Genomic DNA, 56825 nt, shown 5'->3' with positions numbered 1-56825 from the left:
CGAAAGCCAGCGCCTTGAGACGCTGGCCTAGCATTAAAGGCTTATAGCCATCCTACGAGCCACCCGTTTCACGGGTGGGGGCGACTGTTGTGAAATGTGCATAAAAATAATGCTTCAAATAAGCGAAACTGACGAAATGATAAAAGGTATATTGACAAATCATAACACGGGTATTATGATTACACCATAAGTTACGTAAAGGTTTACGCAACGAAAAATAAGGTGGTTATTACTATGAATGAAAAGAAGCTGTCCATCATTTGTGTAATCCTTTACCTAACAAATATGTGCAAAAATATTCAAAATATGTTCCAAATTATGAAAAAATATACAGGAAAGGAGCACGTTCACTTTATAATAACAGAGAAAAATGGTAATATGGAGACTTTACTAAGATTTCCATGAAGGCTGCATCAGTATTATTTACCAGGAATTAAGTGTAATTAACGAGTTGTCTATTTTAGAAAACCTTTTCGTAGGAAAGCTTCCATCATCGGTGGAACAAGCTTTATGGATGATAAAGGTAAGATCCCGGGAGTTGTAATGGGTGCTCTGATCATTATCTCTGTTGCAATCGACCATTTCGTAGTAAGTAAGAAATAATCTGGATTCAGGTGTTTTCACACTCGGATCATGTTACAAATTCAAATAAAGTTACAGTTTTTGGCTTAAGGAGAGAAAAGAAATGAAACCAATGTTTAATCCTTCATTAATGTGTATGGATCTTCTTAATATCAAAGAGCAGATCCAGGTTCTGAATAAACGTGCAGACTTTTATCATGTAGATATCATGGATGGACATTTTGTTAAAAATATTACTCTGTCCCCGGATTTTGTAAAAGCGATCCATCCCATCTGTGACATTCCGCTGGATTGTCATCTGATGGTAACTACACCGGATGATTTTATTGAACCTTTGGCAAAAGCAGGTGCAGGCTTTATCTGCCCTCATGCTGAGACTATCAATTCCGAAGCATTTCGTATCATCAACAAGATTCATGATAATGGATGCAAGGTTGGCGTTGTACTGAATCCTGCAACACCGGTATCTTATATTAAGCACTACATCCACAAGCTGGACAAGATCACAGTAATGAGCGTTGATCCTGGGTTTTCCGGACAGCCATTCATCCCGGAAATGTTAGACAAGATCCGGGAACTGAAACAGTTGAAGGAAGAAAATGGATATCATTATCTGATCGAGGTAGACGGATCCTGCAATAAGAGAACCTTCAAGCAGCTGACGGAAGCTGGAACAGAAGTGTTCGTTGTAGGTTCTACAGGATTGTTTGGACTGGATTCCAATCTGGAAACAGCCTGGGATAAGATGATCGCAGACTTCAATCAGGAAGTGAATGCCTGAGGACAGGAGAAATCTATGAAAAAAGTAATCGGAATTGACATCGGAGGAACCAACCTGCGGTTCGGAGTTGTGGATCACAATGGAAATCTGGAACATTTTGAAAAGAAATCCAGTGGTTCTCTGGTATCCGATAATGCAGTTGAAAATCTAAAAAACGAGATACTCAGATATATGGATACATATCAGCTGAATAAAGAAGAGTTGGCTATCACTATCGGAGTTCCGTCAGCAGTAAGCAAGGATAAGAGTTTTATCTATTCTTCTCCAAACCTGAAAGGTCTTGAGAACATGGATCTGGGACATCTTTTAAGAGATGCCCTTCAGATGCCGGTGTTTGTAGACAGGGATGTGAACTATCTCCTGATGAATGATATCAAGAATTTTGATATTGATCCTGATCGTGACAAAACCATTCTTGGTATGTATCTTGGCACTGGCTTTGGAAATGCCGTGTATATAAATGGCAGTCTTCATTGCGGAAAGCATGGGGTTGCAGGAGAGCTTGGTCATATTCCACTTAGAGGTGCCCATGGACAGTGTGGATGCGGCGGCAAAGAATGTAGTGAACTTCATTGTTCAGGCAAGCATCTGCAGGAAATAAGGGCGGAATATTTCCCGGATACAGTGATCGATGATATTTTCACAAAACACGGAGATGATCCGGTGATCCAGGAATACATAGATATTTTGTCTTATCCTATCAGTACAGAGATTACGATTCTGGATCCGGACTATGTATTAATGGCCGGTGGTGTGATGATCATGAAGGACTTCCCTATGGAAAGGCTTCTTGAGCAGATCAGAATACGCTGCAGACATCCTTATCCGGCAGAGGATATTCAGTTTATTTTCCCTGAGCATACTCAGACCAGCGGTGTGATCGGTGGAGCTCTGGCTTATTTTGCCAGTGTAAAATAACATGTGCAGATGATCTCAGATATGGAAAAGAAATATGGAGCCCAGTGGCATGAATAAGTATATTGGCGTAGAAATCGGCGGTACCAAGCAGCAGATCGGGGTTGGCTATGGGAACGGAAATATTATTGTCAGCAGGAATGTAAAGCTTCAGTATAAAAGAGGCGCAGAGGACATTCTTGACTGGCTGTCCGAAAATATCAGGGAGCTGCTTGATGAGTATCCGGATGTGTCCAGGATCGGCGTTGGATTTGGCGGACCGCTGGAGTCCTCAACCGGTCGTGTGCTTTGTTCACTTCAGGTCCCGGGATGGAAGGATTTTCAGCTGAAAAAGTGGTTTGAAGAAGAATTTCATCTTCCGGCAGTGATCGTGAATGATACCGTAGCCGGTGGGATTGCAGAGCTTTATTGCGGTGCCGGGATCGGTTCAAAATCCATGTTTTATACCAACATCGGAACTGGCATCGGCGGCGGCCTTTACATTGACGGGAAAAATTATGATGGGATCGGTTTTGGGGCAGGCTATCTGGGAAACAGCCTGATCCCGGACTGGCAGAGCAGTACACCAGGGGCAATGACCCGTCTGGAGCTGATCTGTTCCGGCAGAAGCATTGAGACCCGTCTGAATCAGCCTGGCTATGTGCCGGAAAGTTCTTTTTTGTACAAGACCGGAGAGCGGATCACCTGTCAGGATCTTGGAGATGGGGTAAAGGCGGAAGATGCTTTCTGTATGGAAGAACTGGATCGGATCGCTTCCAGCTTTTCTATCGGATTGGCCAATGTCCTGGCTCTTGGAGGAATCCAGAAGATCCTTATTGGCGGAGGCGTAGCTAAAATGGGAGAGGTTCTGTTTTCACGGATCCGCAGGTTTACAGAGGAATATGCATTTGTGGCAAATCAGGGAACTTATATGATCCAACCCTGCAGACTGATGGATGAAGCGGTGATTGTAGGTGCTCTTCTTGCTGCTGATGGAAAGTGGAGATAAAAGAAAAAACCAGGTGAAGACCCTGAATAAGGATCTGCATCTGGTTTTTTCTTTTGCTTGTTTATTTATCTTCCTCAGGTAATTTATTTTCCACAGGGAAGGTGATCACTACTTTAAAAAGATCTCCGTCAAGATACAGGCGGAAGCTGCCTTTTTGCAGCTCCGTCAGAGTTTTGGCAATGGAAAGGCCAAGACCGCTGCCTTCTGTGCTTCTGGAAAGATCCCCGCGTATAAAGCGTTCTGTCAGCTGGTCAGCTGAGAAGTTAAGAGCTTGTGCTGAAATATTCTTGGCAGTAAAAACAACCTTAGTTCCTTGATTTTCCAGGGAAATATATACTCGGGTGCCTTCCATTGCATACTTATAGATATTTGTAAAAAGATTGGAAAGCACACGCCACATTTTCTGACCATCTGCCAGGATGGTGGGTTGTTGGGCAGAGAAAAGGGTAACAATGGTCAGCTGCCTGCGTTGGAACTGCTCCTGAAATTCTCCGCACACCTGCTGGGCAAGCTCTGTAAAATTCAAAGGCTGGATATTCAGGGAAACATTTCCGGTACTGATCTTGGAGGCTTCCACCACATCTTCTGTCAGTGTTTTCAGACGGTGGGCCTTTTCATCAAGGATATCCAGATAGCCGCAGATCTTTGGATCTGTAAAATTCTCCTGTTTCAGTAGGGAAATGTAATTGATAATGGAAGTTAGGGGTGTTTTGATGTCATGGGAAACATTGGTGATCAGCTCTGTTTTCAGCCGTTCATCACGAAGGCTTTTATCAACAGCAGCATCCAGCCCGTTGCCAATATTGTTGATATATTCTGCTGTCTGTTTCTGATTGCCTTTTAGATGGTCAACCGGTATTTTATACTGCAGGTTCCCTTCCGTGATCTTTTTAAGCCCAAGGGTGATCTGATCCTGTCCGTCTGCTTTTTTCAGCACCCATACCAGTGCGGCTGCATCCATAACAAACAGGAGAAGCAGGAAAACCTGCGGGGTATTTACAGCAAGTATGGAAAAAATAAACTGGAAAAACAGGAAAACAGCCAGCCCCAGGGTCAGGGTTATTTTAAGGGCAGTGTTGGTAAAATACAGGGCAAAAAAATCTTTGAGTTTACGGAAGAACAGCCGGATCAGAGAGAGAATCCTGCAGGTCAGACTGTTTTTCCAGAAGGTTTTGGTACGGATCCTGCGGATCATGCCAAGCATGAAGGAAAGCATCAGGACAAAGGTATATAACAAAATGGATATAAGTACAAAAGCATGTGCTTTTCTTCCATTTTGTGCATTTTCATAAAGCGTAACCAAGGTGCTATGGTTTATTACATAAACAAATGGCAGGAACCAGATCAGGAAAAGCACTGCCCCGTAAATCTCAGTGAACCATCTGTCAGTAAATGTAAGGTGGATATTACCGTCTTTTGAAGTTCTGCCTGCATTGAAGCAAAGCCACAGGGAGCCAATCAGTGCAAGGATCAAACCGGCAGCAAAACCGGCCAGGGCAGGCCGTGCCCATTTCAGGCAGAGCTGATAGGTATCTGCATGGGCAGAAAAAACATCTTCTGCAGGATAGTCTGTATCCACTGCCATTGCAAAGGTATAATCTGAAAGGTTAAGGTGACTTTCTATATCCTGCAGCCAGGCAGAGGCAGACAGGATGCCATGGCCTGTATTATTGATGGCAGTTCCTGCAGTTTCAAAGGTGCGGTCAGAGTCTGCAAGAACATATACAGGTGTCTGCTTCATCTTTGACAGGAGAGATGCTGCCGAGGAGTAGGAGGTTTCCTGATTGGAAAAAGCCTTTTTATTCTCATTGTCTACTAAAAGCCAGGTAAGGTTGGAATCAGCTTCATATTCCTGGAGCACATTCTGGCTGTCCATATAGGCGGATACTAAAGATAATGTTTTTTCCAGAGCATTCAGCGCATCCAGGACACGGTCATTCCAATTTGGATCATGATTCAGGATATCCAGGAGACTGGTACCTCCTTCCGGAGAAAAGTCCTCCACCAAAGGAGTTTGTGTACAGCTGGAAACACTTACATATTTCAAAGTAGTTTTATCGCTGCCATAAATTCCGGTCAGAGCATTGACAGAAAACTCTTTTTCAACATAGTCATACTCCAGCTCATCCATGATTATGTTATATGCTTCCTTCTCTGTCCACACATCATCATGAAGAAACTGCTGGTTATACCGGAAGTTAAGAGTGCCGTTTTTTATCTGATCCTGAAAATCAGAGAACGGGAAATATTCTTTTGTGCCGTCTTCTTTTTCACAGATCACAATTGTGTGGCCTGGATCAGAATCATAAGACCAGCTATCACTGACCCATTTCTTCAGATCAGAGAAGGAATAGGCAAGACCGGAAGTGTTTTTGCCGGAAAGAGGCTGATCATTCAAAACTTCATCCAGGTCGATCATGCAGGAATCATCTGCAACAGAAGAAAAACGGGAAATATTTGAATAAGCAGAGGTGATCTTTCCTGCTGCGGTATTAAGATCGTCTGCAAACATGCTGGATTTTGGATAGGTATCAGACATCTGTATAGGGGACTGGTCTTTGCTTAGCATGTAAGAAAGAAAGAGTCCACATACAAGGGATACACACAGGAAACCACAGGTCAGGATCCAGACCAGACCTTTCATGGGACGGCTTCTGTAAAATTTGTGATTCATAAGAACTCCTTTCAGAAAAAATATCAGATTTTTTCTACTTTGTAGCCAAGACCCCATACAACCTTCAGATAACGGGGTTCTTTTGGATTGATCTCTATTTTTTCACGGATATGGCGGATGTGTACAGCTACGGTATTATCCGCTGCTATGGCCTGTTCGTTCCATATATTTTCGTAAATCTGGTTAATGGAATATACCCGTCCCTGGTGCTTGATCAATAACAGCAGGATGTTGTATTCAATAGGGGTAAGCCGTACCGGTTCTCCGTCCACTGTAACTTCTTTACGGTCATCATCTACCATCAGGCCGCCGGTCTCGTAGATATGGCCGCTTTTTTCCTGGGAAACAGAGCCAAGCTTCATATACCGGCGCAGCTGGGAGCGGACCCGTGCCACCAGCTCCAGTGGATTAAAGGGCTTTGTTACATAATCATCTGCCCCTACATTCAGCCCCAGGATCTTATCTGCATCTTCGGATTTGGCAGACAGGATAATAATGGGAAGGGAATTTTCCTCACGGATCTTTAGTGTGGCACGGATCCCGTCCAGCCTGGGCATCATCACATCAATGATCAAAAGGTCTACCTCCTGGGTGCGGAGAACCTGCATAGCCTGAACTCCGTCATAGGCTTTCAGAACCTGGTGGCCTTCCTGCTGCAGATAAATGTGGATCGCTTCTACAATGTCTTTGTCATCATCACATACTAATATATTAGCCAATTTCTTTTACCTCCAATGGTCAGATCGTAACAATTCCTTTTTAAGATAGGCGAAAGGAAAGTCTTAAGAATTTATGAAATTCATAAAAATTATGAAATTTAAACAGTTTTTCGCATTTGTATCAGGGTAGCATATTATTGGTAGTATGGCAAACTAATACAGGAAAATAATGCTTGGCAAAGGGGAGGGAGTTGGATATAATATGAAAATTATGAAGATATAATATTTTTGGCGGGAAGGATGAAGGGTTTATGAGAAGCATCAGCGAATGGAAAAGAATCTATAATACAGAAGATTTCAAGAGTAACTATACATATACAGGACAGGATCTGGGATGTACCTGCACAGAGGGGAAAACTTCTTTTGTGCTGTGGAGTCCTTTGGCAGAGGAAGTATGTCTTTACCTGTTCAAAGACGGAGAATCAGGAGAAGCATATGGATCTTTTCCAATGGAAAAGGGCGAAAAAGGAACCTGGAGATGGGAGACAGAAGAGAATCTGAACGGAGTATATTATGATTTCAGGCTTTCTATGGACGGAGAACAGGTATGGTTTGGAGATCCTTATGCCAGAGCCTGCGGTGTGAACGGCAAAAGAAGTATGGCGGTATTGCCTGGAAGCACAGACCCAAAAGGCTGGAAGGAAGATAAGGCTCCTGCAAAAGCAGAGGAAAATATTATTTATGAGATTCATGTAAAGGAGTTTTCCTGGGACAGATCTGGTGGATTCCCTGAAAAAGACCGTGGGAAATATACAGCATTTACAAAAGAACATACCACTTTAAATAATGACGGGATCCATCCCACAGGAATGGATTATATGAAGCAGCTGGGTGTAACTTATGTGCAGCTGATGCCGGTATACGATTATGGCTCTGTGGATGAGAAGGATGATCATGGCTTTAACTGGGGGTACGATCCTGTGAATTATAATGTTCCGGAAGGTTCTTACTCTACAGATCCCTGCCATGGGGAAGTGCGTATCCGTGAATTTAAAGAGATGATACAGGCTTTGCACAAAAATGGTTTTCGTGTGATCATGGATGTGGTGTATAACCATATGTATTCTCTGGATACAAATCTGAATAAAGCAGTTCCCTGGTATTATTACCGTTCTTTTGAAAATGGAGAGATCTCCAATGGCTCTGCCTGTGGCAATGATATAGCAAGTGAGCGGCCAATGTGTGGGGATTATATCCTTCAGTCCGTGCTTTACTGGGCAGAAGAATATCATATTGACGGCTTTCGGTTTGACCTGATGGGGCTTCTGGACATAGACCTTATGAACAGGATCCGAAAGGAATTGGATGTACGTTACGGAAAAGGGAAAAAACTGGTTTACGGTGAGCCATGGGCTGCAGACAAAACAGCTATGGAAGGCAGCAGTATCCAGGCATTAAAGTCTAATATTGGCCTTCTGGATGAAAATGTGGGTATGTTTTGCGACGATACCAGAGATGCCATCAAGGGTCATGTGTTTGAGGCAAAAGTGCCTGGCTTTGTAAACGGAAAGGGCGGATTAGAGGAGAAGATTCTTGACAGCGTAAAGGCCTGGTGCATTCCAGGCAGCCAGATCAAATCACCTGCACAGATCATAAGCTATATTTCTGCACATGACAATCTTACTTTGTGGGATAAGCTTCTGGCAACAATGAAAGGTGCTTCCAGAGAGAAACTTCTCAGAGTGAATAAACTGGCAGCAGCTGTTTATATGACCTGTCAGGGTAATCTGTTCCTGTTATCCGGGGAGGAATTTGCAAGGACCAAGGACGGGGAGGAGAACAGCTTTAATCTGCCCATAGAACTGAACCGTCTGGACTGGCAGAGGGCTTATGAAAATGAAGAACTGGTAAGTTTTTATCAGGGGCTGATCCGGCTTCGCAAACAGATGCCCGGATTGTGTGACAAGACAGCACAGGCTTTTGGAAGGATCCGGGATCTGTGGGCACAGTCACAGGCAGTAGGATTTACTGTGGACAATCAGGATCCGGGAAACGCCTCTGCCTGGACACAGCTGTACATTGCGTATAACGCATCTGACAAGGTGATTGAGAGACCCCTTTCGGAAGGTGACTGGGAGATCCTTGTAAAAGATGGCAGGATCTGTGACAAGACATTCTGCAAAGACGTAGTTACTGTGGAGCCGGTAAGTGCAGTGATCCTTGGAAAAAGACCATGATATGCGAATATAGGGTAGGATTGGGGGAGTGCGTTGTGCGAAACAATCCGTAGCTATCATAGCTTTGGGCTTTTGCCTCCAACATCATGCCATAGGCTTTTGCCTCCAACATCATGCCATGTGTTGCATTTAATATAAAAATATGTTACAATTCCTTACAAAACGAATATAGAACAATGACCGGCTTTGAGTCCTGTCTTCTACAACGGGATTGTTTGGAAGACAGCTAAGAGAAGATCAGGTGAGAGTCCTGAACAGTCGTGCTTCTGTGTGAAAACAGGTTGCTGTAAGATACAAAGATTTTGGAATCTGTTTTTAAGTCAGAGATACTGCTCAAAGATGCTGCCAGTTATATAGTGCACGTATTGATAATGGGGAAGGAAATTGTTATTCTTGTAGGCTGCCTGGAAGACAGACTTACAGGGATATTTCTTGCGTAGTGTATTAGGCAGTCCAAAAAGCAGGTTTTGATAATCAGGCGTAATACCACACAGGGTATTACGCTTTTTTTATCTCAGTCGAGAAGACTCCCACATCTTTCAGGTGGTGAGTAACAGCAAGTTCGTCTCAGTGGGAGTCCAATCTCCGACTGAGATAAACGCTCCGCGAGGATGCGCAGTGATTCTGTAAAGAATATGTCAGCTTACGCTGACCAGAATCACGCGCCAAGTCTCGCAGCTGCTCGACTTGATTGCAGGAAGTTAAAGAAAGGGAAAGTTATGGCAGAAATAATGGAACAAGTACAAAAAGAACTTGCCAGTGTTATTATCGGAAAAAAGGAAGTTACAGATAAAATCCTTATGGCATTTCTGGCCAGAGGCCACATTCTTCTGGAGGATGTGCCAGGGGTGGGAAAAACAACCACAGCGTTGGGCTTAAGCAAGATCCTGGGACTGGAATTCAGAAGAATCCAGTTTACGCCGGATGTAGTCCCATCAGATGTTACCGGATTTACCATGTATAATAAGGAAAACGGACAGTTCCAGTATCATCCCGGTGCAGTGATGTGCAATATGCTTCTGGCAGATGAGATAAACCGTACTTCCAGTAAGACACAGTCTGCATTGTTGGAGGTTATGGAAGAAGGCAATGTGACAGTGGATGGCGTGACCTATGAAGTGCCTAAACCCTTTGTGGTGATCGCAACCCAGAATCCGCTGGGAACTGCAGGCACGCAGATGCTTCCGGAATCTCAGCTTGACCGTTTTATGGTAAGGCTCAGTATGGGGTATCCGGATGTGAAAAGCCAGGTAGAACTGCTTCGTGACAGGCAGAAAACCAATCCTCTGGATAGTGTGCGTAAAATTCTGGATACTGATAAAATCCTGGAAATGCAGCAGGAGACGGATAATGTATATATTTCGGATCCTATCCTGGAATATATTTCCGTATTAACAGACCAGACAAGAAAAAATCAGGGGATCGTGCTGGGTGTCAGCCCAAGAGGCGCCCTTGCTCTTAGCAGGATGTCAAAAGCAAGAGCATACTTATCCGGCAGGGATTATGTGATTCCAGAGGATATACAGGAAGTCTGGACAGATGTGTGTGCACACAGGATCGTGCTCAGTCCGAAAGCAAGGATCAGCGACCTGACTGCTGTGGGGGTGCTTACTCAGATCCTGAAAAATATAGAAGCACCCAGGGTGGAATAAATGAAGCGTAACAGAATATCCGCAGGCATTCTGCTTGCGGTTGGGATCCTTGTGCTTCTTTATACCGGCTCCTATGGAATGTTCTGTGTATTGGCAGCAGTGCTTTTTTTGCTGCTTTGCCTGGCAATTTATACAGTGCTGGCTGGGCGGAATCTTGCCGGATACATACAGCTTCCGGAAAACGGAGAAAAGAAAGCTAGGATCAGCGGAAAGATCTGTATAGAGAATCATTCCATACTGCCGCTTTTTTGTGTTGGCTGTGATCTGTACTGGGCAAACCGGCTTACAGGGGAAAAGGGAAAAGAAAAGATCCTTTTCGGAATTGCCGGAAAAAAGACAGAAGAAATCCAGTTTTCTTTTGAAACAGTATACAGTGGAGAATGTACTGTTCAGGCACAGACTTTGGAATGCATGGATTCATTGAGAATATTCAGACGTAAGATTCCTGTGTCAATGTATGGAGCAACCGTTATATTGCCGGAAATCTATGATGCAAGGGAAGAGATCACACATTCCGAAAGTTATAATATGGAAAGCTTCCGGTATTCCCAGGAGCATGGAGGCGAGGATGCAGGAGAAACTTTCCAGGTAAGGGAATATGAGGCAGGAGACAGTATGAAACAGATCCACTGGAAGTTAAGTGCAAGATTGAATGATCTGGTGGTACGGGAGCCAGGGTATCCGGTAACACGTTCTGTGCTGGTATTTCTGGAAACCGGATATGAAGGTTCTTTTCCAGATCCTGAATATCTGGATCGTCAGGCATCGGTGGCATTGTCTGTAACAGATGCATTACTCAGGCAGGGAATTACCTGTCAGCTTGGATTTTATGATTTTGCCCTGAATCGGGTATTTCAGGAAAACATACAGGACATGGAAAGCTTCTGGCAGGCAGCAGTGCTGGTGGTGCGTGCAGGAAGACAGGAAAACGGTGTTTCAGGCCTTAGAAGATTTCTTGAAAACTGTGAGGAATGGCAGGCTGGCCATTATATTTATGTAACTGCAAAAGAGGCAGCAAAAGAAGTTGTGCTGCTGCAGGAGTCAGCGGAAGTAACCATACTTAATGGGGAAGACAACAGTCAGGCCTGATAGATAAGGAGAGCATATGTTTTTTTCTGTTGATAAAAAAACAGACCATAAAAAGAATATCAGTGCCTTTTTAACAGAAGGAACAGCAGCCTGGTTTTTGGCAGCGGGTATCCTACTTACTTTAGAGCAGTGGGTTGATACAGGCTGTCCGGCTGTTTTTTATTGGATGGGGACAGGGATTGCTATTCTGATTCTGCAGCTTCTTTCCCTGAAAAAATGGGCACTTCAGGGTACCTTTCTCTTTGCTGGGGTAATTCTGGCAGCAGTTCTGGCAGGAGTTACGCCTTTGGTTAATGGGCTGACGGTCCTTTATAATACACTGGTTCAGACTGTGGGAGAAAGTACCGGTATCGTACTGCCAAAGTTTGTCCTGATCCGTGAGACAACTGTGGGAAGGGATATGGAGGCATCCTGCTTTGTACTGGCATTTGCTGTTGGAATGATTTTTTTCTGGATCATAAGAAGCAGATGGTTCTGGCTGGCAATTGTGGTGGCACTGCCTGCTTTTTTGACTGCCGGACAGGCAGGAAATGTAAAGGTTTATGCAGGGCCGCTGCTTACAGGGCTGGGGGTTACAGGTGCGCTGGCCCTTTCTGTATACGGCACAGGAAAAAAGGCTGTGAAAAATCATACGTCCAGGCTTGTGCCGGAGCTGTATCTTTATCTTTCGGTATTTATGCTGGCAGGAGTATTGCTTGCTTCTACGGTATTCCCTTCCGGATCCCGGACTGTTACAGGTATTTCAAAGGCGCTTCAGGACAATGGAAGTAATCTTCTGAACCATATCCGTTATGAGAAAAAAAAGATCAATTCTCTTCCAAAGGGAAGAGTGGATCAGGCAGGCAGCTGGTCTGCCACTGAGGATACAGCACTGACGGTTACCGCAGACCAGCTGGAATCCTGCTATCTGCGGGGATTTGTGGGAAGCAGCTTTGATGGCAGCAAGTGGAAGCACCTGAAAACAGAGGATTATTATAATAACAATGGCCTGTTTTACTGGCTGCACCAGGCTGGATTGTACGGCAATGCTCAGCTGGATCTGGCTCGGAGCCTGGTAGAGGATAAAAGTATTCCACACCAGGATCAGGTGATGAAGATTACTAATGAGAATGCAGATAGTGAGTATATTTATACACCATATGAAGTAAAAGCAGGTTCCTGGAGTGATGCCTCTGTCTGGGAAAATTCAGACGAAACACTTCGTTCCTTCCGCCTGTACGGAAGCCGGTCTTACGAATACCATGTAAATACCGGTCTTACCAGTTATTTCCCTGAGCTTGCCGCAGAAACATTTTTAAGTATTCAGGATAAGAAAAATACAGAATATGAGCAGGCAGAAAGCTATTACAATGCTTTTGTATATGAGCATTATACAGGCCTGACAAAAAGCCAGACAGAACTGCTTTCCAGGGAACTGGGAGAGGCCGGGGATCAGACAAAGGGACATATAGATTACTATTCTGCCATCACAAAGATCAGGGAGTGTTTGCAGAATAATTTCATATATGATAAAGCATGCAAAAAAATGCCGGAGGGCAGAAGCTTTCTAAACTATTTCTTAACAGAATCCAGAACCGGCTATGATGTACACTTTGCTACAGTGGCAGCACTGATGTTTCGTTACTATGGGATACCGGCCAGATATACAGAAGGCTATGTAATTACTGAAGATGATCTTTCCGGTAAGGAACCGGCAAAGACTTTGGATATTCCAGCATCTAACGGACATGCATGGCCGGAGATTTACGTGGATGGCATTGGATGGGTCCCCATAGAGGTATCGCCGGATTATCTGAAACGCATGAAGCAGCCGGATCTTACCAAAGGCCTGCAGGCAGGCACAAGAAGTGCACAGCAGGCGGCAGAAACACTGGAGACAAATACTCCTGAAGAAGAAACATCACTTCCGGAACTTCTCCGGAAAACCATGTTTGATCTTGTGCGCCTGATCCTGATCCTTCTTCTGGTTTTTGACATCATATTAATTCTCTTTATGATCGTTGTGGTACTGCGAAGATCGTGGGCATGCTGCAGGAGAAAGAAAGGATGCAATCAGGAGGATAACCGTAAAGCAGTGCTTTATATGATGAAATATGCAATGTCACTTTTGCTTTATGGCCAATCCCAGCTTTATGGCAGCAAAAAGAAAGATATACGAAGTTATCTGGAAAAAGAATTTTCAGGGGAACTGGTAAAACTTTATGATACAGCTGTCACAGTGGGAGAAAAGGCAGCGTTTAGCAAACATGAGATCACCTGGCAGGAAAAGGCTTCCGTACAGGATTATATGAAAAAGCTGAAAGAAGAAAAACTGAAAAAAAACAGATGGTTTGACCGTTTCATGATGCGCTATATTGAACGGCTTTGCTGAAAATCTTTATGAAGGGAGGCGGCACAGATGAAGCATGATCAAAGAAGAAAAGCAGCGGCAGTGCTAGGGCTGATTTTGTGTCTGATCCTGCTTACTGCCGGATTTGCAGCAAAAATAGGATCACAGCAAAAACAAATCCCGGAGAATCCTGTTACAGGTGTAAATCAGGAAAGATCCCAGGTTCTCTACAGAGGTGAAGGGTATTATACTCCTGTGGTCAGCAGCGATGAGGATACAATAGAAGAACAGCCGGAAACAGAAGTGCTGATGCAGGAGGATCCCACTCCTACGCCTTCCCAGGCTCCAAAGGAAGAGCAAAAAGAGGAAATACAGGAACCACAGGAAGAGCCTGTACCGGAGAAGCCTGTACAGGAGAATCTAAATGAGGGAAATTCACAGGAACAGCCGGAAGATCCGGGTACACAGACCAGCGAGCATGGAAATGGGGAGAAGCCTTCCGCTTCAGAGGACGATAAAAATGGAGAAGAAAAGCCAGTTACAAAAATCTTTGATGACACCCAGGTGATAGAGGAAGATCACGCAGAAGCCGGAGATGATGATTATAATCAGGAAGAGGCTGAGGTTCCACAGAATACGCCTACGCCAACTCCAGAGGTGGAGGATCTGCGGCCTTCTATCAGTTCAGACCTGCAGGATGGAGAAGTGATCCACAGGGAATCCAGGGTATTTTCTGTTTATGCAGAGGACTATAAGGAAAGGGCACTGACTCCTTCCCAGTTGATTGTGCTTTGCAATGGACAGCATCTTACCAGTATTTCAACGGATAATGGGGTGATCAAATACAAAGCATATCTTGATGATGTGAATACGATCAGTATTACGGCACAGGACAGATATGGCAATCAGGATACAGTGAGTGTGACTGTATATAAGGAAATCACAGGAGATGAGGAAGAAGAGCAGCCTGCAGGAACCATCACCTTCAGCCTGGAAGCTTCCACTATGGGACTGGGATACCTGATCGGGCCGGCAGAGGTTCCGTTTTATGAAGAAGAAACCCTGCCTTATGTACTGAACCGTGTGCTTTATTCTTCAGGGTTCCAGTATCATTATACAGGATCTATGGATGCTGGGTTTTACCTTAAATCCGTGGATCGTCCGGGAATCACTTTGGGATATCAGATTCCGGCAGAGATTCTGCAGCATCTGGAGGATGTAAATGACATTCCGGATCCGGAAACCTGCTCCCCTGACTGGCTGGGAGATGGTACGCTTACCGGAGGAGCCGGATGGATGTTTTCTGTAAACGGTACGTATCTGAGTTCAGGAATGAATACCTATTTCCCAGCAGATGGGGATGAAATACGGGTACGTTTCACTTTATATTATGGAGCAGATATTGGTGAAGCGATGCTCGGAGGTGAAACATGGGGGGATTGGTAGAATGAAAGAGAAATTGCTGGCCGTTTATATGTCCGTGATACTGCTGTTTAGCAGTGTTCCGGTATTAGCAGAAGAGATAAAAGAGCCACAGATAACCAAAGAAGCAGTCCAGGCAGAGACTGCAGGGGCATCGGCAGTACAGACTGAGGAAAAAACAGGAGAAGCACTGTTTGAACCCACAGCAGCGCCGTCAGAACCAACAGCAGCGCCGCCAGAACCAACAGCAGCGCCGCCAGAACCAACAGCAGCGCCGCCAGAACCAACAGCAGCGCCGTCAGACCCCACAATAGCGCCGTCAGACCCCACAATAGCGCCGTCAGAACCGACGATAGCGCCGTCAGAACCCACAATGGCACCGTCAGACCCCACGATAGCGCCGTCAGAACCAACAGCAGTGCCGCCAGAACCAACGACAACGCCGTCGGAAGGAGATAACAGCCAGGAGGGGGCAACAGGGAGTCAGGAAGATCAGAGTCAGGAAACAGACAAAAATAACAGTGCCACGGATTCAGGGAAAGATGCAGATTCTGAGGATGCGACAAAGGATAGTGATGACTGGCTGGAGCAGTTAAGCTTTGCTTCCAGGACTACCATGTCAGAAGGTGATGTGATCTACAAGACTGTACCGGATTTTTCACCGGAGATCCATGAGTATACTCTGTATTTACCGGATTTTACAAAAGGAATTTACGGTCTTGGCGTGTCCAGTTATTCAGAACCTGTACTTTCTACTTATGTAAATCACAATGGGGAAAGGGAAAGCGTAAATCTGAATGCCTATGCAAAGTATGGCAATTATCAGGCAATGGATTATATTGTGGATTATGGACCGGGTGAAAATACCATGCAGATCCATTCAAAAAGCGGCACAAAAGATTACCTGGTACATGTAAAACGTATTCTTTCTCTGGGATATCTGAAAGCAGCCTATCAGGGAACGGAATATGTGCTTTACAACCATGAACGGGAAGAGTTGTTTGCAGATAAAGACCCGGATTTCCAGAAAGAATATGATCTGTATCTTCCGGGAGATACCACAGGACAGACCTTATCCCTGTTTCCTGAGACCTATTATTGCCAATATGCAGATGTACGGGAAAAATACCGGGTTACGATAAATGGAACAGAAACGCCTACTGACGAAGAATATGCCTGTGTATTAAAAGGCGGGGAAGAGGATGTGGAAATCCGTCTTTCCTACGAAGGTGTAGAAGATACGGTTTACACCTTGCATATACATCCTGTGCAAAAATCTCTGAACATGACTTTTTCTACAGAGAGCCAAGGGGCTGGAGATACTTTTTTTGTGGAGATGCATGATCAGTATGGGGCCAAGATCACCTCTAATAAAGAAGATCCCCTTATTTTTACAGGACTTCTTGAAAACAACAGTTATTCCTATGTAGCCTATGCAGATGGATACCAGCGGGTAAAAGGCCAATTTACGGCAACAGAGGAAAACGGTCATATTAATATTGAATTTACACAGAAAGCCAAGGGCCATTATCTGGAGGAAATGACTCTGAACACAAGGCAGCACAGTGGTTCCGGTGGAATGGAAAAAACACTGGTACGCCATGAAGAGCTGGATCAGGAACTGGGAGGTATTACCTATGTTGCTGAATACAGCAATCAGTACAGTTCCAATTACTCGTTCTTTCTGTCTGCAAGCCTTTCTGCTTTTGCACCTGCTGGTTCGGAAGCTGTAATGAGTGCCACAGATGTAAATGGAAATCCACTGAGCCGGAAAATGCTGCTGTCGAAAGAAAATCTGGATTATCGTAATGGATTTACCGGAGATTTCTTCAAATCAGGTGAATATGGCGCCAGAAGAGGAATCTGTACAGTCACTGTAGGAAACGGCGAAGAACAGGAGGTTTACAAGATCCTTGTCACTCGCACCCTGGCGTTGAATGATCTGACCTGTTCGGACTCGTCAGACGGAGAATCAATTTTTAACGAGAAAAGATTTTTCAGTAATGTTTTTGATTATACAGCCTCTATAACCGATCAGGTAAAACAGGTTTATGTGAAGGCAACCATCAAACAGGAGGAAGGGTACAGCCTGTTTATCAATGGACAGCCATGGGAAAGCGGCGAAGAGCTTGAAATTCCCATCACCGATCCGGTTACAGTGATCCCTGTCAGGCTTGCAAAGGAAGAAACTTATGTGGAAGGGGCTCTGGCCGGGAAAACGTATACCACAGAGGGAAATTATTCCATCACCATAAAAAGATCTGCTGTTTCGGATATGACTTTCCAGACAGACCCGGAGGATGCATTAGTCTGTGTATATGATCCTTTGGGAAAAAGGGTGATGCCCTCAGAGAATCAACCCAATATGTTTGCAGGCCTGAAAGGAGATACGGAATATTCCTATACGGTCAGCTGTTACGGGTTTAAAACTGAGTCAGGAACCTTTACTGCACAACCTGGTGGAAGTCTGAAGGTCCGTCTGGAACGGGCAGATACCAAGCATGAGGAACTGACAGACAATGAGTGGTGGAATTACCGCAACAATGAAGAAAATAACGGTGTTACCAGCGTAAGTACACCAAATAACCCTAAGGAAACCAGCGAAAAGTGGGCACTTCAGATCAGCAGCAGCTGGAGCGAATCCTGTACTCCCCCACTGATCCTCGGGGGACAGCTGTATACAGGATCAGGTAAATATATTTATAAGGTTGATAAGGAAACAGGCAAGATCCTGGCTGTAAGTGACCAGTTGAAGGGAAGTCTTGTTTTTGCCTTAAATCCCCTGACCTATGCGGAAGGAATGATCTTTGCACAGGTAGGAAACGGGCAGGTCCAGGCAGTAGATGCCACGACCCTGAAATCCGTATGGATCAGTGAGGTGCTGGGAGGACAGACGCTTTCTCCTATTACCTATAAAAACGGGTATATTTATACAGGAACCTGGAATTCAGAAAGCAAGGAGGGTACATATTTCTGCCTTTCTGTTACAGACGAGGATCCGGACAATCCGACAGAGATCAAGAAATGTACCTGGAGATTCTCCCATATGGGCGGATTTTACTGGGCCGGCTCCTATGCAACGGAAAAATATCTGGTTTTCGGATCAGATGACGGTTCACGGGAGGGCAGTTATACAGCCTCATCGATCCTGTATTCCGTATCAGCAAAAACCGGAATCCAGATTGATATGATTTCCGGACTGGATGGGGATATCCGTACCTCCATTGTGTACAATAACGGATACATTTATTTTGCAACAAAAGGCGGCATCCTTTACAGGGTGCAGATGCATGCGGATGGAACTTTTGGCCAGCTTGTGGCTATTTCCCTGGGAGGAATGGCAACTGCGTCACCGGTGGTCCATAATGGTCGTATCTACATTGGTGTATGCGGAACCGGCGGACAGTTCCAGGAGGATGCAGGCCATCATTTTGATGTACTTACTGAGGATGCAAATGGGTTGTACCGTGCATATTCCGTGCCTATCCGGGGATACCCCCAGGCAGGGGCAACCCTTTCCACTGCCTATGAAAACGAGGATTATAACGGAGACGGCAAACCGGATGGAAGGGTGTATGTTTATTTTACCTATAATGTATACCCGGGTGGAATCAGCTTTATCTCTGACGAGCCGGGACAGACAGAAGGAAAAGCCGAGGACCTGTACATTCCGGACAAAAAACAGCAGCAGTACTGTATCAGTACTATCTGTGCTGACAGCGACGGTACTTTGTATTATAAAAACGACTCCGGATATCTGATGGCAATTTCCTCTAACAGTGCTTATCTGGATGATGTGGATATCACCTGTCAGGAGGGAAAAGTAAAATGGGATGATGATTTTTCTTCTTCCACAGGCTCCTATACACTGACCATGCCAAATGGCACAAAAGCAGCTTTTGTAAAGCTGACTATACCAAGTGGCAGGACTGCTACGGTAAACGGGCAGACATATACAGGCATTACCACAGTGCCCCTGAATGAACAGGGCGAGGGGGAGATACAGGTAGTTGTTGAGTATGATCAGCAGAAACGAACCTACCGGTTTAAACTTTTGGGGCTTGGAAGCAATGCAGACCTGGCATCGCTGGTTGTCAGCGATAATAATGCAGTGAATGTTACAGCAAGCCAGATCCCGGTAACTCCTGCTTTCTCAAAGGATATTACGGATTATACTTTAGATGTATATACGGGAGGGAAGAAATTCCTGAATATTTTCGCTTCACCGGCAGGAAGTTTTGGAAAGGTTACAGCAGAAGCCGGCGAAGGAACCCGAAGGATCATGCGTTTTGAAAATACAGCAGGAACTTTGGGTGCGACCCGGTTTGCAGTTTACTTTGATGACCAGGCAGCGGTGGCACAGGTTACGTTGAAGGTAACGGCCGGAGACGGAGTAACGGTGAAAGAGTATCATGTAGCGCTGCGGCGCACAGATACATATCCACCGGTTCTTTCCGATACCAGGGCAGTGCGTATTGATCAGGACCAAGCACAGGTTTCTTTTAAATCCAACGAAACCGGATATTATTACCTGGCGGCTGTGGACAAGGGGGCAGATGCACCGGTATTTGATCTGTCTGTGCCAGGTACAGAACTTCTGCAGGGTGAAAATTCCTTTGAACTGGATGTGACCGGAGGCAGTGCAAAAGACATTTATATTCTGGCTGTAGACAGCTATGGAAATAAAATGGAAACACCTGTCCATCTGGAACTTCAGGAATATAAGCTTTTGACGGTATCCTTTGTGGCAACACCGGCACAGGCGCAGGTAGTGGTCCAGGATGATACAGGAAGGACGGTTCCTCAGGAGAACGGAAGCTGTACACTGTTTCCGGGAAACCATTATACAGTTACGGTGTCTTTGGATGGATATTACACAAAAACACTGGATTTTGTTGCATCAGAGGAAACTACCCGGTTTGAGATCACGCTTGAGAGCAGCCGAAGCTCAGATTCTGCACTGAAACAGCTGTATATAAGCAGCTCTGACAAGTATGGAAAAGGAATATTGAAACTCACTCCTGCATTTTCATCTGAAACCATTAACTACCAGGCTGTATATGAGGGAGAGAGAAGTTACCTGAACCTGTGGCCGCAGGTTTCAGATCCAAAGGCAACGGTAAAGGTTTATGCAGTGGGCGGTGTTAAGAAATCCACAGTATCAAAAGAAGATGAATCCATAGAGGTGGATCATACAGGCAGCCATCCTGTGTGCAGGGTTTATTTTGAAAAACAGGTTTTTGAGGCATCCGTCCGGATCGCTGTAACAGCAGAGGATCAGACAAGAACAGATTATTTTGTGAAGCTTTATATCAAAGATACAACAGCTCCGGTGCTGAAGCCGGTTTCTGCAAGCCGCATTTCCCGGAAAAAGGCCTCTGTGATCTTCAAATCAGGAGAAAAGGGAAGATATTATTACAAGGTAACAGAAAAGGGTGGAAGCGACCAGATCGATACCTCAGGAAAAGGAATTGAAGGGATCGCCGGAACCAATATTATTACTTTGAAAAAGCTGTCAGCCGGTGAAAAAGAAATCCATATCATTATGAAGGATGAAGCCGGCAATTTCAGCAATGTACTTACAGTCAGTATTCCCGACAGCCGTAAAAGCGGCAGCACGGATAAGAATAAGGCAAACAATATTTCCGGTTCCTCAGGGAAGAAAGGGCCGGGAGGACAACAATCCACTGCATACATCCGAAATAACAAGGACAGCGTGGAAGAAGGAGATGGAGTACTGAAAAAAATGAATAAAACTTCTTCCGGATCATCAGAAAACCCACAGGAAAAGCGCGGAGCTGTGGGATCTGACAGGAAGAAGCCAGATCAAAAAGAAGGGAAGAGTGATACAAAGAAGAAAAAACTGAAAAAAGAGAAAAGCAAAAAGGAAAGTACAGAGGGACAAACGCCGGAAAAATCAGAAACAAAAACAAGCCTGGGAAGCAGTAACAGCGGAGCTGCCAAACAGGCAAATGTGGCTAGTGCAAGCAGTGGTCAGAGGCTGCCTGGAGAACTGAAGGTTGTTTCCGGGATCGCACTAGCCGGCGGGCTTTATCTTATATTCTGGATCAGGGCCTGTGTGGTAAATAGAACAAGAACTGCGTGGAAGCGCAGAAAAAGAGAAAGGAACCAAGTAGTATGAAAAACATGAAGAAACATGCAAAATTGTTTTTATCCGCTATGGCAGCAGCTGTTATGATGGCAGCACCGGCAGCTGTAAAAGCAGACGATGCAGATCCTGTACAGCTGGACGGAGAGAATAATTATACGGATGATAATGGGATCGTATATAATTTTGTGATAAGTGGCTCAAGTGCAACTCTGGGCATGATCGATCTCAGTGGTGCTGATGCGTATGATGTGGTTGTTCCAGGAGCAGTGACGAAAGGTGATGTAACGGCTTCTGTATCCCAGATTAAAAATGGGATTTTCTGTAAAAAGACAGAAATTACCAGTATAGATATTTCCGCTACCAAAGTTACAACATTCCAGACAAGAGGATATGGGCACACTGCTTTTGAAGGATGTTCAGGGATGGCCAGCATTAAGCTTCCGGAAACACTTATCCAGCTGCCAAACTATATGTTTGATGGATGTTCCAGTCTGGAGATGGTGGAAATTCCGGCAAGTGTAAAAACATTTGGTACTAATCCGGCAGGGGTTGCCCATACACGTATCTTTAATGGCTGTACCAGCCTGATGGATATTCTTGTGGATGAGAAAAGCACCAGCTTCAAGGATATAGATGGCGTACTTTATGATAAAGCAGGTACTACTTTGTATGCATATCCGGCAGGAAGGGACGCTGAAACCTATGTTGTACCGGATGGCGTAACAAAAATATTCCATGGTGCATTTCAGAATGCCCAGCATCTGAAAAAGGTTCGCTTTCCATCCAGCCTTACAGAAGTAGGACAGTATGCTTTCTGGGGCGACAGTGTTGGGGACGCAAATGACAATTCTCTGGAAGAAGCCTGGTTCTATGGTAATCTGGCATCAACAAAGATGGGAACTAGTGCATTTCTTTCTACTATGAGCAAGATCCAGAAAGCAAACGGGATCAGCCTGGACAGTGTACCGGAGGAATGCCGTGGAAGTGTTAAACTGGAAGCGTCTGTATTACCTGCAGCAGCAGAGCAGGGTGTTGTCTGGAGCATTGACAGTACAGAATATGCAGACCTGACCAGTGATGGTACACTTACACCAAAGGCTGCAGGCACAGTGAAAGTAACTGCAACATCTACAGATGAGAAATGGAGTGACAGTGATGCTGATGTAACTGCTTCCAAACAGATCACCATTGTGCCCTATGCTTCAAAAGTAACTGTTTCCGGAGAGAAAACGGAAGTGGTTGAAGGTGATGAGGTAACATTCACAGCACAGGTTCAGCCGGAGGGCATCAGGGACAGCCAGATTACATGGTCTGTAGATAATGCGGAACTGGCTGGTATTGATGAGAATGGAATCCTGACAGCAAAAAAGGCCGGAACTGTAACGGTAACCGCAGCAAATAAGGACGGAGATCCTGCTGTTAATGATGGCAAGGTAGAGGGAACCTTCCAGCTTACCATCAAAGCAAAACCGGTAGAGCCAACAGCAACACCGGCACCGGCAGAGCCAACAGCAACACCGGCACCAGTAGCACCAACAGCAACACCGGCACCTACTCAGGCTCCGGAGGTTACTGTAGAACCTACCAAGGCTCCGGAAGCACCGGTAAAAGCAGTAAAAACATCTGAAACACAGATCAAGATCACATGGCAGAAGGATCCGGCTGCGAAGAAAGGCTATCGCATTTATGTAAAAGGTGGAAAGAGCAAAGGCTGGACAAAGGTTGCTGATGTTGCTGCAAACAAGAACAGTTATGTATTTAAGAAACTGAAAGGTCAGGCACTCCAGAGCGGAACTACATATCAGTTCCGGATCGTGTCTCTTACAAAGAACAAGAAAACAGAAGGCAAAACAGAAATCCTGAAGACGAATACCGCACCTGGAAAGGCTGCACTTAAGGCTTCATCTCCGAAAAAAGGAACTGTAAAACTGACCTGGAAGAAAGTAAAGGGTGCTGTTGGATATGAGATCCAGCTGAAAACATCCAAGAAAGGTTCCTATAAAACTGTGAAGGTACTTGGAAAGAAAGCAACATCCTATACTCAGAAGAATCTGGGCAAGGGAAAAACTATTTATATTCGTGTGAGGACCTTTAATACAGCAAATGGGGCAAAGATTTATAGCAAATGGGCAGCAACAACTGTTAAATTGAAATAATCTGTAACGATACGGGATTTTTACAGATGTAAGTATTCTCATTCTCTCCACAGCGCAAAGGTTGCTTTTGCTGGCGATTTATGGCATAATAAGTCAATACAAAAAGACAAAGTAGTGGAACTGCAGAAGCATACAAGTTTTGAACAGGCAGGAAAGAATAATGGCGGGTTTTACAAAAGAGATTATCATTCAGACACTTTTAGAGCTGCTTAATGAGAAGCCGCTGGCGAAAATAACAGTAAAAGATATTGTAGAACGCTGTGGAGTCAACAGAAATACGTTTTATTACCATTTTCGGGATATTCCGGATGTGATGCACTTCGCACTGAAGCGTGAAGCAGACAGAGTGATGAGCAGCCAGATGGAGATCGGAAGCTTTATGGAAGGGCTTGTGCTTCTGGCTGAACGTCTGGGAGAGAACAAAAAAGCAATCCTTCATATCTATCGGTCAGCAGATAAGGAAGTCATTGCAAAACACCTTCGTGAGCTGGCAGAGTACATTATTACCCAGTATGCAGGGAAGGACAGTGATCTTGCACAGATTCCAGAAAAAGACAAGAAGCTTCTCATACATTACGAAAAATGTGTGATCGTAGGGATGCTTCTGGACTGGATGGATCAGGGGATGAAATATGACCTGGTTGAGTATGCACGAAGATTGAATGCTATTTTAAAAGAACATGGAATGTGGTAAATGTCATCACTTTCTATATTATAGCCTGGGACTTTTAACAGTCCGGCATCATTTGTTAAATCGTATAACAACAAGAACGGATTATGTTTATTTTTAGACATAATCCGTTTTTTGTCTGTTTTGATCTTCTTTTTTTTGAGGTATACTTAGTTTAATGAAAGGATGATGCCGCTTGACGATGTCATCACCATATAAGAAAGGAGGAGCAGGAAATGGATTCTCTGAAAATGCTGAAGATAGCCAGAAATGGTTACATAGCAATTTCCCTGATCTTTTGTGCCATGGGATTGTTTCTTGTGTGCAAACCGGGATGTTCTGCGGTTATTTTCTGCACCATCATAGGTCTTTTGTTTATTGCTGATGGGATCATCAAGATGATCGGCTATTTTTCAAAAGATTTTTACTGTCTGGCATTTCAGTTTGATTTTGCATTTGGCATACTGATGGCAGCAGTGGGGATCGTGATCCTGGTAAGGCGTGAAACCATTATGCATCTGATTTTTGCAGTGCTTGGGCTTATGGTTCTTATGGATGCCCTGGTACGGATACAGATGTCCATTGATGCCAGACGCTTTGGCTTAAGTCTCTGGTGGAGGATCCTGCTGGCAGCCATACTGGTTGGGATTTTCGGGATGATCCTGCTGATCGATCCTTACGGAGGGGCGAAGATGACCATGGTTCTTACAGGGATCAGCTTCCTGCTGGAAGGTGCCTTGAACCTGGGTGTAGCCATATACACTGTGAAAGTGATCGAAGGCAAATGGGACAGGTATGATCAGTAAAATAATTTATACAATATAGAAAGATGTATCTATAAGGAGGAAATTATGAAGATTACAGACAAGGTAAAACAGGCGGCTATCAGCGCCGCAGTAAAGCAGGGCTTAAGCTATCTGGAGAAAGATCCTGAAACCAATATTCCAAAGCTGATGGCTCTGGTTGATAAGTATTCACCGGATGACTGGTATGTAGGACAGAGAAATGCCATCCGTAATGCAATTAAAGATAAAGACAGCAACTGGTATCAGCTGATCATGCGTATTTATGATCTTGATCCTGAGGTAAGAAAGGTATTTTTCCAGAACTTTATCATCAATGCCAGCCTGAAAGGAAGTGCAAGACAGGATGAGGTGGCAGCAGAGAATAACTGTAATGTACCATGGGCGATCCTTCTGGATCCTACCAGTGCCTGCAATCTGCACTGTACCGGATGCTGGGCAGCTGAGTATGGACATAAACTGAACCTGAGCCTTGAGACCATTGATTCTATCGTAAGACAGGGTAAAGAGCTTGGTACTTATATGTACATTTATACAGGCGGTGAGCCTACCGTGCGTAAGAAAGATCTGATCAAGATCTGTGAAATGCATCCGGATTGTGAGTTCCTTGCTTTTTCCAACGGTACATTATTTGACGAGGAATTCTGTGATGAGATCCTGAGAGTAAAGAACTTTGTTCCTGCATTCAGTCTGGAAGGCTCTGAGGAAGCCAATGACGGACGTCGTGGAGAGGGTATCTATCAGAAGGTTATGCATGCAATGAAGCTTTTGAAAGACAGACATCTTCCCTTTGGTGTATCCACCTGCTATACAGGAGCAAATGTAGACAGTGTAAGCAGTGAAGAATATTTTGATCATCTGGTTGATTGCGGCGCTTTGTTTGCATGGTTCTTCCATTATATGCCGGTTGGAAACGATGCTTCACCGGAGCTGCTTCTTACTCCGGATCAGCGTGAAAAAATGTATCACAGCATCCGTGATTTCAGAAGTACAAAGTCTATCTTTACACTGGATTTCCAGAACGATGCAGAGTATATCGGCGGATGTATTGCAGGAGGAAGACAGTATCTGCATATTAATGCAAACGGTGATGTGGAGCCATGTGTATTTATTCATTATTCAAACTGCAACATCAAAGATACATCCCTGCTGGATGCACTGAAGAGCCCGATCTTCCAGGCTTATCATGATAATCAGCCATTTAATGAAAATATGCTCAGACCATGCCCAATGCTTGAGAATCCTCAGATCCTTCCTCGTCTTGTGAAAGAGACAGGAGCCAAGTCCACAGACCTGCAGTCTCCGGAGACAGCAGATCATCTGTGCGGCAAGTGCGGTCAGTATGCAGAATGCTGGAAAGAAAGAGCAGATCAGCTGTGGGAAAAGACTTTGGGAAAAAAGAAAGCAAAAGCTGCAGAATGATTTTTTTGCAATAGAAAACTGATAGAAACATAAAAGAAAAGCGGTGCACTGTCATTGATCCTTGAAAGGATCTGACAGATGCACCGTTTTTGGGACACTGTAATCATATCGTGGGTTTTATTTTGTAAAGTAAAGGAAATCTGCGCAGGGACGCTGATAATCGCTGATCAGGCTGTTCATAACATTGCCATTGTAATATAAAGTGGCTGAGCCGCCTCCGTCCAGATTGTAGGCATAGGTGCAGCCATAAGACAGAAAGATATTAACCATATCCCAGTGATTCAACCCTGTATAGGAACCGGTATTTGTAACAAGAAGCACGTAGTTACAAGGAGAGATCATGCCAATGGCAGTTCTTGGATAATATTTGGCTGTTTCGGACCAGGCTGGCTGTACTTTGCCATCTTTGATCAGCACAGGGCCAAAGTTGTAGGTATCCTTTACCCCATCTGCCAGCAGGTCTTTTCCCATCAGTCCCTGGGCAGGGGTATAAATGGTTCCGTCTTTTTTTACTGCCATTACACTGTAACTGGTCATGTAATCTCCGTAGATCTTACCGTTTTTGATGCACATGCCCAGTGGGGAAGGCTTCCCTGTCTGGTAGCTGAAAGCACTGCCGTTCACACCAATGATCCCGCCGTTAGACGATACAGCACTGGATGTGGTCTGGCGTGTGCCTCCGTAAGTACCATAGGATAATGCAGAACGCAGCTGGGAAGGACTGGAAATATGTATTTTGGCAGCCCAGTAAGAAACCCCATGCATGGATTTTTTGCGAAGATCGATCTTCAGGGTGCTGCTTGTGTAGGTATAATGGGAGGAACTTAAGGTCTTGTCCGGCTGCGGCTCCCTGGTAGCAATCCTTTGACCGATGTTGTTAACATAAGCATCATCAATCCATTGATTCCTGGCCATAACGCCGGAGGTTTTATCAAAATAGTAATAGAAATTGCCTATTTTCTGCCAGCCCTTTGCCATGGTGGAGTCTGCCAGGAAGTAATAGCGTCTGCCTTTGGAAGTAAGCCATTTCTTTGCAATGGCAACCCCATTTTTGTCAAAACAGTAACGCTTGCCTTTGCTGGTAGCCCAGCGGTTGCGGAACATGATCCCTGTACTGGGAGAACAGTAATATCGCCGGCCTCCTTTTTTGAGCCAGCCGGAAGCACGGCGTCCGTTGGTATAGCTGTAATAGTAATTGCCCTTGTACTTGATACGGCCATACATCAGCCGTCCCTTCGTATTGTAGAAATAATAATGCTTGCCAAGCTTTACCCAGCCTCTTCTGGTGGAGGAGGTGGTTTTTACCTGGGTTTTGGAAGCCTTTACATAGGAAGCTGCCTGTGCGGAGGCAGTGCCTGTAAAGCCAAGAAAGAAAACAGACAGGCAGATCAGAAACCATTTCCCAAATCGCTGTGCCTGTACAGGTCTTGATACATCATTCATTATAATCATCCTCTTTAATGCATGGAAAAGCAGGAGAAGTCCTGCTTTTCTCAATAATCTGTCTTATGGTAAAAACGTCCGTTGATATAGTCTGTCTTGATCAGATTTACAAAGGCAGAAGGATCTGTTTCGTGTACCTTTTTCACAAGAAGCTTTGCTTCATCTCTGGATACTACGGAATAGAGCAGGCTGGTCCCCTCACCGGTATAGCAGCCATTCCCCTCAAAACGGGTGGCAGAATGGTGGGTCAGCTGGGAAATCTCGTGGTAAACCAGATCAGGATGTCTGGTAACGATGAATAGCGTATGCTTCTTGTAACGCTGATGAAGCATCTGTATAGTCTGGGTGGAGGTGAACTGGAAAATAATGGAGTACAGTGCACGGTCCCAGCCAAACAGGATACCTGCGGCCACAAGGATGCAGGCATTGGCACAGAAAACATAATTCCAGATATCTTTGCCGCTTTTTTCGGAAAAATAAATGGCAAAGAAATCGGTGCCGCCGCTGCTGGTATTGCCGATCAGACAAAGGCTGATGGAAAAGCCGTTGATAAGCCCTCCGAAAATGCTGATCAGCAGAGAATCATAGGTGATAGGCTGTGCAGGGATCAGGTCTGTAAGCACACTGGAAAGAAGGATCACACAACAGGAGCTGATGGTGAACTTCTTGCCGATAAAGCGGAAGCCTACGTAAACAGGAATGCTGTTCAGTAGGATATTGATCACAGTGTAAGGAATCTGAAGCCCTAAAAACTGGGCAAAAATGTTCTGGATCAAAAGGGTAAGACCGCTGACGCCTCCTGGATAAAGACCGCCTGCTCTTACAAAGGTTTTGATATTAATGGCAAAAACAGTAGCTGCAAGTACAGCACAGCCATAGCGCTTACATTCATGCTTGATATTCAATTGTTCCATAACACTCTCTCCTTGTTACAGATGTTATTAGATGTTATTAATGGGAATCTGCCTCCCACCGTCCGGATGCTCCGCAGGGAAGGATCAGACCGTTATTTCTGACAGGAAGTCCGATCTCCTGGGAATCTACATGGCCATTGAACCTGCCAAGCTCTGTAGACAGCATATAAGTAAGTACAGCCGGTGCCAGCCCTGTAGTGTAGGAATTAACAAGGAAGAAAAGGGGCTGATCAGAAAGAAGGGAAGCACACAGCTTGATCAGGGGATGGATCGCTTCCTCGATCTTCCATACTTCTCCTTTGGGACCACGGCCATAAGAGGGAGGATCCATGATAATGGCATCGTAATGATTGCCCCTTCGGATCTCACGCTCTACAAACTTTACACAGTCATCTACAAGCCAGCGGATGGGGGCGTCTCCAAGACCTGAGGCCACAGCATTTTCTTTGGCCCAGGTAACCATACCCTTGGATGCGTCTACATGGGTCACATTGGCTCCTGCAGCAGCTGCTGCAAGGGTAGCACCTCCTGTGTAGGCGAAAAGATTCAGCACCTTGATGGGACGACCTGCATTACGGATCTTGTCCCCAAACCAGTCCCAGTTGGCAGCCTGTTCCGGGAAAAGGCCGGTGTGCTTGAAGCTGAATGGCTTCAGATGGAAGGTCAGCTCCTTATAATGAATGTCCCATTGCTGCGGCAGATCAAAAAATTCCCATTCTCCACCGCCTCTGGAGCTTCTGTGATAGTGTGCATTAGGCCTTTTCCAGCCTTTGTCTGTGCGTGGGGTGTCCCAGATCACCTGAGGATCCGGACGGATCAGAAGGTAGTCCCCCCATTTTTCCAGCTTTTCCCCACGGGAAGTGTCTATTACCTGATATTCTTTCCAGTTATCTGCAATCCACATGAAATAAAACCTCGTTCTTTTTGAATTTCCTTTGATGGCAGGTGTGCCTTATAAGAACAGTATAGTGGAAAAGGGAAGGTTGTGCAAGGCAAAAAGAGGGATACAGGTGATCCTTATGGTTGGAATATACGAAAAAAGTGCATACTCCATATAAATATTGTATGGGGAAAAGGCTTGACAACCAATAATTTAGCATACTAAAATGTAACAGATATACAGGGAGTGGTAAAATCCCTTGAAATACAGGCAAGAGGAGGAAATTATGAAGAAATATACCGAAATGAACAAGGAAGAACTGCAGGCACTGAAAAAAGAACTGGACGCTCAGTTTGCAGAGGTAAAGGCACAGGGACTTGCCCTTGACATGTCCAGAGGAAAGCCAAGTGCTGCACAGCTTGATCTTTCTATGGAAATGATGGATGTTCTTGGCAGCGGTGATGACCTGAAATGCGAGACAGGGGTTGACTGCAGGAACTACGGGGTGATCGACGGTATTCCGGAAGCCAAAAGACTTCTTGGAGAAATGTCTGAGGTGGATCCGGATCACATCATTATCTACGGTAACTCAAGCCTGAATGTTATGTTTGACAGTATTGCACGTTCTATGACACACGGTGTTATGGGGAATACACCATGGTGCAAGCTGGATGAAGTAAAATTCCTCTGTCCTGTTCCAGGATATGACCGTCATTTCAAGATCACAGAGTTTTTCGGAATCCAGATGATCAATGTTCCTATGACACCACAGGGACCGGATATGGATATGGTAGAGGAGCTGGTAAGCAAGGATGCATCAATTAAAGGGATCTGGTGTGTACCTAAATACTCTAACCCACAGGGATATACCTATTCAAAGAAAACAGTTGAGCGTTTCGCCAGACTGAAACCGGCAGCACCGGATTTCCGTATTTACTGGGATAATGCATACAGCATCCACCATCTGTATGATGACAATCAGGATTTCCTGGTAGAGATCCTGGCTGAATGTGCAAAAGCAGGCAATCCAGATCTGGTCTACAAGTTTACATCCACATCCAAGGTAAGCTTCCCTGGATCAGGTATTGCAGCAGTAGCAGCTTCTAAGGCTAACCTGGATGATTTCCGCACTTATATGCAGATACAGACCATTGGTCATGACAAGCTGAACCAGCTGCGTCATGTAAAATTCTTTAAGGATCTGGACGGACTTCGTGCACACATGAGAAAGCATGCAGCCCTGCTTCGTCCTAAGTTTGAACTGGTACTGGATACTCTGGAAAAAGAACTGGGAGGTCTTGGTATTGGTCAGTGGACCAGCCCCCACGGCGGTTACTTTATTTCCTTTGATTCACTGGATGGCTGTGCAAAGGCAATCGTAGCAAAAGCAAAAGAAGCAGGCGTTGTGCTTACCGGAGCCGGTGCAACCTATCCATATGGAAAGGATCCGAAAGATTCCAATATCCGTATTGCACCGTCCTTCCCTACACTGGAAGATCTGGAAAAAGCAGCACAGGTATTTGTTTTATGTGTAAAACTCGCAAGTGTGGAAAAACTATTAGCAATGTAAGAACAGCGGGCCTGTAAAGCCACAGACCCCTGTGACTGGATCGGAGGCAGTTTATGGCAGAAGAAAACAGGAAAATGGGAGCAGGAAAGAAGATAGTGATGGTTTTGATCGTGATTCTCCTCCTGTGTACTGTAGGAGCATATGCTTATGGAGTATATTATTTCAGCAGCCATTTTCTGCCTGGATCCACAGTAAATGGATTTAATTGTTCTTATATGACAGCAGGGGAGGCAGAGAGCCTTCTTGGAGAAAGAGTGCATGCATATGCACTGGCAATCGGTACGAAGAATAATGGACAGGAAGGGATCACAGCAGAGGACGTGGGACTTTCCTATCAGTCTTCTGGAAGTGTACAGAAGCTGATCAAAGATCAGAACCGTTATAAATGGTTCCTGGCTTTTGGACAGGATCAGGTGTATGATGTAGCTGAGGACATTTCCTATGACGAAGGGAAGATGACAAAGGCCATAGACGGTCTGAAGTGCATGGATCCGGACAAAGTGGTCCAGCCTGTGGATGCCCAGATCAGGGATACAGGGGAGAAGTTTGAGATCGTGCCTGAGGTGGCAGGGAATGCCCTGGATCCTTTGAAGGTAAAGCAGGTGATCGCCAATGCAATGGTAACAGGACAGAACCAGGTGAATCTGGAGGATGAAGCCTGTTATCTGAAGCCGGCAGTATATAGCACAGATGAGCAGCTGATCCGTAATTGTGAGCAGATGAATCAGCTGTCAGATGTGATCATTACCTATGATTTTGCAGACAGGACAGAAACAGTAGACAGAAGCGTGATTGCTGATTGGTTTAATATAGATCAGAACGGAGATGTGTATCTTGACGAAACACTGGTAGCAAAATATGTGGATGCGTTAGGATACAAATATGATACATTTGGAAAGACACGTACTTTCCTCACATATGATAACAGGGAAATTACAATAGAAGGCGGAGATTATGGATGGGCCATTGACCAGCAGGCGGAGACTAAGGCATTGATCGCAGCAGTAGAAAGCGGGGAAACCCAGGTGCGGCAGCCGGTTTATGCTTACTCCGGATGGAGCCGTGCAGCCAATGATATCGGCTACACTTATGTGGAGATCGACCTGACTAATCAAAGACTTGTATTTTATAAAGACGGGAAACCGATCATAGATACTCCTGTAGTAACAGGAAATCCAAATATAGATGGCTGTGCTACACCTACCGGATGCTTTGCACTGGCAAACAAAAAGTCTCCTTCTGTACTCACAGGAGAGGATTATGCAGCAGAGGTCACTTACTGGATGCCTTTCTCTGGAAATGTAGGGATCCACGATGCTGTATGGAGAACTGAATTTGGCGGTAATCTTTATCAGCTGGAAGGGTCTCATGGATGTGTAAATTTACCTTATGACCAGGCAGCAGCTCTTTACAGCAATGTGGAGATCGGCATGCCGGTAGTGGTATATCAATAGAAGAAAATGAATATAAGAAATTGGATATACGGAATTAGGTTATAAGAAATTAAATATAAGGAAATGAATATAAGGAGATGAATCTTATTATGAAGATCGTTGTTTTGGCAGGCGGAACCAGTACAGAACGGGATATTTCCATTATGTCAGGTACAGGCATCTGCAAAGCACTGAGACAGAAAGGACACCAGGCAGTTCTGGTGGATATTTTTTGTGGTACAGAGAATGTGGACTGGGCAGATCCTTTCCCTGAGGAATACGATGTTGACCAGGCTGTAGAATATATGAAGAGCTTTAATCCTCAGATTGAAACCATGAAAGCCGAAAGACGCAGTTTCTTTGGACCAAATGTACTGGAATTGTGTCAGGCAGCTGATATTGCATTTCTGGGACTTCACGGGGCTAACGGGGAGGATGGTAAAGTACAGGCGGCTTTTGATCTGATGGGGATCAAATATACAGGTACCGGTTATCTGAGCAGCGCCATTGCCATGGACAAATGTATGACAAAGGAATTTTTCCTGGCAAATCATGTGCCCACTCCTAAGGGGGCTACCCTGACAGGAGAAAATGGCTTTGATACAGATCTGTCAGTTCTTGGACTGGAGTTCCCTGTGGTTGTTAAGACCAGCTGCGGTGGTTCCAGTGTAGGCGTTTACATTGTAAATGACCAGAAAGAGTATGAAGAAGCTTTAAAAGAAGTAAGTATTTACGGAAACGAAGCAGTTGTAGAGGAGTACATAAAGGGGCGGGAGTTTTCTGTATCCGTAGTAGACGGAAAGGCGTATCCAATTATTGAGATCGCACCGATCCAGGGCTTTTATGATTACAAGAATAAATATCAGGCTGGATCTACTGTAGAAACCTGTCCGGCACATATTTCGCAGGAGTTGACAGACAAGATGCAGGATCTGGCTGTAAAGGCGGCAAAGGCTTTGAAGCTGGAAGCTTACAGCAGACTGGATTTTCTTATGAAGGAAAACGGGGATATGTACTGTCTGGAGGCAAATACACTTCCGGGGATGACTCCTACCAGCCTGATCCCTCAGGAAGCCAAGGTTCTGGGCATGGATTATCCACAGCTTTGTGAGGAACTGATCCGTTGCTCCATGAAGAAATACAGGTAAAGTTTATGAAGAATCTTACATTAGCAAATATTGCAAAGGCCTGTGGAGGTGTTTACCATGGGCCTGAAAATAAAAAAGACATACAGGTTTCCTCTATTACCACAGACAGCAGGCAGATACAGCCGGAAGGTCTGTTTGTACCCATAGCAGGTGAGCGGGTGGATGGACATACGTTTATCCCACAGGTTATGGAAAAGGGTGCCCTTGCCACATTATCAGAAAGACCATTGGAAGGAGCACAGTATCCTTACATCCAGGTGCAGTCTTCTCTTCAGGCAGTGAAGGATATTGCAGAATTTTATCTTAAGCAGCTGGGGATACCGGTAGTGGGAATCACCGGCAGTGTAGGCAAGACAAGTACCAAGGAAATGATCGCTTCTGTTCTGAAGGAAAAATATAAAACCCTGAAAACCCAGGGGAACTTTAATAATGAACTGGGACTTCCCCTTACTGTATTCCGGCTGCGGGAAGACGATCAGATCGCAGTTCTTGAAATGGGGATTAGCGATTTTGGGGAAATGACCCGTCTTGCAAAGATCGCCAGACCGGATACCTGCGTGATCACCAATATTGGTACCTGTCATCTGGAGTTTCTGGGAAACCGGGACGGAGTATTAAAGGCAAAAACAGAGATTTTCCAGTATGTGAACCCGGATGGGCATATTGTGCTGAACGGGGACGATGACAAGCTGTGTACAGTGAAGGAATATCATGGCATAAAACCGGTATTTTTCGGCATGGATCAGGGACTGCCTGTTTATGCAGATGAAGTGAAAAGCCTGGGACTGAAAGGGATGTCCTGCAGGATCCATATGGGAGAAGAAAGCTTTCCGGTAAAGATCCCTATGCCTGGACAGCACATGATCTATAATGCACTGGCAGCAGCTGCTGTAGGCAGGATTTATGGACTGACCATCCCTCAGATCTGTCAGGGCATTGAAAGCTATGAATCGATCAGTGGCAGATTCCATATGATCGACACAGAGAAATATCTGATCGTAGACGACTGTTATAATGCCAATCCTATGTCTATGAAAGCATCACTGGATGTGTTAAAGGATGCCGATGGCAGGAAAGTGGCAATCCTTGGCGATATGGGTGAACTGGGCGAGGATGAGATCGCCCTTCATGAAGGTGTGGGAAGCCATGCGGCAAAGTGCGGGATCGACCTTCTGATCTGTTGCGGCAGCCTTTCCGGATATATGGCACAGAAGGCAAAGCAGGACAATCCTTCTCTGGATGTGATCTATGAGCCGGATCGGGAGGCTTTGCTCAGTAAGATTGGAAGCTATGTAAAAGAAGGAGACACCATCCTTGTAAAGGCTTCTCATTTTATGCATTTTGAAGAATTGGTAAATAAACTGCAGAAAGTCTGAGACTTAGTGATATAGCCTCCGGCAGGATTGCAGATGCGAAATTTGTCAGGCAGGTATAGAATTTGACGAACGATTTATGTACCGCAGGCTCCTGTTTCGGGGTATAATCTTCTTTAGCAAGAAGATATAAGGAGGAGCTTATGGTAAAAAAAATCATGGATCTGTACCTGCTGCTTTATTGTATGGCTGGACTTGGAGTCCTGGGCGCTGCAGGTATGCTTGCCACAAATCTTTCTTACAGAAGAATAATCAGAAAAACGGGCCGCTTATCAAATCTTAAAGAGAAGTGGCTTAATTTATGGAAAACAAGAGACAGGCTGCTGCATCGGATGAATCGATTTGTATGGTATTGTTCCCTGTTATCAACAGCAGTCCTGGGATTGGCTTTTTATCTGACAACTGCTTATGACCTGGAAAAAGGCATGCCATTGATCTATTTGTATATCGGAGCTGCAGTACCTGTGGTGCTGATGCTTTTAAGGTGGGGACTGGACTTTTCTTACAAGGAAAGCCTGGTCATGGGCACATTATCCGACTATATTGAGCAGATGCGTACTTGGGTGGAGGAGATCCCAACGAAGGAGAAAGCAGATCCTATCCTGAAGGAGCAGGTAGTGGACAAGATCACAGCCAGCATCCGCCAGACTGCTGCATCCGGCAGTCATTTCAGCAAGATGCTTACTCCGGAGGAGGAAGAGATCATGCGTGAGATCATACGGGAATTTATGGACTGAATCGTTACATTTAGGATACATAGGATGTGCACTTACGTCCGCCTTTATAAGCAGCGGGTAACAAATGAGTCTCAGTGAAGAGAGGAGATACGACATGAAGATCGTAATATTGGAAGCAGACAGTCTGGGAGAAGATATGGTATTTACTCCTTTTGAAGAGTTTGGGGAAGTGGTGATCTATCCTTCTTGCACCAGTGAGCAGGCGCCTGAGCGTGTGCAGGATGCAGATGTAGTGATCGCCAATAAAGTACCTATCTGTGAAGCAACCATTGGACAGGCAAAGAATCTGAAACTGGTATGCCTTACTGCTACAGGGATCAATAACCTGGATGGGGATTATCTTAAAGCAAAAGGGATCGCTGCCTACAATGTGGCTGGGTATTCTACGAACGGAGTGGCACAGCATACCTTTGCACTGCTTTTCTATATTTTGGAAAAGCTGTCCTATTATGATCAGTATGTTAAATCCGGAGAATATGCAAGAGGAAGCTGTTTTTCCCATTTCGGAAAAAGCTTCTGTGAACTGCAGGATAAAACCTGGGGGATCATTGGGCTAGGCGCTATTGGCAGAAGAGTGGCGCAGCTGGCAGAAGCCTTTGGCTGCAAGGTGCTGTGCTATTCAGCATCAGGACATAAGTATGACAGCAGATATGAGCAGACAGATTTTGATACTCTGCTGGCAAAGTCGGACTTTATTTCTGTCCATGCACCATTAAATGCATATACTGAAAATCTGTTTACGCTGGATGCTTTTAAAAAGATGAAGAATACAGCCATCTTTATTAATGTGGCAAGAGGAGCCCTGGTAAATGAGCAGGATCTGTACACAGCATTGACCACAGATGAGATCGCAGGTGCTGCGCTGGATGTACTTTGCAGGGAACCTATGGATCCGGAGAATCCGCTACTGAAGATACAGGACAGCACCAGGCTTCTGATCACACCTCATATTGCCTGGGCTGCAAAAGAAACACGTTTCCGGGTAGTAGAGGAGGTAGTCCAAAATATACGCCGTTTCCAAAGGGGAGATACTGTAAACCGGGTTTATTGAAGCGGCGGCAGATCCTGCCATAGCGGGATCATCACATCAATATAAAATTCAGTACCAATATGGGAGAACCGGGCGAAGCCATGGTATTTTTCAGCGATAGTCTCGATGGAAGACAGACCGATCCCGCTTCCTCCCTGTTTATACACGGGCAGATACTGCCCGTTTCTTTTGTTTATTTTTCCGTCAAAGTTGTTGGTGGAAACAATATAGAGATTCTTTTCCTTTTCTACAGATACGGACAGATCATGGTATTTAGGACTGTCTGTCACAGTATTACATCCTTTGATCACATTTTCCAGAAGATTTCCCACTAAAGTGCAAAGATCCACATCCCCCACAGGGATTTTGTAAGGAAGCTGGATTTTCCAGTGTGTCTTGATCTGCTGATTCTGTGCTGCCTGCTGATAGTAATTCAGCAGGGAGTTTAAGGCATAATTCTGGCAGAAATCACTGGTTTCCTTTACAGGCAGGGTTTTCATATATTCATCCAGATAAGAACTAAGAGAAGCGTAATCCTGTTCATTTAAAAGACCCTGGAGAGTGACTACAGTCTGACGGAAATTATGGCGCAGCACAGCTGTCTGCTCTATGTATCGCTGCTGTCTCTGATACAGGGATTCCTGCATGCTCATAAGCCGCAGCTTCCGGGAATTCTCTGCATTTGTCAGAATTGTCTGCGCTACAAAATAGAAAACAAAATAAATGAAACAAAGCATAAAGATCATACAAACCAGTATCTGCCAGAATACAGTAAATACACGATACGAATAAAGTACCTGGTAGTTATGGGGAATGATGAAAATATTCAGAATAAAAAATGTACAGGAAACAAGAGACATGGCGTACCAGGGGGCATCTGCCTTCAGAGAATGGATCAGCCTGCTTCCAAAATGGGCAACCGGCCACCCAAGAAGCAGAACCAGAAGAATACTGCATCCGAATTGAAAAAGACAGGCTTCCAGACTGAAACTGTTTGCAGGTGCATCAGGATGGAGCAGGGCGTCAAAGCCTCTGGCAAAATTGCTGCAAAATGCCATCAGTGCTATGCACAGGCAGAACGTATTCAGGTTCTGGCTGAAACGGGTAGTAAGAAGGCGGTTGTAACCGATGAAAAATATGATGATCATAATCCCCACTGTGATATTGTCATCCAAATGGAAGAAAAATCCCAAACAGACTCCAACAGGCACCATCAGGATGAAAAGAAGTGAAAATGCAAGGATCACGGACCGGGATGACCATTTCATATATTGCCTGGTGGGGAGAAAGCAAAAAATAGCCGCAGGGATAATGGCAAGGTAGGTGCAAACGTCAGAGAAAAAATACTGTAAAGTCATGAATGAAGTCTCCTTTCTGCCATCTTGTGACGGATGGAGGCAAACGTATAATCCTCCCATTGCTGACGGATCCTGGAAAGTCTGCGTGTAGATACAGGAAGCTTCTGGCCGTTGGAAAGGATACACAGATTGCTGTCAAAACCGGAAATGTAGTCCATATTCACAAGGATTCCCCGGTTAATCTGCCTGAAACGGCTTTCATTCTCAAGATCAGCAGTCAGCTTTGAAAAGCTGATCAGCGGATCATAACGGCCGCCTTTATTGTCTGTAACAACGGTACGGTGGTCATCAGAAAGGATGCTGATGATCTCACTATGGGGAATCCGGACCGTCTGGCGGTTATGAGTGAATTCCAGATACTGGATATCTGTCTGCATCAGACGCAGGGCATCCTGAAGGACACGGGAAATATCCGTCTGCGTGACAGGCTTTTGGAGATAGTCAAAAGCATGACAGCGGAAGGCTTGAGGCAGATGGTCACTACTGCTTGTCAAAAAAACGATCAGGCAGCTTTCATCCTGTCTGCGGATCTGCTGGGCAGCTTCAATGCCTGGCAGTCCGTCCATATAGATATCCATAAAAAGTATGGAATATTTATGTGGGGTAAAATCTGCAAGCAGTTCCTCACTGCTGGAGTAGCAGGTGATGGAAAAATCTATATTGCTGGAATCAGCAAATTGCTGGATCAGCTTCCTGGTATGGGTAAGTACCTGGGGCATGTCATCAATTAATGCTATGTTCATTATCTGTCACCTCTTATGTTTATGGTAAAGTATAACATGAATTCGGGAGAATGAACAGCATTTTCACAATTTGAAAAGCTAATGAAAAGCTGATTAAAAGCATATCAAAAGTATATCAAAGCTTGAAAAATCTTATGAAAAACAGGAAAATGTGTTGTTTGTATTTATACTGCATGATATAATTTTTTGCGAAGAAATGTACAGTAATAACAAATGTACAGAAACGAGGGAAAGAAGATGAAGAGAAAGAGGTTGAAACAGTTTTTATGTGCATTACTGACTGTATCCATGGTTGCAGGGCAGCCGCTTTCACTGCTGGCAGCAGAAGAAGCTGTGACAGAGGTGGGAGCTGAAGGATTTTCAGATGCACAGGAAGCCGTAGAGGATGTGGACGAGGAACAGGTGCTGGACGCACAGGAGATTCCACCACAGATGTCTGATGACACAGACAGTGCTTTTTCAGATGCATCCGATACAGCACAGACAGACTCCCTGTTTGGGGATGGCAGCACAGAGGCAGAAGAGTTCTCTGATTCCGGTGAGGAAGGATCAGAAGAACCGGAAGCGCTTCTGTCTTTCAGAGAATATCTGGAAAGTCAGGGTGTGGATGTGGACAGCCTTTCAAAAGAAGAGAACATCCATCTGTATGAGGTCTATAAGGCCTATGTAAGACAGTACCTGGGAGTGGATCCGGAGACTGCGGCGGTTCATTCTTCAGGAACTGAAGGCTGGCTGAGAAATAATTATCTGGAAGCAGTAGTAAACAGCGAAGGCAAGTTTACCATGGGAACCTGTGAAGGAAATCCAAACTACGATTCTGACAATAACAGAAAGCTTCTGTATGGACATCCCAATCCAAATACATCAGAAACCCTGATCAAAATAGGAGATCAGGAACGCTTTTTTGAGGCAGATACAGTAAACAGTGTGGGCAATAAAGTAATTGCCAGCATGACCTATAACGGTGTACAGATCATACAGACCCTGGAACTGGTAAAAAGCGGAAATGCCAGCTATGCAGATACAGTGAGGATTTCTTACCAGGCCATCAATGTATCCGGAAGTGCAGTAGATGTAGGTATCCGTATTATGCTGGATACCATGCTTGCTAACAATGACGATGCACCTTTCAGGATCCCAGGAGTAGGAAACCAGACCACGATCCGTACTTTTACAGGGGCAGCAATCCCTCAGTCCTATCAGGTATATGACCGTCTGGATGATCCCACCACACTGGCTACAGGATATCTTTACAGAGGAAATGAGCGCAGACCTGATGTGGTATATTTTACCAACTGGTCATCCATCCGTGGAGAATACTGGGATTATGATCCATATGAGGGAAGCAGTCTGGGAGACAGTGCAGTAGCGATCCGCTTTGATCCAACCACACTGGCTGCCGGCAAATCCATGGAAGTTTCAACCTATTATGGAGTCAGTGTAGGTAATTCCATTACAGCAGGCTCAGGTAATGAATCAGTAGGGAAAAACCAGTTCCTGATCAAGGTAAAGGATACCGGTACAGAAGAATATCTGGAAGATGTGGATGTTGCTCTTACAGGACAGAATGGGCAGACACTTCAGGGAAAAACAGATGAAAACGGCAAGATTCTTTTTGATGACATAAAAAGCATTGCCGGAGATGTGGATATTAGCATTTCCAAAGACCAGTATCGCACCAAGGTGATCCGCAAGAAACTTAAGGGCGGAGAATCAATGGTCTTTACCCTGAAAAATCTGAATGACACCACTCCGGAGATTGAGTCCGTTACAATGGGAGACAAGAACCTTCTGATCGATACGGTTTCATTTCTGGAGGATTCAAGCGCTGAGATCGCAAAAGCCAAGAAGACAAAGACCGTTAAGATCAATGTTGAGTCCGACATGGATGACTGTGTCTATTTCCTGATGCAGGACGAGTCTGTGGTAGCCAAGAATAAAACCGGTGTATTTGAATTCAAAACACTGGAAAAGAAAAACGGCACTGTGATCGAGAAGCTTACTTCCCAGTCAAAAAGATACGTAAAATGCGTTTCCAAGGATGGTAAATCTTCCAAAGAGATCCAGTTTGGACTGAAGGTTTCCAAACCAGTAGTTTCGGCAAAGGGTATTACCAAGATGAAATTCATGACCATGGGAGAGGGGAATGTGGGAAAATCTTCCCTTGCAGCCTTGTTCATGGGAAATGCCCTGAAATTCGGTATGAATGATCTGCTGGATCTGGAAGTGAAAACCGATGACAATGGAAAGGTAAGCGTTGGTCTGAATCTGAAGTTTATGCCTAGCACCCAGAAGGAAAAGGAAAAGCTGAACAAAGAACTTCTGGAATCTAAGGCAAAGGACTTTAAGCTTGGAAAGAAGCAGCCAAAGCTTAATATAGGAAGCTTTAAGACTACATTTAATGTTGCCGGATATGGAGAAGGATATCTGGATAACGGAAAGGTAATGGTCAATATAGTCGTCAGGGCATGCGGTTCTGTTTCTGGAAGCCATACCACCAATTTCTTCTGGATCGTTCCTACATACATCTCAGTAAGCGGAGAAGGAAAGATCGAAGCAGAGATCAGAGGAAGTATTATAAACCAGAACGGATTGAACCTGAACGGACTTTTGCCGAAATGGACCAGCGGAACCATTGCACCTTCTATCTCTGTAGCAATTGAAGGCGGCGTAGGTTCCAAGGGGATTGCCAATTTTGGCGCAGAGGGAAGAGGAACCGTTAAGTATACAGCGGACTTTGTAAAGTCTACCCAGCTTTGTGAGCTGACAGCATCTGCCAGCCTGAAAGCTGCAGTGTGGAAGTTTGAGAAGAGTTTGAAGCTGGCAGAGGCTACGGTTACTGTATATGACAGCAATCGGAAGGATCGTTCTGTATATTGCCAGGATCAGAATATTTACGATGAACTGAATGCACAGCCTTTCCTTCTGGCGTCAGAGGAAGGTGTGGAGACAGATAACGGAATTACTGCAGGCTCGGATTCCAATCCCATTTTTGTAAATGCAGGCGGAACCAATTATAAATTCTGGATCCATGAGGATCCCTCAAAGCAGATCTGCAACAGCAGCCAGCTGGTATATCAGAAAGCAGGAGAAACAGGATATACCATTATTGACGATGACGGAACTTCTGACTTTGCACCTGCAGTTGCAGTAGACGAAGCAAAGAAAGTGATCTATGTGGCATGGCAGGATACAAAGAAGGCCTTTGACGATTCTTCCACTACGGTAGATCAGATGGCAAACGCATCTGAGATCTGTGTAGCTGTGATCCACTATGGCAGCGGTTCTGATATGATCCGTACATATCCTCTTACAGATAATAATGTGACAGATACCATTCCTGGAATCGCAGTGAAAGACGGTGTTGCATATGTGGCATGGTATCATACTGAAAACAAGGCGCTTGAGACTACACTGCCAGGTTATGTATACTATACTTCTATCGGGGCTGATGGTACTACAGGAGCCCTGAAGTGGGTAGATATTGGATCAAACCGTTATATTTCCCAGATCTCTGTAGCTGCATCAGGCTCAGGCCCGGTTGTTACCTATACCTTTACCTCTGGTGAAGGCGTACAGGCCCTTGCAGATGTAGATGAAACAAGACAGAGTGGCTATATTCAGATCAATACCGGTGAAACAGGAAATCTTGGTACAGAGGAAGGAAGTGCAGCCTCCGGCATCATTACCGGAAGCCTTGATGGAACAGAGTATATGTTCTGGTATCAGGATGGGAATATTGCTTATAAAGCAAATGTAAATGACAAAGCTTCTTATGTGTTTGATCCGGCACAGCTTCCGGAAAATCTTACAAAGAATTTCCAGGTAATCAGTTCCCAGACAAAAACCTATATCCTGTGGACTGCCACTGCTTCATCTGATCAGGATCAGAATCAGAAGGCTGTCTATGGATGTATCTGGGAAAAGGGTGCTTTTGGAAAGGTACATTGTCTTGGAAACCTTGGAGCAGGTATTATTTCCGGCCTTTCAGGAGCCTTTAATGAGGATGGCAAGCTGGTACTTTCCTACAACAGAGCAGAATATGACGAAAATGGCACCACAAAATATTCTGATCTGGAAGAAAAGACAGTAGAAGAAACTGTGGATCTGAAGATCCAGTCAGTAGATTTTGAGGACAGCGATGTTGCTTCTGACCAGGCTCTGCCGATGATGGTCACTGTAAAGAACAATGGAAATCTTGCAGCAGAGGGAATTGATCTTTCCTACATTTGTGCAGAGAAAGATTATGAAGTTGGTCAGGGTCATAAAGACGTAGTGATCCAGCCTGGTGAAGAAAAACAGATCCAGATCGATTACCCTGTTCCGGAATTGAATGTAGATGATGAGCCGGAAACTTACAGAATAGAAGTGTCTGCGGCTGGCAGTGGGGTACGCCAGGATGCAGCAGAGTTTGAACTTGGCTATCGTGTGCTTTATGTAGAGCAGCTGGATGATGTAATGATGGATAATCAGGAATGTATCGTCCTGCAGATTGTAAACGACAGCGGTCTGGAAACTAAAAACGTAGGCTTCCGTATCCTGGCAGATGCTAAGGACGGTGCTGTGCTTTACACGGAAAATATGGGAACCCTGGAGCCGGGAGAAGTACGGACTGTTTATTTCCCAAGAACCACAATGGATGGTTCCAAGGCAGCATACCTGTATCTGGCTACAGATTCTCCAAGACGTAATGAAGAGGATGCATATTCTCTTCTCAGCAATTCATCAGAAAATGTGCGCCTGCTCACAACAAGCTCCTTTAAGATCACAGCTGGTGAAGGCGGAACCATTGTAAGCGAAAATGAGAAGAACTATGATTCAGACACAGAAATAGATGTGATCGCAGCTGCAAAGAATGGTTATGTGTTTGACCACTGGACTGCAAATGATGGAATTTTTGAAGATGAGGACAGCCCAAGCACTACCTTTATCATGCCTGAGAAGGATGTGGAGGTTACTGCACTCTTTAAGAAAGAGAAAAAGGCAACTGGTGTATCCTTACCGGAAACACTGGAATTTTCTGTTGGAGATGTGGAGCAGTTAAATGCAGCAGTTACTCCATCAGATGCAAGTGACAAATGTACATATACAACAGAGCAGACAGATATCATCAGTGTAAGTAAAAAAGGCGAAGTAGAGGCTCTGAAAGCAGGAACAGCACAGATCAAAGTGACCTGCGGAGCTTATTCTGATACCTGCAGTGTAACTGTAAAGGATGTTCCTGTAGCGGATATCCGCATGATCTATCCAACACTGGAACTGGACGGTGTGGGAGCTCAGGACACGGTAGAAGTACTGCTTACTCCTTCCAATGCAACAGAAGCCCTTACTTATACTTCTGATCATCCGGAGATCGTATCTGTAGATGAAAATGGAAAAGTAACTGCTAATGCAGTGGGAGATGCAGAGATCACAGTCCGCACAAAGAGCGATGTGAAAGGAACCTGCAAGGTAAGAGTGACGAATCCGCTTACCGGTATCCAGATCAGTGAAAGTGCATTAAAACTTAAGAAAAATGATTCAGCTGTTTTAAGTGTGAATTTCCTGCCCTTTGATACAACAGAAAAGCAGGGAGTTGACTGGACCATTTATGATACAGATGTGGCAGAGCTGGTTACATCAGGAGAAAACAACAGCGTTGCTTCTGTTAAAGCAATATCTTCAGGAACAACACTGATCGAGGCAAGTATAGGAGATACCTTCCATGCATATTGCAATGTAACGGTTTACGTACCTGCTGAAAGGATTACCCTGAATACTCAGAATATTACCATAAGAGATGGACAAAGCTATTATCTGAGTTATGATATTTATCCGTCAGATGCAACGGACCGTGTTACTTTCACATCCAGCAATTATGATGTGGCTGACGTATATGGTGATGGTGAGGTCTATGGACGAGATCCAGGAACTGCAGTGATCACTGCAGCTACAGAAAGCGGTCTTTCTGCTTCTTGCCAGGTAACTGTTGTAGCTCCGGAAGATAACATGGTGAATGTAACAGATCTTAGCCAGTTCCAGTCAGATCATCCATATGCAAACAATGAAGACAGAACCTGGAGCTATCATGTAGATGGTGCCGGTTCCGTGTCCATTACCTTCAGTTCGGATACCGAGACAGAGGATGATTTCGATTACATTTACATCATGGATGGCACAGGAAAGAAGGTTGGTACTTATACAGGTACAGAGCTTAGAAACCGAACAGTTACGGTTTCCGGCAGCACCATTAAGGTAAGGCTTACCTCTGACAGCAGTTATGCAAAATATGGCTTCCGGGTGGTAAGGGCATCAGGAACCACATCCATTGGCTATGCACAGATCGCGGCAGTTCCCAATCAGTATTACACAGGAAGTGCTGTAACACCTGCTCTTAATATTACTTATATGGGACGTACACTTACTGCAGGTGTGGATTATACAGTATCCTATTCCAGCAATATCAATGTTGGAAAGGCAACTGCAGTGATCAGCGGTCTGGGAAGCTTTGCAGGATCCGCAACAGTGGAATTCTACATTGTGAAGCCTAACCTTAAGAAAGTAACCGGAGGCAAAACGGTTAGTGCTACCCAGAAGAAACTGACCATTGGCTGGAATCCGCAGCCTGGTGCAACCGGATACTATGTATATCGCTATGAAAAAGCGAAAAAGAAATATGTGCTGCGTGCAACCTTAAACGGCGGTACCAACACACGGTATACGGATAAAGATAAGAAACTGAAGTATGGCACCAAGTACAGATACAAGGTGATTCCATTCTTTATCCAGGGCAGCTTAAGCGCCAAAGGCCCGGCAGCAGTGATCGAAAGTACACTGGCACCGAAGAAGGCAGCCATCTCCAGAGTAACAGGCGGCAAACGATCTCTGACTGTGAAATATGGCAGAATTTCCAGAGTCAATGGATATGAGGTTTATGTTTCAAAAAGAAAGGGAAGCGGCTATAAGCTGGCTGCTACTGTAAAGAAAGGTACAGCTACAACAGCAACTGCTAAGCGGCTTACCAGCAAGAAAACCTATTATGTGAAAGTGCGTGCATATATCAGCACAAAGAGCGGTAAGGTATACGGAGCGTATTCCTCACCGAAAAAGGTACGTGTGAAGTAACAGAAGCGTGCTATAAATAAAGCTTACAACGCAAAGATGGCAAGATAATGACAAAACGGAGAAGTTCCCGGGAATGTGGGGGCTTCTCCGTTTTTTTCTGGATTCAGTAAAATAAGATGATGTTATATGCGGCTTGTATCATGAGTTCCATTCATTTAATCTTCTTCAATTACTTGGATCTCCAGGTAGTCAAAATCAATTTGTTCAATAAAATTATCCTGGTAAAAACGCGCTTTATCATGCTTTTGGAAATGGCGGACCGTAGTATCCAGCCAGATGGGATTGCCAAGATCCATATCATAACAAAGCTGTTCAAGACAGTGGAAAACCTTGTGTGTGCGGGTGTCTTCACGGTCATCACATACCACTTCGTCTTTAAGCATATGGTTGTCTTTCCAAATTTTCCCCCATAAACGGAACATATATTTACCTCCCCTTCAGATCTGCCCCAGGGCTATACTTGCTTTGGGGATTCTGTCTTCTGGCTGCGTTTTCGATTCAGATATCGTTCAATGCGGAGAAGAGCTTCTTTCAGCTCCTCAATGGAATAAGCATAAGAAATACGGATAAAGCCTTCACCGCAATCGCCGAAAGCACTGCCTGGAACAACGGCTACCTTTTCTTCCTTCAGAAGGTCAAGGGCAAAATCCTCACTGGTCATGCCAAATTCATGGATATCCGGGAACATATAGAAAGCTCCCTCCGGAAGGAAACAGGGGAGTCCAAGACGCTGCAGCTCATGATAGAGGAAACGACGTCTCTGGTTGTAGGATTCCCGCATGTAAATAACATCCTGATCGCCGTTGTACATGGCTTCAATTGCAGCATACTGGCTTACGGTAGGAGCACACATGATGGCATACTGATGGATCTTGATCATTTGCTTCAGGATCTCCTTATTGCCCAGAGCATAGCCCAGACGCCAGCCGGTCATGGCAAAGCCTTTGGAAAAACCATTGATCACAATGGAATACTCCTTCATGCCGGGAAGGGATGCAATGGATACATGCTCCTTTCCATAGGTAAGTTCGCTGTAAATCTCGTCTGAGATCACCAGAATGTGATGCTCTTTGATCACATCCACAATAGCCTCCAGATCCTCTTTTTCCATAATGGCTCCTGTAGGGTTATTGGGGAAAGAAAGGATCAATGCCTTGGTCTTGGGAGTGATGGCTGCCTCCAGTTCCTCACGGGTAAGGCGGAAACGATTTTCGGCTTTTAATTCAATTGGAACCGGAACACCATCCGCCAGAAGGATACAGGGCAGATAAGAAACGTAGCTGGGCTGAATATAAATCACTTCATCCCCTGGATTAATAATGGTACGGAGAGCTACGTCGATAGCTTCGCTGCCGCCTACAGTAAGCATGATCTCAGATGCAGGATCATAGGTAAGTCCTGTACGTCGTTTGGTAAAGTCAGAAACTGCTTTACGAAGCTCCATCAGGCCGCTGTTAGAAGTATAGAAGGTCTTGCCGGCCTGCAATGCCTGGATCCCGGCCTCACGGATGTGATATGGAGTTTCAAAATCCGGTTCTCCAACACCAAGGGAGATGGCTCCAGGGATCTCCTTTACTATATCAAAAAATTTACGTATTCCAGATGGCTTTAAAGCCTTTACCTTTTCAGATAGAAATTCATTCATGGTGTCATTATCATTCTTTCATCAGATTTTTTACTGTTAAAGTCAACGCCCAGTTCTTTATATTTGGTAAGGGCGAAATGGGTGGCTGTGCTTTGTACCTCATCAATAGAGGCAAGCTTACCGGAAACAAACAGGGAAATCTCCTTCAGGGTTTTTCCTTTTATCATAACAAGGAAATCGTAGGCTCCGGACATCAGATAAAGAGAAAGTACCTGCGGATACTGTTTGATCCGGTCTGCCAGCTGCTGATAGCCATTGCCTCCCTGCGGGGTGACATGAAGCTCTACAAGAGCTGTAACATCGTTGTCATTTACTTTATCCCAGTTGATCAGTGTATGATAACCACAGATAATATGCTCTTTTTCAAGGGATGCGATCTCATCATGGATCTGCTCCTGTGTGACGTCAAGCATGATTGCCAGTTCTGCATTGGTCAGCCGGCTGTTATTTTCTAATAATTTAAGAAGCTGTTCTCTGGTATGGTTCTCCATTTTTGTTCCTCCTGCTAAAATCGCCAAATAAGGTTATTCTTGCGTTAATCATTAGGGTATCACTCTTTTTCAGTGGTTTCAACATAAAAATAAATTGGTTAATGATTATTTTACAGCATTGCCTTGGTAACATCTTACTCTGCTAACCTAAGTCTTGCAGTCAGGGAAATTTTATTTTATAATAGGCTTTAATCAGGTGAACAGCATTGACTGTTTCACTATACTAGTACATCGAAACTTAATATTCGATGTACTAGTTTAAAAAACTGAAATGAGGAGAAAGGGATTATGAAATTATACGATACAGGTGTATATCTGCAGAATGGACATGACATCATTCCGGCAGGACAGGCAGATTTTCCGGTTTCCAAAGAAGAAGCTGCAAAAAATACCATTGCTTACTCAATTCTGGAAGCACACAATACCTCCGGTAATATGGAGAAGCTTCAGATCAAATTTGACAAACTTACTTCCCATGATATTACTTTTGTGGGGATCATCCAGACTGCACGTGCATCAGGACTTGAAAGATTTCCGGTTCCTTATGTGCTGACCAACTGTCATAATTCCCTTTGTGCAGTAGGAGGCACCATTAACGAAGATGACCATATGTTTGGACTTACCTGTGCCAAGAAATACGGTGGTGTATATGTACCGCCCCATCAGGCGGTTATCCATCAGTTTGCAAGAGAGATGCTTGCAGCCTGCGGTAAGATGATCCTTGGATCTGACAGTCATACCCGTTATGGAGCACTTGGAACCATGGCTATGGGAGAGGGCGGACCTGAGCTTGTAAAACAGCTGCTTTCCCAGACATATGATATCAATATGCCAGGTGTGGTTGCTATTTATCTGAAAGGAACTCCCCGTCCGGGAGTAGGTCCCCAGGATGTGGCGCTTGCTATCATTGGTAAAGTATTTGCCAATGGTTATGTTAAGAATAAGGTTATGGAGTTTGTAGGACCTGGCGTCCAGAATTTAAGTGCAGACTTCCGTATTGGCGTAGATGTTATGACCACCGAGACTACCTGTCTTTCTTCTATCTGGCAGACAGATGAGAAGATCCATGAGTTTTATGAGATCCATGGCAGAGAGTCTGATTATAAAGAACTGAAGCCAGGTGCAGTGGCATACTATGACGGATGTGTGGAGATCGATCTTTCAGAGATCAAGCCTATGATCGCTATGCCGTTCCATCCGAGTAATACATATACCATTGATGAATTGAATGCCAATCTGGATGATATTTTGGCAGATGTGGAGAAAAAAGCCCTGGTAAGCCTTGATGGTAAGATTCCGTATACTTTAAGAGATAAAGTAAAGGATGGAAGGCTTTACGTAGATCAGGGGATCATTGCTGGATGTGCAGGCGGTGGATTTGAAAATATCTGTGCAGCAGCAGATATCCTGAAGGGCAGCAGTATTGGTTGTGATGCCTTTACTTTAAGTGTTTATCCGGCAAGTACGCCAATCTATATGGAACTTGCCAAAAATGGAGTGCTGGCAAGCCTTCTGGAAACAGGCGCTGTTGTTAAGACTGCATTCTGCGGACCTTGCTTTGGCGCTGGTGACACACCTGCAAATAATGCATTCAGTATCCGTCACACTACCAGGAATTTCCCGAACCGTGAAGGATCTAAGATCCAGAATGGCCAGATTTCTTCTGTTGCTCTTATGGATGCCAGATCTATTGCGGCTACGGCAGCAAATAAAGGCTTCCTTACATCTGCAGAGGAATATACCGGTGGATATACAGGCCAGAAATATTTCTTTGATAAGACAATTTATGAGAACCGTGTATTCGACAGCAAGGGTGTTGCGGATCCGTCTGTAGAGATTCAGTTTGGACCGAATATTAAAGACTGGCCGGAAATGGCACCTCTTGCAGAGAATCTTGTACTGAAGGTTGTTTCTGAGATCCATGATCCTGTTACAACAACGGATGAGTTGATTCCTTCTGGCGAGACGTCTTCCTACAGATCCAATCCGCTTGGGCTTGCTGAGTTTACGCTTTCCCGTAAGGATCCTGCGTATGTAGGCCGTGCCAAAGAGGTACAGAAGGCACAGAAAGCGATCCAGGCAGGAGAATGTCCTCTCACAGCACTTCCTGAGTTAAAGCCTGTGATGGAAACCATCCAGAAAGAATTTCCAGATGCCGGAAAGGGCAACCTGGGCGTTGGAAGCACGATCTTTGCTGTGAAGCCGGGAGATGGATCTGCCCGTGAGCAGGCTGCATCCTGTCAGAAGGTACTGGGGGGATGGGCAAACATTGCCAATGAGTATGCTACCAAGCGTTACCGCTCCAATTTGATCAACTGGGGAATGCTTCCTTTCCTGATCAAAGAAGGCGAGTTGCCATTTGCAAATGGAGATTATCTGTTCTTCCCCGGTATCCAGAAAGCAGTTGCCGAAAAGGCAGATGTGATCACCGGATATGTTGTAAAAGAGAGCGGTCTTCAGAAATTTGAAGTGACTTTAGGAGAATTGACGGATGATGAACGTGAGATCATCCTGAAGGGGTGCCTGATCAATTACAATCGTAAATAAAAGGGAGAAATCCCGGATAAGAATGGCTGCCAGGTTCTGCATCAGGAATTCTGGCAGTCTTTTTACTATTAGCTAATGACGGGGAGAATGAAATGAAATTGGGAGCATTTGAATATTATCTTGTTGTAATTAATGTGGTTGGTTTGATGGTTTTTCTTATTAATAAGTTGCTTTATGACCATACTGCCACAGGCCAGATCGACGCCTTACTAACCATTGTATCGCTATTAGGAGGGTCGGCAGGCATTATAGCGGCCATTCTTATTTTTGATAGAAAATCCCATAAAGAAAATATGATGTCCAGAATCTTTGTAGCATGCATATTTGTTATACAAATCATTTTGCTGCTGATCGTAAAAGGAAATCTGGCAGATCATATTACGTTCTCATTTTGGGATTTCTTTAAAAGAAATAAAATACTGTCCTTTTATCTGATCGTGATAAATATTGTTACTTTTGCTGCTTTTGCGATGGATAAAATAGCGGCAATTGAGCACAGATCCAGAATAAGGATCGTCACATTGCTGGGACTTTCATTTGTAGGAGGTTCAATAGGTGCTTGGCTGGCAATGTATCTTTTTCGGCATAAAACCCGAAAAGATTACTTTACAGTAGGAGTTCCGCTAACATTGGTGATGCACATTGTGATCATATTCTTTTTAATGAATACAAAGTAAAAAAATGAATTGTCTGAACAATATAAAAAATACAAATAAATAAACAAAAAAGAACACTGAAATGAGAAAGAAAATGAAAAACATGAAAGAAAATGCAGAAAAGTATTGACAAATAAAAGCCGCGGTGGTAATATAAACTCATCAAAAAGAAGACGAGAAAACAAAAGATAACAGAGAAGGTTATCTGAAACAAAGACATTCATTCAATTCATAGTATATAGATGTTACATGAAAAGGATGAAAAAGTAATCTTGGAAAGGCAGGGTGAGTCCAGTGGGAACGTAAGTATTCAGATCAATATAAGAGTGATGGGGATCGTATTTCCTGCAAGAAAGACCTGATACGCAGTAAGTAATAAAGAGAATCGGAGAAGAACATATCCCGAATTAATATGTATCACAGGTTATTATAGAAACGATTTCTTATATTGAATATCCATCACAGAACTGATACAAAGATCAGGGAGTTGTGTAAAGAAACAACATCCATGAAAGTATAACCACTATCAGCAGTCCATATAAGGAGAGCACTTCATAGCATAGGAAGTTGCTGACAGATAGACAGGATATTTTGAAATCCATATTTATGATTTTAAAATATGAACAGAGTATTTTGAATTTTATATTTTATTTTTTTAAGATATGAACAAGATATTTTGAGTTTTGTATTTTATAATTTTAAGGTATAAACAGAATATTTTAAAACTCATATTTTATAAATTTTAGATATGAATTGAAGCTTTGCATCAGAAGTATGATTACATACGATCAACAGATTATAATCCGTGAAGTTATAATCCCAAATCTATAAAACTTTCTAAATAAACCGAATGATAAAGATCATATCGTTTATGAGCAGGAAATCAAAGAAGAACACGTAAAGAATAAAACTGAATAGAGAACCTTTCAATCCAGACAATCGTAACAGAACATATCAATAAACAATAGATATCCTAAGAGATATACCATAGAAGTTACATTGTAAATGATCTAAAGAGGAAGAAAAATTGAATAACGAAGATTTTTGAGACGGTCATCATTTTATATTATAGGAAAATGGTGACCGTCTCGTTTTGTGTTTTGGTGTTGTAAGGAAGAAGAAGTAAGGATATAATAAAACATCATATTTATTCATATGCGAAATACTTAAGGAGAACGATCATGTGGAGCGGAAAGATTGAAGACTATATTCTCTATGAAGATAAAAATATTATTGTATGCCATAAACCGGCAGGACTGGCAGTGCAGAATGCACGGATCGGATCAGCAGACATGGAAAGTGCATTGAAAAATTATCTGTATAAGAAAGAACCTGGCAAAATGCCTTATCTGGGGATTGTACACAGGCTGGATCAGCCAGTAGAAGGGATTCTTGTATTTGCACATACACCCTTTGCTGCAAAAGAACTGAGCAGGCAGATTTCAGGCGGACAGATGGAAAAAATATATCTGGCAGTGACAAAAGAAAAGCCGGAAAAAGAAGAGGGGATACTGGAAGATTATCTGAAAAAAGACGGACGTACCAATATGTCAGCAGTTGTAGCCGAAGGCACACCAGGAGCAAAAAAGGCCAGGCTTTCATATCAGGTGATCCAGGAAGAAACAGAACGCTTTCTCATAAAAATCAAACTGGATACAGGAAGACATCATCAGATCCGGGTGCAAATGGCACATGCAGGAATGCCGCTTACAGGGGATCGGAAGTATGGTGGAACTACAGATACAGCACTTGGGCTTTGCGCCTGCAGTCTTACTTTCTTATATCCTGGAAGCAGAAAGAAAATGCATTTTAAGGTAAAACCAAAGGGAGAAGCCTTTAAGAGCTTCTCCCTCTAAAAAATCACTATAACAGGGCAAAATTCTTATATACTTTGCAGAAGCCAGCTATCCTTGGTGATCTACTCATAGATGTAGTCAGCGTAATAGGGATCATCCAAAGCGGTGGTATCAATCCAGGCTGGATCAAAAAGAGTGGTCTGTTTGCTGGAAAATGAATCTTCAGTGGTAGTCTGGAGTGCTGCAAGGATGGTCTGATATCCAATCTCATAAGGCTTTTGGGAAAGGGTGCCCACCTCAGCACCATCACGGATAGCATCCTGTTGGGCTGATGTGGCATCTGTGCCAATAAAAATGATGGAATCACGGCCTGCGTCCTGCACGAGAGACAGGCATAGATCAGAAATATCACCGTTCGTACAGAAAATACCGTCCAGCTTAGGATAAATCTCCAGTACGCCCTTAATGGCTGCCTCCATATCATCTACCTGGTCAGAATAGATCACCTGTACCACTTCAATACCAGGATAATCAGCAATACTCTCCTGGAAAGCTTCTACTCTGGATTTACTGCTTAAGGTCTTCTCCTGTGGAGAAAAAACTGCTACTGTTCCATGATTGCTCAGGTAATGGGCCATACGCTTTGCTGCGATATCCCCCAGCTTCTGATTGTCAGTGCCACAGTAGGCAGAAACAAGGTCCTCGCTGGATACATCAGAGTCAAAGGTCACAACCGGGATCCCGTTCTCTCTGGCGGATTCCAACTGGGCCTGGCAGGATTCGCTGTCTCCGGCAGATACACATACCACGTCCGGATTCTCAGCAATAACAGCATCCAGGGTATTTACCTGGCTCTCCACATCTGTCTCATCAGAGGAACCTTCAAAGGTCATCGTGATCTTATCGTCTTTTTCAAAATTATATGCTTCATTTACGTCAGATACAGCCTGTTCCATGCCTTTTTGTACAAGGCTCCAGAACTGGCCTTTTTTGGATTTACTTACTACAGCAATCTTCGCACCAGGTTGAATCTTTGAAGAGGTATCGATCTGAGAGAGTAGTGGAGCCTGTTCTTCGCTGTCCGAATCTAAGGCTTTGTCCTGTGCTTTGACTTTGATAGGGCCAGTAACGGGCTGCAGGGAATGAGTGCCCAGTGCCAGGAACAAGGCGGAAACAGACAGGATGGCAATAGAAGCAGATGCCATTTTTTTCATTGGTTTCGTCTCCTTTTGGTGGTAAATATCATTGATGATGGACTAAAAATCCACAGTAACCGAAATTTCTTTTTTATTATACACTTTTTCAAATTTACGTCTATAGATTTCACAGTTTTTTAATTTTTAAAAAATAGTCAATCGATTGAATGCACAGCTAAAGTATGATAGAATAATAGAAAATTAGTGATTATTCACAATAAATTGGGGCTTGGGAGGTAAAATTTGACATGGGAGCAAAAACGGTGATCGCTATTGACCTGGGGGCATCAAGCGGCAGACTGATCGGGGTAACTTTACAGGATGGGAAGCTTGATATGAAGGAGATTTACAGATTCCCAAATGAGGGGATTCACGCAGGTGACAGATTTTATACAGATGTGCTGCATATTTTTCATGAGATTATTACAGGCCTTAGAAAAGCAAATCAGGAACTGGAGAGTATTGATGCCATCGGACTGGATACCTGGGGAGTGGACTTTGCTATGCTGGATGGGGCTGATGAGATGGTAGGGAACCCATTCCATTACAGGGATGATCAGTCTTCCGGGATGATCGAGGAAGCAGAGCACATTTTCGGGAAAGGCGTTCTGTTTGAAGAAACCGGAGTTCAGGATATGTGGTATAACACGGTTTACCAGCTGCTGGGCCTGAAGAAGAGAAATCCAAGGATCCCAAGGGATGGACGTACCTTCCTGATGATCCCGGATGTACTGGGATTTCTGCTTACAGGGCAGAAGAATATAGAATATACAAGCGCTGCTACCACGCAGATGTATGATGTGAAGAAGAAGGACTGGTCAGAGAAGATCCTGAAGGAACTGGGTATGGACAGATCCGTATTTCCTAAGGTTCTTATGACCGGTGAAGTGAAGGGGTATCTTAGCCCGGTTGTTGCTCAGCTGATCGGACGGGAAGGGCAGGCACCTGTTCCGCTGATCGCTGCTGCACAGCATGACTCTGCTTCCGCAGCACATGCTGTTCCTGCAGAAACAGAAGACTATATTTTTATTAATTCAGGCACATGGTCCATTATCGGCTCCATCATAGATGAGCCTGTGATCACCAGGGAAGTTTTTGAACAGAATTATTCCAATGAAGGCGCAGCCTATGGGAAGATCAAGCTGGTCAATACTATTATGGGGATGTGGCTGGTTCAGGAGCTTCGTAAAAGCTGGGAAAGAAAAGGGAAGGATACAGATTACGGATTCCTTCTGGATGCTGCTGCAAAAGCAAAGCCTTTTACTGCCTTCCTGGATGTGGACGATGAATTATTTATTGCACCTGTGGATATGGAAACTGCTATCCGGCAATACTGTGAGAAGACAGGACAGGAGCCGCCTAAGGGACAGGGAGAATTTTACAGGACAGTGATCGAGTCTCTGGCTTTCCAGTATCGTCAGGCGATCCATGATCTGGAAGCGATTACAGGTAAGAGGATGGATACAGTACATTTCCTTGGCGGTGCAGTACGGGATCGTTTGTTTTGCCAGTTTATTGCAAATGCTACAGGTAAGAAGGTGGTTGCAGGTCCTATTGAGGCCACTGCAGTTGGCAATGCTATGGTACAGCTGAAGTCACTGGGCTGCATCTCAGATGAGAAAGAAAATGCCAGGATCCTTCGTGCCACATTCGAAATAGCAGACTATATGCCGCAGGATACGAAAGTATGGGACGAAAAGTTTGAACAGTACCGAAAAATCACTAAAAAATAAGCCAAAAACACCAAAATGCGATTAGACAATCCTGGACAAATGCACAAATTTGAGACAGTAAACGGAATTTGTACAAACAAAAAAAGTTGTTATTTTTCAGGGATTGTGATAAGCTAAATATTGTGATAAATATCTAAAAATGCGTAAGAAAGGGGCCGGAATATGAGAGAATTGACAAATATTTTTAAAAATATGAGTCTTGTTTCTCAGTTCGGCCTTTCTTTGATTACGCCCACCCTTTTGATGCTGGGACTTTGCTGGTGGCTTACATCCAGTTTTGGTCTGGGCGGCTGGGTATATATTCCCGGATTCTTTTTCGGTCTGGGTGGATCCTTTACGGTAGCTTACAAGTTTTACCGGACCACCATGAAGAAAGAGAAGAAGCAGGATCAGGAACAGAAGGTATCCTTTAACAAACACAGCTAATGGAAAATCAGGATACAAAGACGAAGGAAAACAGCACATGGTCAAAGCAATCAGAAGATGATCAGAAAGAAGGCAGATGCAGGAAAGGTGATGGAAAGGATTTCAGGAATA

At 44.4% G+C, this 56825-nt stretch carries 37 protein-coding genes (1 of these 37 only partly in view); 26 read left to right on the top strand and 11 right to left on the bottom strand.

The genetic code is table 11. From position 1 onward, the window contains the following. Positions 1-685: 685 nt before the first annotated feature. Genes alsE through OCV61_RS06865 form a run of 3 tightly spaced genes read left to right on the top strand, consistent with a single transcriptional unit; the run spans position 686 to position 3266 of the window. The gene (gene alsE, locus OCV61_RS06875; RefSeq protein ID WP_158421207.1) at positions 686-1363 is read left to right on the top strand and encodes a D-allulose 6-phosphate 3-epimerase; all 678 of its coding nucleotides are present in this window, start codon (positions 686-688) and stop codon (positions 1361-1363) included. Positions 1364-1378: 15 nt separating this feature from the next. Beyond that, complete coding sequence (alsK, locus tag OCV61_RS06870; protein ID WP_158421206.1) at positions 1379-2281, top strand: allose kinase; 903 nt, start codon at positions 1379-1381, stop codon at positions 2279-2281. 49 nt (positions 2282-2330) lie between these two features. After that, positions 2331-3266 (top strand): ROK family protein, encoded by a 936-nt coding sequence (locus tag OCV61_RS06865; protein WP_158421205.1) that lies wholly within the window; start codon positions 2331-2333, stop codon positions 3264-3266. A 61-nt stretch (positions 3267-3327) separates the two neighbouring features. Here OCV61_RS06865 and OCV61_RS06860 read toward each other — a convergent pair whose 3' ends face one another. Beyond that, complete coding sequence (locus tag OCV61_RS06860; RefSeq protein WP_262582723.1) at positions 3328-5940, bottom strand: sensor histidine kinase; 2613 nt, start codon at positions 5938-5940, stop codon at positions 3328-3330. A gap of 23 nt (positions 5941-5963) precedes the next feature. Continuing rightward, positions 5964-6659 carry a response regulator transcription factor gene (locus tag OCV61_RS06855; RefSeq protein ID WP_158421203.1) on the bottom strand — a complete coding sequence of 232 codons (696 nt, stop codon included), beginning with the start codon at positions 6657-6659 and terminating at the stop codon, positions 5964-5966. A gap of 251 nt (positions 6660-6910) precedes the next feature. Here OCV61_RS06855 and pulA point away from each other — a divergent pair, with 251 nt between their 5' ends. The 10 genes from pulA (at position 6911) to OCV61_RS06805 (ending at position 26491) form a co-directional block, all read left to right on the top strand. Beyond that, complete coding sequence (gene pulA, locus OCV61_RS06850; protein ID WP_158421202.1) at positions 6911-8836, top strand: type I pullulanase; 1926 nt, start codon at positions 6911-6913, stop codon at positions 8834-8836. 719 nt (positions 8837-9555) lie between these two features. Further along, the gene (locus tag OCV61_RS06845; RefSeq protein ID WP_158421201.1) at positions 9556-10488 is read left to right on the top strand and encodes an AAA family ATPase; all 933 of its coding nucleotides are present in this window, start codon (positions 9556-9558) and stop codon (positions 10486-10488) included. Continuing rightward, positions 10489-11577 carry a DUF58 domain-containing protein gene (locus OCV61_RS06840; protein ID WP_158421200.1) on the top strand — a complete coding sequence of 363 codons (1089 nt, stop codon included), beginning with the start codon at positions 10489-10491 and terminating at the stop codon, positions 11575-11577. 16 nt (positions 11578-11593) lie between these two features. Beyond that, positions 11594-13948: a transglutaminase-like domain-containing protein gene (locus OCV61_RS06835; protein WP_158421199.1), complete on the top strand. Its 2355-nt coding sequence runs from the start codon at positions 11594-11596 to the stop codon at positions 13946-13948. Positions 13949-13975: 27 nt separating this feature from the next. Further along, positions 13976-15352, top strand: a complete 1377-nt coding sequence (locus tag OCV61_RS06830) for a DUF4430 domain-containing protein (protein WP_158421198.1) — start codon at positions 13976-13978, stop codon at positions 15350-15352. Position 15353: 1 nt separating this feature from the next. Further along, positions 15354-21470 (top strand): cadherin-like beta sandwich domain-containing protein, encoded by a 6117-nt coding sequence (locus OCV61_RS06825; protein WP_158421197.1) that lies wholly within the window; start codon positions 15354-15356, stop codon positions 21468-21470. Next, the gene (locus OCV61_RS06820) at positions 21467-23596 is read left to right on the top strand and encodes a leucine-rich repeat protein (protein ID WP_158421196.1); all 2130 of its coding nucleotides are present in this window, start codon (positions 21467-21469) and stop codon (positions 23594-23596) included. Before OCV61_RS06825 ends, OCV61_RS06820 begins: the two co-directional genes overlap by 4 nt. Before the next feature lie 160 nt (positions 23597-23756). After that, the gene (locus OCV61_RS06815) at positions 23757-24290 is read left to right on the top strand and encodes a TetR-like C-terminal domain-containing protein (RefSeq protein ID WP_158421195.1); all 534 of its coding nucleotides are present in this window, start codon (positions 23757-23759) and stop codon (positions 24288-24290) included. Between the two features lie 212 nt (positions 24291-24502). Beyond that, a complete protein-coding gene (locus OCV61_RS06810; RefSeq protein ID WP_158421194.1) occupies positions 24503-25072 on the top strand; it encodes an HdeD family acid-resistance protein in 570 nt (189 codons plus the stop codon). Between the two features lie 45 nt (positions 25073-25117). Beyond that, positions 25118-26491: a radical SAM/SPASM domain-containing protein gene (locus OCV61_RS06805; protein WP_158421193.1), complete on the top strand. Its 1374-nt coding sequence runs from the start codon at positions 25118-25120 to the stop codon at positions 26489-26491. A 117-nt stretch (positions 26492-26608) separates the two neighbouring features. Here OCV61_RS06805 and OCV61_RS06800 read toward each other — a convergent pair whose 3' ends face one another. From OCV61_RS06800 to OCV61_RS06790, 3 genes are read right to left on the bottom strand one after another with little or no spacing between them, the layout of a single operon-like run. After that, a complete protein-coding gene (locus tag OCV61_RS06800; protein WP_262582721.1) occupies positions 26609-27934 on the bottom strand; it encodes a phosphodiester glycosidase family protein in 1326 nt (441 codons plus the stop codon). 50 nt (positions 27935-27984) lie between these two features. Next, positions 27985-28848: a YitT family protein gene (locus tag OCV61_RS06795; RefSeq protein WP_158421191.1), complete on the bottom strand. Its 864-nt coding sequence runs from the start codon at positions 28846-28848 to the stop codon at positions 27985-27987. A gap of 37 nt (positions 28849-28885) precedes the next feature. Next, positions 28886-29752, bottom strand: a complete 867-nt coding sequence (locus OCV61_RS06790) for a class I SAM-dependent methyltransferase (RefSeq protein ID WP_158421190.1) — start codon at positions 29750-29752, stop codon at positions 28886-28888. A 262-nt stretch (positions 29753-30014) separates the two neighbouring features. Between OCV61_RS06790 and OCV61_RS06785 the strand changes: the two genes are divergently transcribed. From OCV61_RS06785 to OCV61_RS06760, 6 genes are all read left to right on the top strand, one after another. Continuing rightward, a complete protein-coding gene (locus OCV61_RS06785; protein WP_158421189.1) occupies positions 30015-31298 on the top strand; it encodes an aspartate aminotransferase type Ic in 1284 nt (427 codons plus the stop codon). A 53-nt stretch (positions 31299-31351) separates the two neighbouring features. Next, complete coding sequence (locus OCV61_RS06780) at positions 31352-32752, top strand: L,D-transpeptidase family protein (protein WP_158421188.1); 1401 nt, start codon at positions 31352-31354, stop codon at positions 32750-32752. 89 nt (positions 32753-32841) lie between these two features. Next, positions 32842-33879 (top strand): D-alanine--D-alanine ligase family protein, encoded by a 1038-nt coding sequence (locus OCV61_RS06775; RefSeq protein WP_158421210.1) that lies wholly within the window; start codon positions 32842-32844, stop codon positions 33877-33879. A 5-nt stretch (positions 33880-33884) separates the two neighbouring features. After that, complete coding sequence (locus OCV61_RS06770; protein ID WP_158421187.1) at positions 33885-35255, top strand: UDP-N-acetylmuramoyl-tripeptide--D-alanyl-D-alanine ligase; 1371 nt, start codon at positions 33885-33887, stop codon at positions 35253-35255. A 140-nt stretch (positions 35256-35395) separates the two neighbouring features. Then, positions 35396-35989 (top strand): hypothetical protein, encoded by a 594-nt coding sequence (locus OCV61_RS06765; RefSeq protein ID WP_158421186.1) that lies wholly within the window; start codon positions 35396-35398, stop codon positions 35987-35989. A gap of 94 nt (positions 35990-36083) precedes the next feature. Beyond that, positions 36084-37040 (top strand): D-2-hydroxyacid dehydrogenase, encoded by a 957-nt coding sequence (locus OCV61_RS06760; protein ID WP_158421185.1) that lies wholly within the window; start codon positions 36084-36086, stop codon positions 37038-37040. Here the strand turns inward: OCV61_RS06760 and OCV61_RS06755 are convergent. Continuing rightward, a complete protein-coding gene (locus tag OCV61_RS06755) occupies positions 37034-38377 on the bottom strand; it encodes an ATP-binding protein (protein ID WP_262582720.1) in 1344 nt (447 codons plus the stop codon). The two genes, OCV61_RS06760 and OCV61_RS06755, sit on opposite strands and share 7 nt — an antisense overlap. Then, a complete protein-coding gene (locus OCV61_RS06750; RefSeq protein WP_158421183.1) occupies positions 38374-39120 on the bottom strand; it encodes a LytR/AlgR family response regulator transcription factor in 747 nt (248 codons plus the stop codon). The genes OCV61_RS06755 and OCV61_RS06750 overlap by 4 nt, the downstream gene beginning before the upstream one ends. Before the next feature lie 237 nt (positions 39121-39357). Between OCV61_RS06750 and OCV61_RS06745 the strand changes: the two genes are divergently transcribed. Further along, positions 39358-46224 carry an Ig-like domain-containing protein gene (locus OCV61_RS06745; protein ID WP_262582719.1) on the top strand — a complete coding sequence of 2289 codons (6867 nt, stop codon included), beginning with the start codon at positions 39358-39360 and terminating at the stop codon, positions 46222-46224. A gap of 155 nt (positions 46225-46379) precedes the next feature. On the opposite strand, the gene OCV61_RS06740 is transcribed toward OCV61_RS06745, so the two are convergent. Genes OCV61_RS06740 through OCV61_RS06730 form a run of 3 tightly spaced genes read right to left on the bottom strand, consistent with a single transcriptional unit; the run spans position 46380 to position 48360 of the window. Next, entirely contained in the window at positions 46380-46646 is a 267-nt protein-coding gene (locus OCV61_RS06740; RefSeq protein ID WP_158421181.1) for a hypothetical protein, read from the bottom strand. Between the two features lie 32 nt (positions 46647-46678). Further along, complete coding sequence (locus OCV61_RS06735) at positions 46679-47869, bottom strand: pyridoxal phosphate-dependent aminotransferase (protein WP_158421180.1); 1191 nt, start codon at positions 47867-47869, stop codon at positions 46679-46681. Further along, entirely contained in the window at positions 47866-48360 is a 495-nt protein-coding gene (locus OCV61_RS06730) for an Lrp/AsnC family transcriptional regulator (RefSeq protein WP_158421179.1), read from the bottom strand. The genes OCV61_RS06735 and OCV61_RS06730 overlap by 4 nt, the downstream gene beginning before the upstream one ends. A gap of 288 nt (positions 48361-48648) precedes the next feature. Here OCV61_RS06730 and OCV61_RS06725 point away from each other — a divergent pair, with 288 nt between their 5' ends. From OCV61_RS06725 to OCV61_RS06715, 3 genes are all read left to right on the top strand, one after another. Continuing rightward, entirely contained in the window at positions 48649-50907 is a 2259-nt protein-coding gene (locus OCV61_RS06725; RefSeq protein WP_158421178.1) for a hydratase, read from the top strand. Between the two features lie 92 nt (positions 50908-50999). Continuing rightward, on the top strand, positions 51000-51584 hold the full coding sequence (locus OCV61_RS06720) for a DUF1294 domain-containing protein (RefSeq protein WP_158421177.1): 585 nt from the start codon (positions 51000-51002) through the stop codon (positions 51582-51584). Positions 51585-52744: 1160 nt separating this feature from the next. Beyond that, positions 52745-53419 carry an RluA family pseudouridine synthase gene (locus OCV61_RS06715; RefSeq protein ID WP_158421176.1) on the top strand — a complete coding sequence of 225 codons (675 nt, stop codon included), beginning with the start codon at positions 52745-52747 and terminating at the stop codon, positions 53417-53419. A gap of 62 nt (positions 53420-53481) precedes the next feature. Here the strand turns inward: OCV61_RS06715 and OCV61_RS06710 are convergent, their stop codons facing one another. Beyond that, entirely contained in the window at positions 53482-54573 is a 1092-nt protein-coding gene (locus OCV61_RS06710) for a substrate-binding domain-containing protein (protein WP_158421175.1), read from the bottom strand. Between the two features lie 230 nt (positions 54574-54803). Here OCV61_RS06710 and OCV61_RS06705 point away from each other — a divergent pair, with 230 nt between their 5' ends. The 3 genes from OCV61_RS06705 to OCV61_RS06695 form a co-directional block, all read left to right on the top strand. Next, positions 54804-56288 (top strand): rhamnulokinase, encoded by a 1485-nt coding sequence (locus OCV61_RS06705; protein ID WP_158421174.1) that lies wholly within the window; start codon positions 54804-54806, stop codon positions 56286-56288. Positions 56289-56450: 162 nt separating this feature from the next. Next, positions 56451-56714 carry an AtpZ/AtpI family protein gene (locus OCV61_RS06700; RefSeq protein ID WP_158421173.1) on the top strand — a complete coding sequence of 88 codons (264 nt, stop codon included), beginning with the start codon at positions 56451-56453 and terminating at the stop codon, positions 56712-56714. Beyond that, a protein-coding gene (locus OCV61_RS06695) for an ATP synthase subunit I (RefSeq protein WP_244093023.1) crosses the window boundary here: on the top strand, positions 56714-56825 show its 5' portion. Its footprint extends 434 nt past the window's final position; 112 of the gene's 546 nt are visible here — the first part of the coding sequence; its start codon is at positions 56714-56716; its stop codon lies off the right edge, out of view. The genes OCV61_RS06700 and OCV61_RS06695 overlap by 1 nt, the downstream gene beginning before the upstream one ends.

The organism is Blautia ammoniilytica (assembly GCF_025566965.1).
GTDB lineage: Bacteria > Bacillota > Clostridia > Lachnospirales > Lachnospiraceae > Blautia_A > Blautia_A ammoniilytica.
Note: the sequence above shows the minus strand (reverse complement) of the source record. Positions and strands in the feature narration are given on the sequence as shown.

Bases quoted from the DNA above. Each gene is read 5' to 3' on its own strand.
- alsE (WP_158421207.1), top strand. From the start codon at position 686: ATGAAACCAATGTTTAATCCTTCATTAATGTGTATGGATCTTCTTAAT.
- alsK (WP_158421206.1), top strand. From the start codon at position 1,379: ATGAAAAAAGTAATCGGAATTGACATCGGAGGAACCAACCTGCGGTTC.
- OCV61_RS06865 (WP_158421205.1), top strand. From the start codon at position 2,331: ATGAATAAGTATATTGGCGTAGAAATCGGCGGTACCAAGCAGCAGATC.
- OCV61_RS06860 (WP_262582723.1), bottom strand. From the start codon at position 5,940: ATGAATCACAAATTTTACAGAAGCCGTCCCATGAAAGGTCTGGTCTGG.
- pulA (WP_158421202.1), top strand. From the start codon at position 6,911: ATGAGAAGCATCAGCGAATGGAAAAGAATCTATAATACAGAAGATTTC.
- OCV61_RS06845 (WP_158421201.1), top strand. From the start codon at position 9,556: ATGGCAGAAATAATGGAACAAGTACAAAAAGAACTTGCCAGTGTTATT.
- OCV61_RS06840 (WP_158421200.1), top strand. From the start codon at position 10,489: ATGAAGCGTAACAGAATATCCGCAGGCATTCTGCTTGCGGTTGGGATC.
- OCV61_RS06835 (WP_158421199.1), top strand. From the start codon at position 11,594: ATGTTTTTTTCTGTTGATAAAAAAACAGACCATAAAAAGAATATCAGT.
- OCV61_RS06830 (WP_158421198.1), top strand. From the start codon at position 13,976: ATGAAGCATGATCAAAGAAGAAAAGCAGCGGCAGTGCTAGGGCTGATT.
- OCV61_RS06825 (WP_158421197.1), top strand. From the start codon at position 15,354: ATGAAAGAGAAATTGCTGGCCGTTTATATGTCCGTGATACTGCTGTTT.
- OCV61_RS06820 (WP_158421196.1), top strand. From the start codon at position 21,467: ATGAAAAACATGAAGAAACATGCAAAATTGTTTTTATCCGCTATGGCA.
- OCV61_RS06815 (WP_158421195.1), top strand. From the start codon at position 23,757: ATGGCGGGTTTTACAAAAGAGATTATCATTCAGACACTTTTAGAGCTG.
- OCV61_RS06810 (WP_158421194.1), top strand. From the start codon at position 24,503: ATGGATTCTCTGAAAATGCTGAAGATAGCCAGAAATGGTTACATAGCA.
- OCV61_RS06805 (WP_158421193.1), top strand. From the start codon at position 25,118: ATGAAGATTACAGACAAGGTAAAACAGGCGGCTATCAGCGCCGCAGTA.
- OCV61_RS06800 (WP_262582721.1), bottom strand. From the start codon at position 27,934: ATGAATGATGTATCAAGACCTGTACAGGCACAGCGATTTGGGAAATGG.
- OCV61_RS06795 (WP_158421191.1), bottom strand. From the start codon at position 28,848: ATGGAACAATTGAATATCAAGCATGAATGTAAGCGCTATGGCTGTGCT.
- OCV61_RS06790 (WP_158421190.1), bottom strand. From the start codon at position 29,752: ATGTGGATTGCAGATAACTGGAAAGAATATCAGGTAATAGACACTTCC.
- OCV61_RS06785 (WP_158421189.1), top strand. From the start codon at position 30,015: ATGAAGAAATATACCGAAATGAACAAGGAAGAACTGCAGGCACTGAAA.
- OCV61_RS06780 (WP_158421188.1), top strand. From the start codon at position 31,352: ATGGCAGAAGAAAACAGGAAAATGGGAGCAGGAAAGAAGATAGTGATG.
- OCV61_RS06775 (WP_158421210.1), top strand. From the start codon at position 32,842: ATGAAGATCGTTGTTTTGGCAGGCGGAACCAGTACAGAACGGGATATT.
- OCV61_RS06770 (WP_158421187.1), top strand. From the start codon at position 33,885: ATGAAGAATCTTACATTAGCAAATATTGCAAAGGCCTGTGGAGGTGTT.
- OCV61_RS06765 (WP_158421186.1), top strand. From the start codon at position 35,396: ATGGTAAAAAAAATCATGGATCTGTACCTGCTGCTTTATTGTATGGCT.
- OCV61_RS06760 (WP_158421185.1), top strand. From the start codon at position 36,084: ATGAAGATCGTAATATTGGAAGCAGACAGTCTGGGAGAAGATATGGTA.
- OCV61_RS06755 (WP_262582720.1), bottom strand. From the start codon at position 38,377: ATGACTTTACAGTATTTTTTCTCTGACGTTTGCACCTACCTTGCCATT.
- OCV61_RS06750 (WP_158421183.1), bottom strand. From the start codon at position 39,120: ATGAACATAGCATTAATTGATGACATGCCCCAGGTACTTACCCATACC.
- OCV61_RS06745 (WP_262582719.1), top strand. From the start codon at position 39,358: ATGAAGAGAAAGAGGTTGAAACAGTTTTTATGTGCATTACTGACTGTA.
- OCV61_RS06740 (WP_158421181.1), bottom strand. From the start codon at position 46,646: ATGTTCCGTTTATGGGGGAAAATTTGGAAAGACAACCATATGCTTAAA.
- OCV61_RS06735 (WP_158421180.1), bottom strand. From the start codon at position 47,869: ATGAATGAATTTCTATCTGAAAAGGTAAAGGCTTTAAAGCCATCTGGA.
- OCV61_RS06730 (WP_158421179.1), bottom strand. From the start codon at position 48,360: ATGGAGAACCATACCAGAGAACAGCTTCTTAAATTATTAGAAAATAAC.
- OCV61_RS06725 (WP_158421178.1), top strand. From the start codon at position 48,649: ATGAAATTATACGATACAGGTGTATATCTGCAGAATGGACATGACATC.
- OCV61_RS06720 (WP_158421177.1), top strand. From the start codon at position 51,000: ATGAAATTGGGAGCATTTGAATATTATCTTGTTGTAATTAATGTGGTT.
- OCV61_RS06715 (WP_158421176.1), top strand. From the start codon at position 52,745: ATGTGGAGCGGAAAGATTGAAGACTATATTCTCTATGAAGATAAAAAT.
- OCV61_RS06710 (WP_158421175.1), bottom strand. From the start codon at position 54,573: ATGAAAAAAATGGCATCTGCTTCTATTGCCATCCTGTCTGTTTCCGCC.
- OCV61_RS06705 (WP_158421174.1), top strand. From the start codon at position 54,804: ATGGGAGCAAAAACGGTGATCGCTATTGACCTGGGGGCATCAAGCGGC.
- OCV61_RS06700 (WP_158421173.1), top strand. From the start codon at position 56,451: ATGAGAGAATTGACAAATATTTTTAAAAATATGAGTCTTGTTTCTCAG.